Source organism: Williamsia sp. 1135, assembly GCF_002095395.1.
Lineage (GTDB): Bacteria > Actinomycetota > Actinomycetes > Mycobacteriales > Mycobacteriaceae > Williamsia.
On the sequence record NZ_MJEI01000068.1, the window covers coordinates 1 to 54035 of the forward strand.

Genomic DNA, 54035 nt, shown 5'->3' on the forward strand with positions numbered 1-54035 from the left:
GGGTTCATTGTTGTTGTGACCTGCGTTGATAGTGGTGTTGTCGGGCTCGGTATTGGTGTTTTCGTCGCCAGAGTGACCAGCGGAGGGGGTCAGCGATGGCATGCAGTGGTGTGAGGACGAGGATCGTGAAGAGTTTGCGGAACTCGTTGACCGACAACCGGATCAGTCCAGGTTCTGAGGGTTGGGCCAGGCGTTCAGTGGCGGTATGCACGGCCAGGAAGGCGTGCGCAGCCATGACCAAGGTAATCCAGCGGTGCCAGGACGTCCACGTCCGCACTTGATGCTGATCCAGACCGGTCAGGCCTTTGCCGCTCTGGAACGATTCCTCGACCGTCCACCGCCGCCCGGCGACTCGGACGTACTGGTTCAGCGGCACCGGTGCCGGGCTGTAGCAGCGATAGAAGGCGAGCTCGCCGGAGCTATCGTTGCGCCGCACCAACACGTGACAGAGGCCAACATCGGGACGCTCGGTGGTCGCGATCAAGGCCCAGGAGTACCAGCGGTGTCCTTTGCTACCGGCGCCGGCAGACATCTTGTGCCAGGACCGCGGCGGTAGATTCTCAGCAAGGGCATCGACCCGGATCTTCCCGGCGGCTGTGGGGACCTGCCGATTGCATCCGACGGCCAGGACGTAGCCGATCTGTCTGTTGTGCAACGCTTTTCGTAGGTTCGGGTCTGCGCCGTACACTTCATCGCCAGCGACCCACGAGGCCGGAACGTCGGCGTCGAGGGCCGCCTCGACCAGCGTGGTTGCCAGGGCTGGTTTGGTAGCGAACTCGACCGTGTCAGGGACCCCGGCCTTGGTCCTTCGCTGCGGGTCGGTGGCCCAGGTGTGCTGCGGCAGGTACAGCGCTCGGTCGATCAGGGTGTGTCCGCGAGCGGCGGCGTAGGTCAGGTAGACCGCGACCTGACAGTTCTCCGTGCGTCCGGCGGTTCCGGTGTACTGGCGTTGTACCCCAACGGTGTTGGTGCCCTTCTTCAAGTCGCCGGTCTCATCAACGACAAGCACCGCATCAGGGTCGGCCAGGTGGTCGATGACATAGCTGCGAACGTCATCGCGGACCAGATCAGCGTCCCATTTAGCGCGGGACAGCAAGTGCTGCAGTCGGTCAGGGGTGCCATGGCCCGATAGTTCGGCGATAGTCCAGCAGTTCTTGGAACCTATATCGGCCAGCAAACCCAGCACCAGCGCACCGGCGTTGCGTCGTGCTTCGACCCGCGCGAACCGCGACGAGAACGACTCCAACAACCCATCCAGGCCCGCATGCCACCGCTCATGGTCTACCCTCAGTGCTGCGGTTGCCGCAGCTGATCTGGATGTCTTCACAAACTCGAGATCATGCCGCGGCAACCGCGCCTACCAGCGCAAACACGCCGAAACTACCTATCTACGGCTGTAGTACTAGGGTTGCAGGTGGCTCTTACCGAGACTGCCAGGCAATTTCTGGATCGCCGAGTCCATGTCGACAAAAAAATCGAAGGGTTAATTACTAGACGCGATGCAGAATTTAGGTCGACAGAGGAACGGCGAGCCAGTGATATGGCTGAGAGATCGTTGGCTCCTATCGTCGTTAGGTCGAGAACAGTAGAAGACGCTCCTACATGCCAGACGTTGCGAAAGGCGATGCTCGCACTTAAATCTGGTGATCAAACCGTAGCTTTTGAACAAATTGGGATTGCTAGGAAAATGAATCCCGATTTTTGGGAAGTCGACCGTGTTGAGGGCTTCGTCCGCGGCCGGTCAGGCGATATCGGTGGTGCAACAAAATGTTATGAGCGTGCCTATGCGAACTCCTCTGGAGAGGGCCGAGCTGTGGTTGCGCATTTCTTCGCTGGGCATCTTGCGCGAAATGTTAAGGATCTCAGCGGTGCGATCGATTATGCAAACGAGGCTCATGGAACGCTTCAAATGTCTGATACTGCTGCCCAGCTCGGAACATACTTAGTTTGGGCTAATCGCTTCTCCGAGGGAATCGCACTCATAGAGCCCGCATCTGTGAAAATGTCAGGGAAGTCGCGCTTGATAGCCATCAGCAGTCTTGCTGAGGCTTATCGTAGGTGGGCCGAATATTCTGGGAGTTCCGAGCGCAACCCGCTGTTGCAGTACGACAAGGCTAGGAAAGGTTTAGAGATTGCTCTGGCGGCTCTTGAGTCGGGTGTCTCAGACGATCGATTGAGAGACACCGCAACGAACTGCGCGGCCGAGGCTATACGGGGTGCCACGAAAGCACTACGCGCTTCTGGAACGGTCCCGGATCTCGCTGAATGGTTGGCGTACGTCGAGAAAGCGCTTGTCAGATTGGTTAATTCTGGCTCCTGGAGCCAGCTGCTGTTTGAGCTTGACAAACTATCTAAGACGCGCAACTGTCCTGTCGCTGGACGGCGCCTGTTAAGTCTGGCGAACTCGTTGGATGAAAGCTTACGCGGCCATCCTGCGGACTTGAGCGCAGCAGATGGGCGTCTGATAGGAGAAGTGGTTTCCATACGCGAGAATTACGGGTTTGTTCGGCATCCGAGTTATCCAGATAACCTCTTCTTCCATGCAGATGACGTATTCGACAAAGGTGGATTTGAAATAATCAACAGCGGCGCGCTGGTCAGATTTCAGGTGAGTGAATCCGAACGGGGACCTCGAGCGACCATTGTAGAACGAGAGATGTAGCGCTTCTTGGCTGTTTTTATCTTCGGGTCATTGCTCTACCTCGGTACCCGATATTCGTGTCTCTATCGGAGTGCAGTTGTTTGGTCTGACCGTAGTTTGATCTTATGGTTCGGAATTAAATGGCTGCAGACTGGAGGGCAGAATAGGCCAATATAATAAACGAGTTCGCTATAACGCGACGGGTTCCAGCTTTGCCGTAACGAACATGAACTGCGAAATGTGCCAATTTCAAGGTGAGATTAAATTGACCGACTCTTCGCCCCAATGACTGGAGATTTATGGCCCCGCTACTCCGAGACTGGGTTGACTGGATCGACCAAAACGCATCGGACCCGCTCGTGGCGATCGCGCTTGGCAAGCGCGCCGGGAGTGTTGCGCGGAGGTTGGCGGATGGCGAGAAGTTGCATGTCCGTCAAAGCGAAGAAACGATAACGCAGCTCGTGTTGTTGGACCTCCGGCGGACGATTCCAGGTTTCCGAACGAGAATGCTAGGGCGGCAGGAGGAAGCTCGCGAGGGCGCAGATTGGGAGTGGTGGATCGAGGGTCCGACGCGCTGGTTTGGTATGTTGGTTCAAGCGAAGCGCTTGGACGAGCGCGCAAGGTACGACTTCAGTCACACCCCTGCGCCGAGCCGCCTCAACCCGCACCCGGTACCGCAATTGGATGCCCTGATCGTTTCCGCGCGGCGCTTAGGCGTGGAGCCCGTTTACGCGCTCTATAATGCTCCATCCAAGACAACACGACGTTTTTCAACAACGTCGTGTTGGCAAGACCACCTATTGCCCGATCAGTTGACTGCAATAACGACCGTGAGCGCCCATCGAATTCGTCAGATGCTTCTGGATCCTGGCCGACAAACCCAACGCTCGATCCTGAACCTCCAGGAGGTTGCTCCAGAATCAGTGGCTTGGTCATGCTTGGCAAGCTGCCCTAGCGACTGCGCAGGGCCACGACTTCCGATGACGCGGCATAACGACCCGAGGCCGCGCCCGCCCGACTCAGGTGATGGACCGCTTGTGCCGTCCGCGTCTCCGGGTGCGACCGGAGACTTGTCGCCAGTGTTGACGGGGAGCTCGGCAGCTGACGGCTCCGAGTTGTCGGTTTGGCGTGCCGGGAGAAATGATCCGGCCCGCAGCGCAATGCTGTCTGTTTTGCGCTCGTCATTGGAACCGGAGGACTATGCGCCGCTAGCTCGAGGGGCGACTGAGGACCTGCCCGGAGCGCAACTGCAGCCGCCCGACTACCTTCCGCCACGAGAGGGTCAACCGCTTGGTGGAGGCGGCGATGAACTGCAGCCAGGGGATAAGCCTCGAGTTGTTGTTGCTCAGTACCTAGCTCGATAGGCCCGCTAGCCAGTCACCTGGATGCAATCGTCCAACGTCGTATGCACACACTGTTTCGAGTGACATCGTCCCGATCTGAGCTCAGCCAAAGGCAGCCGACCACCTGTAGGTGTGGACACGACGATGGCCTTTCGACGATCTTAATAGGTTGCTTACGCCGTGCCGCTAGAGTTTGAGCTTCAACTCGGCGTAACATTTTGGGGGTCCCGTGGACGCGTTCGGTGTGCTTGCGAAGGTTTTGGACGACTACCGGTCCTTCGTCTCGGGGTTTCTGAATATCAAGGACCCTTCCGTCAAAGCGAAGGTCGAAAGTGAGATAGCGAACGGTCTGCTTTGGCCTCAGCCCTGGCTCGCGCTCAACCCAGCATTCGAGCCCGGAGGCACCGTCAGTGAGCTCGTTGACTCTGGCGTGCTGCACCCCGCCAACCGCGAGATCTTCCGTGCCCGCACTGATGAGGATCCTTTCGGACGGGAGATCGCTTTCCACAGACACCAAAGCGATGCGTTCTCCACAGCTAAGCGCCGTGAATCCTACGTTCTGACTACGGGAACCGGATCGGGAAAATCGATGGCCTACATCGTCCCGATTGTTGACCGCGTGTTGCGGGAGGGCAGCGGTGATGGTGTCCGGGCAATCGTCGTCTATCCAATGAACGCCCTGGCCAACAGCCAACGCGGAGAGCTGGAGAAGTTTCTCGGGAAAGACAAACCGAAGGTTACGTTCGGTCGCTACACTGGCCAGGAAAAGCGCACCGAGCGCGAAGCAATTTTAGCTAACCCGCCGGACATACTACTCACCAACTACGTGATGCTCGAACTCATGCTTACCCGGCCGCGGGAACGCTCGGCTCTGATCACTAGCGCCGCGAATCTGTCCTATCTCGTACTCGACGAGCTTCACACCTACCGCGGGCGACAGGGCGCTGACGTCGCTATGCTCATCCGTCGCCTCCGCGGCGCGGTCGGAGTCACCGACCTGCAGTGCATCGGAACCAGCGCCACCCTCGCGGGACCCGGCACCAGAGCGGAACAGCGCCTAGAGGTCGCTGAACTAGCCACGAGAATCTTCGGCACCGAAATCCCGGCCGAAAACGTCATTGGCGAAACACTCCGGCGCGCGACAACCGGCCGAACCGACAACACAGAATTAACTGCCAGACTCGCTGTGGAAGCTCCGTCAAACTGGGATGAACTCCATCGAGATCCCTTGGCGATCTGGACCGAAGAAACCTTCGGACTTCGCGATGACGATGAAGGCAAACTCGCCAGGCAGGTGCCAACCCGGCTGAAAGACGCCGCGTCGGTACTCGCCGAACTCACTGGCGTCGTCCCCGCAGTCTGCGAAGATCGTCTCCGCGAGCTGCTGCTGGCTGGTTCGAAGGCGCGAGATGAAAGCGATCGACCGCTATTCGCCTTCAAGCTTCACCAGTTCATCGGCAAAGGCGATACTGCCTACGCCACACTCGAGAGCCCCGAGAGCCGCTACCTAACAACTCAATACCAACGCAGTGCACCTGTGGGGGCCTCTGGTCAGCCGCTGTTTCCTTTGGCGTTCTGCCGCGAGTGCGGACAAGACTATTTGGTGGTCAACCTCGATCGAGGTGGCGAAAACTTCAGTCCTCGAACTCTTAACGGTGGACGCGGCGAACAAGCCGAAGCCACTGGACTACTTCTGATCACCGAAACACCGTGGCCAGATGTGCACGATCCAGCCCTGCTCAAGCTGGTGCCGGACGATTGGATCATTGAGACCTCTGGTTCCCGCACACTGGACACCGGGCGCCGCACGCGACTCCCGCGAGGCGTCCGCGTCGACTCATTCGGAACGATCACCGACGACGGACTGACCGCAGCGTTCTTTGAAACTTTGCATTTTTGCCCTAGCTGCAAAACGAGTTACGAAAGTTCCAGACAGTCCGAGTTCTCCCGCGTGTCTAGCTTGGGCACCGAAGGGCGTGCTAGCGCCGTGACCGTGCTGTCGCAGGCAGTGGTCCGCACACTGAAGGCAGAAACAGATCTGGATGACGAGGCCCGAAAGTTCTTGGCCTTCTCAGACAACCGGCAGGACGCAAGCCTGCAGGCCGGCCACTTCAACGACTTCGTGTCGGTCGGCCTCGTCAGGTCAGCGCTGTACCGAGCCGCACTCGACCAGCAAGAGCGAGACCCCGAAGAACCGCTAACCGACGAAGACCTTGGTCCTCGAGTGGTCAAGGTCCTCGGCGGTACTCTCGCCGATTTCGCGAAGAACCCCGAGGTCGAATACGCGGCGAAGAAAAAGGTCGCCAGCGCATTGCGTGACTCGGTCGCTTACCGATTGTGGGCCGATCTACAACGCGGTTGGCGCATCACGATGCCGAACCTGGAACAAACCGGTCAGCTGCGACTGTCGTACGCCGGTATCGATGAATTGGCCGCGGACCAACCAAAGTGGGCGGATCTTGGTCAGCCGCTGGCCGGCGCTGAACCCGAGACCCGCCGTCAGATCATGGGAGTCCTGCTCGACGAGCTCCGTCGACACATCTGTATCGAATCCGACTATCTCTCCGAAGAGCGGTACGACAGCATCAAACGAGCGAGCCAAGAGTGGCTCCGGCCCCCATGGGCATTGACCGATGACACCGGCATTTATGCCGGAACCGCCTATGCGGGAAGCAGACCCAAGTTTGCCGGCACTGGTGCGGACCTGCACATCTCAGGTCTGGGCAATTACGGTCGGTGGCTTCGCCGCCCCGATCGTTTCCCGCTATATGACCATCCCCTCAAACCGGCCGATGCCGACGGATTGATCTCAAGCTTGCTCACCCTGATGGCCAGGGTGGGAATCCTCGCGAAGATCGTCGAGAAGAACCGTCCCCTCGGATACCGGGTCCATGCAGGAATTATCGAATGGCATGCCGGGGACGGCGAATACCGCGCACCGGACCCGATCCGCGGAAACCAGACTCAGGGCAGGGTCAACCCGTTCTTCCGTAGCTTCTACGCCGAAACAGCCACCGGTCTCGTCGGTCTCGAGGCGCGCGAGCACACTGCGCAGGTCACTGCCGAGTTACGTCAAGACCGGGAGATCCGGTTCGGTGATGCCACGTTGCCGGTGCTCTACTGCTCACCGACGATGGAGCTCGGCGTCGACATTAAGAGTCTGAACGTAGTGGGAATGCGCAACGTCCCCCCGACGCCCGCCAATTATGCGCAACGTTCCGGCCGCGCAGGACGCTCCGGACAGCCCGCCGTCGTCCTGACTTACTGCTCCACCGGAAACGCGCATGACGCCTACTATTTCGGGCGCAGCCAGGACATGGTCGCCGGCGCGGTGGCCCCACCGCGGCTCGAACTGGGAAACCAAGACCTCGTCCGCGCGCATGCGCATGCCATCTGGCTGGTGATCTGCGATCTGGATCTCAAATCCAGCATGGTCGATCTCCTCGATGTCGATGCACCCGGACAGCCCCTGCGCGATGACGTGCGCTCGAAGATCGACTCGACAACCCACGCCGGCCGTGCCATCGCCGCAATCAGTGCGGTACTGACTGCCGCCTCCGAGGTCACCAGCGCCCCCTGGTGGCATGCCGACTGGATTGAAGAGACCGTCAAACGCGCATCGATACGGTTCGACCGCGCTGCGGATCGCTGGCGGGGCCTCTACCGCGAATCCCTGGGCGAACTCGACAGCGCCAACGACATCCTCAAGAACATCGGTGCCTCAGAGCCGTCGAAACGGCAAGCCCGCGGACGCATTGCCGAGGCGAGAGCCGCACTGGACCTTCTCAAAGGTCAGATCGACGATGTCAACCAGGGAGATTTCTACACCTACCGATATTTCGCCTCTGAGGGATTCTTGCCGGGCTACTCGTTCCCCCGTCTTCCGCTATCGGCGTTCATCCCCGCAGAACGACGAACCAAGAACGGGCAGGGCGACTACGTACAGCGGCCTCGGTTCCTCGCGATTAGCGAGTTCGGGCCGGGAGCGTTTATCTATCACGAGGGCGCCCGCTATGAGGTAAACCGCGTAAGCCTGCCCGCCCGCGAAGACGGCAGTGGCGTGAATATCACCGAGATAAAGCGATGCGAATCCTGCGGGTACATGCACGATCTGAACGGACCAACCAGTCACGAGATCTGCGACCACTGCGGCTCGGCCTCGCTGCTTACCATGAGCAAGATGATGCGGCTTCTCGCCGTCAAAACCCGGCGCCGCGACCGAATCAGTGCTGACGAGGAAGAACGGCAGCGCGCCGGCCACGAAATCGTCACCTCAATCCGGTTCGAACCACACGGCGAACGCGCCGGACAGCTCACCAGCACGCTGACGGTAGACGGTGACACCATTGCCACGATCACCTACGGAGATACGGCCCTCATTCGCCGGATGAACGTAGGCCTACGTCGACGCAAAGACAAGGACATCAAAGGCCACTTACTCGACACCCTCGAGGGGAAATGGGCTCGCGAGAGTGACCTACTGAAGAACGACGGGGCAGCCAGTGCCACCGACGGTGATCGTGTACAGAGAATCGTTCCGTACGTCGAAGATCACCGAAACGCGCTCTTGATGTATCTATCCGCCACCATTCCCGACGAGCAGCGGATGGCAGCCATGTACGCGCTGAAACGGGCGATCGAGGCCGTATACCAGCTCGAAAGCAACGAACTCGCAGTCGAGCCAATGCCCGGCGGATCCACACCGGACGCCTGGTCCCGACTCATGTTCTTCGAGGCCGCAGAGGGTGGTGCGGGCGTGCTGAGGCGATTGGCCACCGAACAACACCAGGTGCGTGCAGTCGCCAGGAAGGCAATTGAAATTTTGCATTACGACCCCGATACCGGCGAGGACCTGGGCAAAGCCAGTCATGCGGTAGAGGAATGCGCCCAGGCTTGTTATGACTGCTTGCTATCGTATGGCAATCAGTGGGACCACCAACTGCTGGACCGGCACTGCGTGATCGAAATACTTCAGCAGTTGACCACTGCGACAATGGATATCGGTAGTGGCGGCGAGGAACGCGCCGACGTATTGACTCGCCTCGAGGGACCTAGTAACAGCCTCGAAAGGAGCTTCCTTCGGTTCCTCGACGAACACGGATATCGGCTGCCAGACGATGCGCAGCAGCTCGTCGATGACTATTACGTCCGACCCGACTTCGCGTTTCACACTGACGGCGGCGACGTAGCAATTTTTGTGGACGGCCCCGTGCACGATTCGGACCACCAGAGCCAGAAAGATGAGCAGGCACGGATGAAGCTCGAAGACGAGGCTGGATGGCTTGTCCTACGTTTCCATTATGCGGACGCAGAAGCCGGGTGGCATGAGACGGTGTCTGGACATCCCTCCGTATTCGGCAAGGGCAGGGCTGGGGCGTGACAGTCACCGATTTCCCTGCCGGCACGCTCATCAACGCCCGCGGCCGCGATTGGCTCGTCCTCCCCGGCGCATCCGAGGGAACGATCCTCGCCCGGCCCCTCGGCGGCCGCGACGACGAAACAACAGTGCTGCTACCGCAATTCGATAATCCGAAAGCGGCGATTTTCGACTCCCCTACAGTTGAGGATCGTGGTGACGCCGCTCGCGCCCGATTGCTCCGAGATGCTCTGCGGCTTTCATTCCGGGCCACTTCGGGTCCATTCCGATCCTTCGCCCAGCTGGCCGTAACCCCCCGGAACTACCAGTTGGTGCCCCTGATGATGGCCACCGCTCAGGAAACAACGCGTCTGCTTATCGCGGACGGTGTCGGTGTCGGCAAGACCGTCGAAGCCGGACTGATCGCCGCGGAACTTCTTGCCACCGGTGACGCGCAACGCCTCGCGGTGCTCTGTTCCCCACAGCTTGCCCCCCAATGGCAAACGGAACTGCGCAGCAAGTTCGGGATCAAGGCAGAGTTGCTGTTGCCCTCGACGGCGAACCGGCTCAAAGTGCCGTGGGGTTCGACCGTCTACGAGCAATATCCGTACTTGATCATCTCCACCGACTTCATCAAACAGCGCAGCCGTCGCGACGAATTCGCGTTGAAATGCCCCGAACTGGTCATCGTCGACGAAGCCCACACCTGCATCGCGCCGACTACTGCTGGGTCGAGTCAGGCGCACCAGCGGTACACGTTGCTCCGCAAACTCGCAGATGATCCAGCCAGACATCTCCTGCTACTCACCGCCACACCGCACAGTGGCGACGACGGTGCCTGGCAATCGCTTGTCGGGTTGCTCGACAACAGGCTCGGGGAGCTCCCCGCCGATCTGTCCGGACCCCAGCGCGACGAAGACCGTAAACTGCTCGCTCAGTTCCTCATCCAGCGTCAACGCGCCGACATCCGCGAATATTTGGATGAGGACACACCCTTCCCGAAACGGGAACGGGCCGAGGAAAGCTACAAGCTAACCCCCGAATACAGGGGCCTATTCGACAAAGTCATGCGCTTCGCCCGCGAACAGGTTGCCGATCCGTCCCTGAACAACGTGCACCAACGCGTGCGGTGGTGGTCGGCCATCGCGCTGCTGCGCTCGATCGCTTCGAGTCCCGCCGCCGCTGAGCAGACCCTGCTCAACCGCTCCGAACTCAGTGCCAGCCGGACGACGGAAGACGCGGACTCCATCGCCGCACCCCGCGTCCTTGATGTGGATCTCGACGATGCCGTCGAAGGCGATGACACCGCCCTCGGCGCCGACACCTTCGAGAGTGACGGCCCGGACGGGTCGGCACGCCGCCGCCTACGCGAATTGGCTGACATCGCAGGATCATTGAAGGGTGTCAAGGGTGATGCGAAGCTCAAACGCCTGATCGTGCTCCTGGCGGAACTTCTCGCCGAGGGTTATCACCCAATCGTCTTCTGCCGGTACATCCCCACCGCCGAATATCTGGCCGAACACCTCGGCGCGGCATTGACGAAAAAACACCGCAGCCTGAGAGTCGAATCGGTCACCGGCAGCTTGCCACCAGAAGAACGGCAAACTCGGGTCTCCGCGCTCACCGCCCACGACGGACCACGATTGCTGATCGCCACCGATTGCCTCTCCGAGGGCGTGAACCTGCAAGACGGATTCACCGCAGTGGTGCACTACGACCTCGCGTGGAACCCCACCCGACACGAACAACGCGAAGGCCGCGTCGACAGATTCGGTCAACGCGCCGATATCGTCCGCGCGATCACCTACTACGGCGTTGACAACGGCATCGACGGAGTAGTCCTCGACGTCCTGATCCGTCGGCACGAACGCATCCGCCGCAGTACCGGGGTATCGGTGCCGATCCCCGTCGACTCGACCACAGTCATGACCGCGATCTGGGAGTCTCTCCTGTTGCGCGGCAACGAGACCGACCAACTCGCCCTTGATTTGGGGTCAGCCACCTCGAGTGCTGTAACCGATGCCGTGGAAATGCATTGGACCGATGCTGCGGAACGAGAGAAGGTATCGCGTTCGAGGTTCCGGCAGGCATCTCTGAGTCCCGACGCCGTCGCCGAGACACTCGCCGACGTCCGACGCTCCCTCGGCGGCCCCGTCGACGCCGAAGTGTTCGTCCGTGACTCCCTGACCCTGCTCTCCGGGCAACTGAGCGAGACCGCCGACGGTTTCGCCGCCCGCATCGACACCCTCCCACCTGCCGTCCGCGAACAACTACCGCCATCGAAGAACCCGATCCTGCAGTTCCACCGGTCCTTCCCGGTTCCGGCCGGCGATCACGTTCTGAGTCGCACTGATCCCACCGTCGAGTCGATCGCACGCTACGTCCTCGACGCGGCCCTCGATCCTGAATTGCCCCCCACCCAGCGGCCGGCCCGACGCGCCGGTGTCATCCGCACCACCAGTGTGGAGAAGGTCACGACACTGCTCGTCGTCCGCTTCCGGCTCGAACTGATCATCCCCGGGGCCAAGACCACGATCACCCAGGTCGCCGAGGATGCCCAGTTCCTTGCCTTCACCGCCAGCGTCGGCACTCTGTCCTGGCTCGAGGAGTCCGCAGTCGAAGACCTGCTCGCCGCGCGTCCCACCGGAAACGTCGCTGACGAGCTCGCCCGCACCCAACTCGACCGGATCCTGGGCCGTCTCGACGGCACCGTCGACCACCTGACCAGCCGAGGCGAGGCGCTCGCCGCCGCCGCCGTGGCGGATCACCGGAAGGTGCGAAGGAGCAGCAAAACTGGGGTGAAAGGTATACGCGCACGACTACTTCCACCACCGGACGTCCTCGGCGTCTACGTCTATCTCCCCGATCGGAGCGCATCGTGAGTGGACTGTCCGCCTTCAAATCCGTACGGACGGTCGGCACCGTCCTACCGAGCGAGGCACTTACACGGTCCTCCGACCTGCGTATGCCGGGGCAGAAGGCCGCGGACTACCAACTCCCGCCCGGAATGGCCGTCAATGCGGCCATCGCCCGCGCCTGGGAAGCGATGCTCGCAGCCCACCGCGAGTGGACCCAGTCACTCGATCGTCTGCCACCGGAAGATCCGGCGACCAAACTCACCCGCGAGAAGTGGCTGCTCCCGCTGCTCTACGAACTCGGGTGGGGACGCCCCGAGGTGGTCGGCGGTGGCCTCGATGTGGCACCTGGACTCGGGGAAACCTCCCCACCACACTTCCCGATCTCCCACCGCCTGACCTGGCCCAACTCCACACAATTCGCGGTATGGGTGCCGTTGCACCTGCTGGGCGCCGGCGTCCCGCTCGACGGCAGAACCGAGGGTGTGACCGCGAGGGCACCCCAGTCGATGGTGCAGGACTACCTCAACCGCGAGGACCGCGCATTGTGGGCACTGCTGTCGAACGGTCGGACACTGAGACTGCTGCGCGACGCATCGACACTGGCCAAACAGTCCTACGTCGAGTTCGACCTCGATGACATCTTTACCAATCAGCGCTACGCAGATTTCCGGCTGCTGTTCCTCACTGCACATGCAAGCAGATTCGCCCCACGCGCCGAGAGCACGGAACCGGTTGAGAGCGACACAGAATCAGCGGACTCAGGGCTCAAACCAGAGGACTGTTGGCTCGAAACCTGGCGCACCACCGCGATCGAAGATGGCGCCCGGGCACTACTCACCCTCCAACAAGGCGTCGCGACCGCACTACAACACCTCGGTACAGGCTTCGTGAGCCACCCAGCGAACACCGCACTCCGCGACACCCTCGCGCATGCCCAGGACGCCGACCGCGACCTGCATCGCGCGTTGCTGCGCATCGCCTATCGGCTCATCGTCCTGTTCGTCGCCGAAGACCGGGATCTACTCCACACCCTGGCCACCGAATCCGACGCCCGCACGCTCTACACCGTGCACTTCTCCACAGCACGATTGCGACGCATGGCCAGCACACGGGGCGGTAGCCGCCACACCGATCTTTGGGAAGCACACCAGATCGTCACCGACGCCGTCGCCGGCGAAGGACAGCCCGTACTCGGGCTGAACGGGTTGGGCGCGACTTTGTTCGCGCGCGAGAACCTCAGCGTGCTCGACGGCGCGAAACTGCCCAATAGTAGTTTCCTGGCCGCCATTAAAGCTTTGGCCGAGATCGACGACCCGGCGACGGGGATCCCACGGCCAGTCGACTACCGCAATCTCGACAGTGAAGAACTCGGCGGAATGTACGAAGGCCTGCTGGCTTTCACTCCCCGCTACGACGCCGCGGCCCGCACATTCACCCTCGAGATCGCCGCCGGCAACGACCGCAAGAAGTCCGGTTCCTATTACACCCCTTCCGATCTCATCGCACTCGTTCTCGACGAGGTACTCAACCCGCTGATCGACGAAGCCATGCGAGCACCCGACCCCGAGGCGGCGCTACTTGCTCTCACCGTGGTGGACCCGGCGGTGGGCTCTGGCCATTTCGTTGTCGCTGCGGCCCGTCGTTTGGCCGCCGCAGTGGCAACGGTGCGCACCGGAGACACCGAACCCAACCCGATCGACCTCAGGGCCGCCACCGCGGATGTCATCGAACGCTGTATTTACGGTGTCGACCTCAACGACCTCGCTATCGAGATAACCAAAGTTGCTCTCTGGCTCGAAGCCTTCGATGCCAATCGCCCCTTCCCGTTCCTTGACGCACATTTCAAAGTGGGCAACGCGCTCCTCGGGACCACCCCAGAACTGTTACGCCACAACATTCCTGACTCTGCTTTCACTGTTCTCGGCGATGACGACAAAACATGGACTAGCAAGCTCAAAGCCCGCAACAAAGCCGAACGTGCCGCGATCGATGCCCAGCTGACATTCAGCTTCGGTCACGAAACACTGAATGTCGAAACCATGAAGTTCACCAAAGCCGCACGCGAAGCAGACACCGGCCGCGCCGCTGACCTCAGGCGAATTCGGGCACGAGCCGATGCATGGCGCACCCTCGAAGCCGACCCTGAAATGGTTGCGGCGAAACTCGTCGGCGACGCATGGTGCGCAGCATTCGTGCAATCTAAGACAAAAACGGTTGGACCCCAGCCGGAGAATTTCGAGAGCTCCGGGCAGGGCATAACCCACAACACGGTACGCCAGTTCGTCGACAACGTCGACGCAGTCCCCCCAGCTATCACCGAATCGGTGCGGCAACTCGCCCGTCAGTACCGCTTCTTCCACTGGCACCTTGAGTTCCCCGGCATCTTCACCGTCCCCAACGACGGGGCCGCCGCCGACCCGATCACTGGTTGGACTGGAGGGTTTTCGTGCGTCGTCGGCAACCCACCCTGGGAGCGAGTAAAGATTCAAGACAAGGAATTCTTCGCCAATATTGGGCGCAACGACATCGCCGACTCGAAGACTGCCGCCATTCGCAAGAAAATGATTGAGACGCTGGCTGAAATCGATCCTGACCTGTACACGAGCTATTGCGACGCGCTACGGCAATCCGATGGCACAAGCCACCTCTTATTAAAAAGCGGCCGTTACCCGCTTACGGGAAAAGGCGATGTTAATACCTACAGTGTCTTCGCCGAGACAATGCGCACCATCGCAGCGCCTAACGGAATCGCCGGAATCATTACACCCACCGGACTGGGCACCGACAAGACCACGGCACCATTCTTCTCCGACACCCTTAGCAACAAGCGACTTCTGGCTTTCTATGACTTTGAGAATGAAGCAAAGATATTTGCCGAGGTCCACCATTCATTTCGGTTCGCAATCACCGCAATGGCTGGTCGGCAGCGTGCCGCAGCGCGTAGCCGGTTTGCATTTCTGACCAGGCACCTCGCTGACGTTCCTTCACGCCGCTTTGAACTCGCCCCTGACGAGGTTCTCGCAATGAACCCCAACACCGGAACTCTGCCGATGTTCCGCACACGCGCCGATGCTGACATCACGCTCGGCATATACCGCCGCCACCCCGTGCTTATCCACGATAACGCCCCCGACGGGAATCCTTGGGGCCTGTCCTTCGCCCGACTCTTCGACATGGCGAATGACTCGGGTCTGTTCCGCCAACCGGAAGACCTGGCCGCTGCAGAATTCAACGGCTGGTCGTACGATGAAAATGGCCAAGAGTACGTTCCCCTCTATGAGGCGAAAATGCTCGGTCATTTCGACCATCGTTTCTCTACGTATCGTGATGCGACCCAGGCCCAACTGAATGTTGGGTCGCTCCCGCGCCCCACAGACGAACAACATGGCGATCCCTACCTAGAAGTGCAAGCTCGCTACTGGATTGAGCGGCCGAAAGTCGCTAAATTCTTACGCGGCAAATGGGATCGAGGTTGGTTGCTCGGCTGGCGAGACATAGCCCGAGCTAGTGACTCACGGACAATGACGCCCGCAGTTCTCCCCTACACCGCAGTCGCGGGCGGGTTTCCGCTTGCTTTTCCTCGATGCGGGAGCGACGCAGCCCTACTCCAATCCGTTTGGAGTAGCTTGCCCTTCGATTTCGTCGTCCGTCAGAAGAACGCTGGAACCCATCTCAACATGACTCTGATGCGACAGTTCGCATGTCCCACTCCTTCCACCTTCGCAGGTCCTACGGGTTGGCAATCCGGTTGCACGTTGGCCACCTGGGTCCTTCCGTATGCTCTGGAGTTGTCGTACACCTCGTGGCGGCTTCAGCCGTATGCCCGGGAACTCGGAGATCATGGGGCACCATTCAAGTGGAACTCGGAACGACGAACACTGCTCCGTGCCGACCTAGACGCCGCTTTCATGCACGTCTACGGCCTCACCCGCTCAGAAACAGAGCACGTTCTCGACTCATTCCCCGTTGTCCGCAAATACGAAGAACGTGTCTGCGGACACTACCGCACGCGGGCCCTAGTCCTGGAGGCGTACGACCGATTGGCGGCCGCTATTGCGCGCGGCGGCACAGGCTGGGAGTCGTTGGCAGGGGCACCGGCAGGTCAGGGACCTCGCCATTCAATAAAACGAGCATTACCTTAAAGGCGCCACACTTCCACTAGCCCAAATCACCCAGGGAGGAAGCGGGAGATGACGATCGTCACTGACCGTATCGATGGCAAGCCCAAGACTATCAAGGAATTATTCACCGGTCGAAAGTACGGACTTAAGTACTACCAGCGTGAGTACACGTGGTCGCAGGCCAATCTCGCGGAGCTACTCAATGATCTTTCCGGGCGCTTTCTCGATGAATACCAGCCCGAGCATGAGCTGAAACAGGTTGCGTCCTATCGCCCCTACTTCCTCGGGCCGATCGTCACGGCGCAGGAGGATGCTACATCGTTTCTGGTTGATGGTCAGCAGAGACTGACGACTTTGACTCTTCTTCTTGCGCATCTGATTCACTTGCATGGCGACCCCGATGGCAACATCAGGCCGCTGATTTACTCGAAGAAGTTCGGCGAACTATCCTTCAACCTGGACATTCCGCAGCGCGCCGAGGTTATGCACGCAATTCTCGAAAACGGAACCTTCAATGTCGATGCGACGCGCGATGAATCAGTACAGCGCCTTTGGCGCAGATTCAATGACTTCCCGGTCTTGTTCCCGGCGGACATTGCCGAACCATCGACCTTGCAGTTTTTCGTCGAATGGCTGCTCGAGAGAGTAGTCGTCGTCGAGATTTCAGCGACCGATCAGGCCATGGCGCTCGAAATGTTCGAGACCATGAACGATCGTGGTGCCCGCCTGACGCCGACGGACATGCTGAAAAGCTACTTACTTGCCCACATGCCCGAAACCGATATCCCCGCCGCCAACACCCTGTGGCGCGAGCGCATGTCCGAGTTGGCAAGTGTCGAAAGCACAGCGGATCGCGAGTTTCTCAAGGCTTGGCTGCGGGCAAAATATGCCGAAACGATGCGCGAAAGAAAACCCGGTGCAGCACAGCGTGACTGGGAGAACATCGGTACCACTTACCAGAAATGGGTCCGCGACAACGGGCCCCGCCTCGGCCTGAGTGGGCCCACAACTTACGCGACGCTGGTCAATCGGGATTTCGAGGTGATGAGCCGCCGCTATCGCGACCTGCTCGTTGCGGCGGGAAGCCCTCAACCGGGACTCGATCACGTTCACTACCTGTCCTGGACCGGGTTTACGCTCCAGTATCCTGTCATCCTTGCGGCGGTCACGCCTGATGATGACGATGCCACGTTCCAGGCGAAGGCTGAAGTGATCGCGGGCTTCTTGGAGCGGTTGATCGTCGGCAGAATTGTTAATTACCGGAACTATTCATACGCTCAGATGACCTACTCGATGTTCACTCTGATTAAGGAGATCCGGGATCTTCACGTCGACGCACTTCAGGCGCTTCTTCTTGACCGAATCGAGAACGGCGACGATCTCGATTCTTTCGATGCAATCGCGAACTTTCGACTAAACGGTACCAATAGGGGTAGGGTGCGTTTCCTTCTGGCGAGAATCACCGCATGGATCGACGAGCAGTGCAGAACTGGCCAGGCCTTTCACACATACATGAGCAAAGACACGAAGGATCCTTACGAAATCGAGCACGTCTGGGCGGACCATCCAGAGCGTCATCCTGAAATCGAGAATGAGTACGTGTTCGCTGAGACGCGTAATCGATTCGGCGGGCTGTTGTTACTACCGAAAAGCTTTAACGCAAGCTACGGAGACATGGAGTATGTGAAAAAGGTTAAACACTACGCTGGTCAAAACCTCCTAGCCCGCTCACTCCATCCCAGCGCTTACGACCACAACCCCTCATTTGCAAAATTCAGGTTTAAGAAATCGCTTGTCTTCAACCCTCACCCGGAGGAGTACTCGCGCGAAGTGATGGACGAACGGCAGGGCCTGTATAGGCAGCTAGCGGAACTTGTCTGGCATCCCGACGAATTCGGTATCAATTCAACTTTGGCCGAAGGATGCAATGACGTGGAATAATTCAGCAACGCGCGGTGCGGAAGGTTGCTCTGCGACTAACTAGCAACCACCGACCCACTCGCGAATACGTCAGCCGGCATGGGGCGGTGCAGATTCCAGGTAATCGAGATCGGCCGCTCACCTTGGTGGCTGACGAGATCCACCTTGCCCAGGAAGATGAACGGCTCGGCGCCGATGTCACCGTTGGGCCGGTCGCGAACGAACAGCAAGACCTTGCCATCCGCGCCGCTCGTCCCGAGGAGCCGTCGACCAAGCTTGGAATCAACTGTGGTGTTGTTCGGAGACTCCCAGTGAAACGTCTCGCGCGATATCGGGAAGTCGCGGTACATCGTGGTGGGACTGAACTGCCCTTCGTCTTTGTGAAGGTTGACGAACAACGCGCCAGTCGCACCGTCATCCGTCCAGACGACACCGGTTGCTTGTCCGTAGGCCTTGCGCGTCAACGACGCCCACCCGATGGCAGCCAGGACCTCTTCGCGTCGATAGTGCACGTGGGTAAATAGCGGGAGGTCGTCGGCATCCATCGGTTCCGGGACATGTCTGATCTGGTCAGTAGTGACGTCGAGGATCTGACCAATCTCCTCGCAGATGGCGGGGTTGGCCTGCAGATGCCGGAGACCGGCGTCGTAGTCATCGAGGTCGCCGCGGTCAGGCCACAGGAGGAAGAACAGCATGCGGGCGTATGCCTGTTCACGGGGTGACAGCTCGTCGTAGCGCGGGCCGCCCTGTTGGGCGATCTTTCGGTACACGCCTGCCCGCTCGAGATCATCGACGTGCGTCATGATCCGTATCCGCCGGAGCAGAGCTTCTTCGCCGGGGCCCGTTTCAGGCGTTGCGATGTGGGCATCGCGGGCCAGTGCAGTCCAGGATTTGCCGGCGGTGCCCCCGTACACGTCGACTAGGTCGTGACCGGACTCTGTGAGGTACTCCTGCAGCGTGCGCGGCTTGTGCGAGGCGATGCTGGCGACGAGGTCAGCCCGACGGTTCAGGCGGATCGTTTGCTTGATGCTCTCGGTGATGATGTCCTGGGCAACTTTGTCGAGGACCAAGCGGCTACCGCCGGGGAGAAACGGGAAGTCTTCGCTGATCTCGTTCAGAAGTCGTCCACGGCTGGATCCAGTGAGTGCGCGAAACTTGTTTTCAAAGCGAAACTCTCGACGTTGTTGCCCAATGAAGTCGAGGACGGTCAGCACTGCTTTGGTCTTCGTGCGCCGAAGTCCGCGGCCCAGCTGCTGAAGGAAGATCGTCGCACTCTGCGTGGGTCGTAGTAGCAGGATGGTGTCGACGTCAGGGATGTCGAGACCTTCGTTGAAGACGTCCACGCCGAACAGACATTGCACCTCGCCGGCCCTCAGATTGGCGAACGCTGCCGCGCGTTCGACGGGACTGGTATCAGCGGACACAGCCACCGATTTCACCCCTTGTTGGGTGAACCGATGAGCCATGTACTCCGCGTGCGCAATCGACACGCAGAAGCCGAGCGCACGCATCCTGGTGGGATCGCTGACTTTGTCACGCAGAGCTTGCAGGACCAGCCGGGTGCGGGCGTCGTTGCCGGTGTACAGGTTCGACAAATCGGTGATGCGGTAGTCGCCGCGCGACCAGGTGATCGATCGCAGGTCGGTGTTGTCAGCCACGCCGTAGTAATGGAACGGACACAGCAGGTCCTGCTCGAGCGCATCCCACAGCCGCAACTCGTAAGCGACGCGGCCGTCGAACCAGGCAAAGACGTCCCGGCCATCGGTGCGTTCTGGGGTTGCGGTCAGACCGAGAAGCTCCGCTGGCCGGACATGGTTCAGCAGCCGCTTGTAGGTCGCTGCTTCGGCGTGATGAAACTCGTCGACGACGACCACATCGAACTGGCCTGGATCGATGCTGTCGAGTGCTGTCGCGTTCAGAGATTGAATGCTCGCGAAGACGTGCTTCCAGTCAGTAGGTCGGGCGCCACCCACGAAGAGTTCACCGAAGTTGGCGTCTGCGAGTACTTCTCGGTACATCCGAAGCGACTGTTCGAGAATCTCTTTGCGATGCGCCACGAAGAGCAGCGGAAGCCGTCGGCCCGCTCGATCGCACAAACCTCGGTAGTCCAGTGCTGCGACGACCGTCTTGCCGGTGCCCGTCGCCGCGACGACGAGGTTGCGGTGACGGTCGTGCACCTGCCGTTCGACGTCGAGAGCTTCGAGAATGCGTTCCTGATGCGGGTACGGCCGCACGTCGAGACCGGAAACCGTGAGCGTCTGCCGTCCCTGGGTATTGCCGCCGGCCTCTGCGAGCGCGCGGTCGAGTAGGTCGGCATCGGTGGACGGGTCGTAGTCTTTGAACGCTGGATCGTTCCAGTAGGTATCGAAGGTGGCTTCGAACTTCCTCACCAGGGAGGGAGTGCTGACACCTGATATCCGTACGTTCCACTCCAGCCCGTCGACCATCGCGGACCTCGAGAGGTTCGAGCTACCGACGTACCCGGTATCAAAGCCGCTACGGCGACGGAACAACCACGCCTTGGCGTGCAAACGGGTGGAGGCAGTCTCGTAACGGATCTTGACGTGTGCGCCGTACTTGGTGACCAGAGTGTCGAGGGCACGGCGCTCGGTAGCGCCGCGGTACGTCGTCGTCAAGACGCGCGGACGGATGCCGCGTTCGTGTAGAGCGGCCAGTTGCTGGCCGAGCACCGAGATCCCCGCGAACCGGATGAAGGCGCACAGAAGATCCACCTGGTCGGCACTTGCGAGTTCATGCGCGACCTCGCCGGCCATGTTCGACTCACCCTTGGTGTTGGTGAGCAGGGCGACTTCCGAGAGTGGAGTTGCTGGCCGCAGCAGCTTAGGTTCGTCGACGCCGCGGAGTGCCACCAGGAGTTCGGGTCGAAGCACTTCGTCGTCGATTTCGCCGAGGTAACCCAGAAGCTCGTTGGCTCGTGCAAGCTGGTCCGCCGGCCTGAGTGCGCTGAGATGTCGAACAAGCGCGTCGGCGAGATGCCGGCTGAGCACCGTCGGGGCATCACCGTCGGCGATGTCGGCAAAATCGGGAACGAGCGGTTGGTCCTGCACATCCGCGTCGACTCGTCGCGTATGGAGCAACTCGTAAATACCGCGGGGGAGTGGTTCGTTCACCCTTGGAGTAGATCACGCGGTGCCGACGCGGTGGGACGTTCCACCCGCGAAACTGTAACGACTGATTCTGTCGGATCGATCTGCGAGAGTGGCAGTTCGGATAACGCAAAGGAGCGTCGATGACCGAGAGCGGCCCAACGGTTGAGCAGTCTCTGACCGAGGTGGTCTGGGATCTGCTCGATGCGGATTCCGGACTCGACGAGCAATCGAAGTATGCGGTGATCGCGGCCCTCGAGAGCGGCGGAGCACTGCGAGAGCAAATTGACGGTACTGCCGCTCCGGTGGAACGCCCGTCGGCTAGCGATGCTGAGGTAGTCGAGCCGCTGGGCGCCTATCTGAAGTCGATCACCGTCGCCGGCTTTCGGGGGATCGGTCCGCGGGCAACTCTGGAGGTGTCGCCCTATCCGGGAATCACTGTGATCAGCGGCCGGAACGGTTCCGGGAAGTCGAGCTTTGCGGAAGGTCTCGAGTTCGCTCTCACTGGCGAGAGCTATCGGTGGCGCAACAAGCGAGCGAAGATGTGGGCCGACAGCTGGCGAAATCTGCATCAGGGCAACCCCTGTGAGGTCCGAGTCGAGTTTGCCGTCCCGGGAGCGAAGGTCACCACTGCCGGCGTTGACTGGGCCGACGGTGCTGACCTGGCGGGCAGCGAGACCTGGACTCAAGTTGCGGGCGCGAAACGGCAGCCAGGCACAAGCAGTCTGGGTTGGTCGAATGCACTCGACATCTACCGACCGCTGCTGACCTACGACGAGATCGGGGGCTTACTCGATCAGGAGCCGTCGAAGCTTTACGACGCGCTCGCAACACTGCTGGGGCTCGAGGAGATCCAGGACGCCGAGAAGCGCCTTGCGGATCTGTTGAGCGAACGCAAACAGCCCCGAGCGGTTGCGACCAATGCTCTGCGAGACCTCAAAGTCACTCTGCAGGGTGCCGGCGACGCACGTGCTGTGGACGCCGCAAAGCTGTTGAAGAAGCGGCAGCCAGATCTCGACGCGGTGACCGCTCTGGTGAGTGGCGCCGATTCCCCGCAGACGATTCTAGTGGCGAAGCTACGCGCGATCGCGGAGATCTCAGTGCCAGATCTCGACGATGTCGTTTCAGCGACAACAACACTGCGGCAGCGAGAATCGAAGGCGCTCGAGCTGGCTGATCAAGCCCTCGACGCGGCCGAGCATAGGTCGACGTTGCTTCGGCAGGCGTTGTCGTATCGCGACATCGTCGACGACGAGCAGTGCCCGGTGTGCGGCGTGGGCGTGCTCGACGACGGGTGGAAGCAACACACACGAGATTTCCTAGCCTCCGAAGACCAGCGGCTGAGCGACTACCGCACCGCGCAGGCCGAGCTGAAACAGGCGCGCGCCGCCGCCGAAGCGCTGCTTTCTGGGTTGGCCGGTGTCGCGCCGATCGACGGGGTGCAGCTGCCATCACTCGGGGCTTACTCGGCAGCGGTCGCCGATGCCCGTGCTCGGCCTAGCGATGTCGCTCTTGCTGACCACGCCGACCAGGTAATGCCGATGGTTGCCGAAGCTTCGGCTGAGCTACAGGCCGAGGCAACCGCCGCCGCAGAGGCTCTCGAGGATGCGTGGGCTCCCATCGCAGCGAAGATCAACGGTTGGCTCAGCCTCGAGCACACCGCCCGCAGCAGCGACGACGTCGTTGCACGTCTGGACGCGGCCAAGAAGTGGGTGACCGCTAACGCCAACGTGCTTCGCAATCAGCGCATGCAACCGATCGCCGACCGAGCGCGCGAGATCTGGTCACAGCTACGCCAAGAGAGCAACGTCGATATCAGCTCGATCACCCTGCAGGGCGCGCGAACCCATCGGAAAGCCGTGCTCGAAGGAAGCGTGGACGGTCAGCCCGCAGCGGCGTTGACGGTCATGAGCCAGGGAGAGCTGCATGCCCTGGCCCTTGCGTTGTTCATCCCGCGGGCGACCGCGCAAGCGAGCCCGTTCCGGTTCATCGTTCTCGACGATCCCATTCAGGCCATGGACCCAGCCAAGATCGATGGATTCATCAGTGTGCTGCGCACACTCGCCGAGAACCGCCAGGTCATCGTCTTTTCGCACGACGACCGTCTGGCAGCGTCGATTCGCCAGCTCGGCGTTCCTGCCCAGCTCCTGGAGGTGACCCGCGAGACCGGATCATCGATCACGGTCAAGACTGCAGAGAACCCGGCCAAGCGATACGCCAACGACGCCTTCGCGTTGGTCGCTGATGAACACGTGGGCGACGACATCAAGCGGCGCGCCGCTCCCGGACTGTTTCGATTGGCACTGGAATCAGCTGCGCAGCAGGTTTTCTACGCGAAACGTGCAGCAGCGGGCCAGCCGCACGACGAGTCCGAGGTGGAGTGGGAACTCCACAAGAAGACGAATCAGCGCGTGGCGCTGGCAGTCCACGGAGACGCGAAGGCTGACATAGCGGCGTGGCGGTCGTATCGCAAACACCGATTCCCGGCTCTCTCAATTAGCAACAGGGGCTCCCACGGTGACATCGCGAGTCTGTCGAAAGACGACGTCGGGGACCTGCACAAGACAGTCAACGACATTCTGGCGGAGCTGTGACGGGGTCTTCGGTTGCGCAGTTGTTGCGAGAGTCGGAACGGATCCTGAACGGCGCTACCGGGCCAGGTTCCGGCAACTCAGCGCGACTAGCCGCCTTTGTCGCCCGTCAGGCGGTGGAGGCACTCGTCGATGAGCGGCTGAAAGTCGTTGGTGCCGAGTGTGCGGGCGCGTCGATGAGGACGCGGCTTGCCATACTGCGGTCGCTCGACGGGGCAGAGCGGACAGCGCGGGCTGAGTTTGCGTGGAATCAGCTCAGCGCTTGTTGTCACCATCACGCGTATGAGTTAGCGCCCACGGTGGGAGAGGTACGCGTGCTGTGTGAGCGTGTGGTGGAGCTGGCAACACCAGCGGGATCTTCGCAGCCGGGTGCGAAGGTGTGAATCAATCCAGGGAGCGACGACACAGTGATGCAGGTGCTGGGAGTCGATGTGGTCGTGGGCTCGTGCGGAGAAATCGTTTTGGCGGGTATTCATAGCGCGGCCCCGGTTTATTGCGACGCCGTCTGAGCCCTGCGGATTACTCACTACGCGTCAGTCATTCACGCCCTCAGGATGAATCATTGCCACGAGCACCATGCGGCCGAATTGTCAGGGGCGAATGATAATTTCTACCCACCGACGAAAGGTGGTGCCGTTGAGCGACGTACAGCAGTCGCCCCGGGGATGTTCCTTGGCGATCATGATCCTCATCATCGCAGGACTTGCTCTGTATCTTGGAGAAGCACTGCTAAGGGCAATGTTTGGGCAGTACGGCGCCGGATCCGCTATCGCTTCATGGTGTGGAATCGCTGTCTTCTTGGGTGTGTTGTGGTCCGCGGCTCATATTCGGCGTATCGAAAATGGCGGTTCGCCGGGCGGCCGTGTCGGCGGTCTAGAACATAGGCTCCGCGACGCTACCGTGGAGGAGATCCGAGCGGAACTGGAAGTCGAACGTTCGGGTCAGAGAGCCGCGCGACTGGAGATCAAGGAATTGGCCAAGCGCGGGGACTCCCTGACGTCCGAGGAAGCGGCTGAGCTTCGCGCTCTGACCCTGCAGCGACAAGTACACGTCCGCAACATCAACCAGTTGCGTTCCGAGCTCCGTCGGCGAACGTAGCACTTAGTGGATGCGGCGTCGTCCTCGTCAGCACGGGGGCACCCGGTCTGAACGGCGAGCACGCTAGATTCGTCCAGTGACTGCGAGTACTGGCCATCTGTTCGTTGTTCTAGGACGCCTCGAAGCTATCGCTCACGATGTGGCGATCATTCCGACCGACGCTGCCTTCCATTTGACCTCTGCCTGGGAAGGGATCGTCGGTAAGTCGGCGGAGGCCGCGCGGCCCAAGGAGTGGCCGGGCCGTGGGTTCGAACCGAGTGTCAACGACGGCAAGGTCTGGTTCATCGATGTCGGCGACATCGCGCGCGGTGAACAAGGGCTGTTGACCACACGCGTGGCGGCGGCATTGTTCGCCATTGCAGACTCCGACCCGGCGATTGGCAAAGGACGCAAACGACTCCGCGTCGCCATCCCGGTTCTTGCGACCAGCGGTGGGGGAATGGATTCCAGCAAAGGCGACGTCCTGGCGCAACTCATTAAGACGCTGACCGTGAGTGCGGCCGAGCTCAGCATCGACGTCGTGCTGGTGACACCTGATCGCGCGATTTTCAGTGCAGCCCAACACCACCGACGAGAGCAGTACCGCTGGCCTTTGAATGATGCCGAGGTGCAGGACGTGGTCAAGCTAGGCAGGCTGGCGCAGCAGGGGCACCTCGCGTTGTTCTTGGGCGCCGGTGTAAGCATCGGGGCGGGTCTGCCCGGGTGGGGTGAGTTGCTCAATGAGCTCGCAGAGCGTTCGACGGTCGAGGTTCCGGACTTGGCGAACTTCCCCGCGCTCGATCAGGCGCAATTGCTGGAGAAGCTGATGCCTGATCTTGGAGCGAGGGTCGCAGACATCGTTTTGAAAGTCACAACGCCGTCGTTGGCCCACGCGCTGTTGGCCGGGCTGGGATGCACGGAGGTCGTCACCACTAACTACGACCAGCTCTACGAAGAGGCGGTGCAAGCGGCAGGGAACGGACCTATCAGCGTACTACCACGGGAAACGACTGCGCCGGAACGCTCTTGGATTCTGAAGATGCACGGAGACGTCAAACGGCCCGAGTCGATAGTGCTTACTCGCCGACGGTTCGTGACCTTCGACGCGACCGCCAAGCCGGCCGGTTCACTCCTCCAATCGATGCTCCTCACGAAGCATCTGCTGGTTGTCGGCGCATCGCTGACCGACGACAATGTCTCGCGCTTGACGTTAGAGGTCGACGAGTTCCGCAAGGCCAACAAACTGACGGGCGAGTTCGGCACATTCTTGGACGTCTCCGACGACCCGACCCGCAAACTGCTGTGGAGTGACCAGTTGGATTGGATCAGTTGCCAGGGATCGGACACCGCCGACCGTGTCCGGCAGATGGAGATTTTCTTGGACGCGGTGGCCGCGCACGCGTCCACGGACGCTTCATGGCTTCTCGACGAGCGGTTCGACGGACTGCTCGAACAGGATGCTCAAGCGGTCGCCGCTGCCGCGCGCACGTTGTTGACCGCTGCTGAGAACGTTACGGATGCGACGATGAAGCCGCTCGTGGACGCGCTCAGGGACCTCGGCGTAGGCGGTCGCTAGCTTCGAAGATGAACGCCGTCTTGTTATGCAGCGCTATTCGTGGAGCAGCTTTGATGCCTGCGCGACAGCCGATTCAAATCTTTCCCGTCCGCCAGCGGAATTAAGCCCACGATCTGAGCAGTGGGGGATCTTCCCGGGAAGAACGAGAATGTCGCGGTCGATCGTGGTGCGGTCCCATCCGTCCCGTGCAGCGACCCCAAGCAGCAAGACGAACTCGACACGAGGACACAGATCCACGAACTGCTCAGCCCACTGCGCGGCTTGAGAGCGCTCCGCGGGCGTCGATCCGCCATTCTTAGCGCCAGCGACAGGGAAGGGGACCACGTTCCAGTGAACTACGTCAGACCACGACACGTTGTGCCGCGCGTATGCCTCGCGGCAGTTGCGGGCGGTTCGATCGTTGTTATCGAGGCTCAGTAGACCGGAGCCGGTTCCGGACTCTGCTTTCGTGATGGATTGTCGAGGAGAACCAGTAACCGCGCGTTCACTCCGCCCTGGTCGGGGTCGACGTAGGGGACGTGACCTCGTGGAAGCCCCTGCGAGTCGGCAATGTTGTCGGCAAGACGGTTCAGCGGTGCGACGTGTGCGTCGCGAATACGCGACATCTTGTCAGCGACGACCGCGGGTTCGGCATTGCGACCGTTGGCCATCCTCGCTCCTATGCACTGGGGTTGGTTCGGTGTGAACGACTTTCATGCTGCAAGCGCAGGGAAGACGACAACCGATCCGTCCAGTTCGCGGACCATCTCGATCGCGACGTCCGGCTGAAGGCTGGCTGCGGTAACGGCCGGTTCCAAGTCGCGCAGCAGAAAGCTGGCGCGGAGCAGCGCGTCGACGTCGCCCGCGGTGAACATGAAGTCGCGCACGCCGTGGGAGCGATCTAGTTTGAGCTGGGACAGACCCGTCAGCACTGCCGCAATCCTCGATTCCAGTTCATTGACCCGTTTTTGGTCGCTCGCGAGTGATCGGACGAAGTTGTTGAAAGGATTGCCGGGGTCCGCCTGCGCGTGCTCAACGGCCTGAAGCACGATCACTCGCCTCTTGAGTGCAATGGCGAGTTCGGCGAGCTCGAGGTGAGCGCGGAATTCACCTCCCTCCTCATCGATTCCACTGAACGCTTTGCGCAGCGGATTCAGCTCTGCCCGTCCGTTCTGCAGTCCGGCGAGACCCTTCTCCCAGTTCTTCAGACGCGCTTCCGCATCGGCCAAGCCGATGCTGATGGCGTGCACGGCCGAATCCAGCCCTATAGAAACGCCAACCCGCCCCTGGTCGAGCAAGATGCCTGTCGCCTTGTCGATGGCGTCGCGGCAACCATTGAGGACGCTGCGCTCACGTTGAAGCGCATCGTCGTGAAGCCTCTCGAGCAGGACGGTGATCTTCTCGAGTGCCTGTTGGCGCTTGTGGTCGGCGTGCGCACTGACGCCGACAGCAACGGCCATGAACACCAGGGGAGCAGCCACGGTCAACGCGCCGGCACCCGCAACGGCGACCCCGGCGGTGGCCGCTGATCCACCAGCGGCGCCGGCAGCCGCAGCTTGACCGGCGACGGGGACGAATGTTGCCTGCGCCACGACGCCCGACGGCCCCATGAGGGCACTGTGCACACCACCGGCAGCCGCTTTCGAGGCCATGGGATTGACCATCCCGGCACCAAACTTGGCTGCGACCTTCGCGGGAACGACCATCTTGTAGAGGGCTTCGCCGCCGACGCCGGCGGCCGCTGTGGAACCGGCCTTCGACGTCTGACCAATCAGCTGCGTGAGGTGCGTTGCCAGCGGGCTCGCGCTGTCCAAATGGATGCCCAGGCTTCGGTCAACCTTCAGGGGGAGCGGATGTGCCTCCAAGGTGGCGACTGGTGAATCGGCCATCGCCGCAAGGACAGTTCGCAACTCGTTGAGGCGCTCGGGGGTCATAGATAGGTCGGCCATGAGCGTAGGCACCGTGACGTCCTGGGTGGCCAGGGTCCATACCGGAACTATATTTTCGTCGCTATCGACCACCGTGTGCCTTCCTCGCATCCTGCTCTGTCCGCTCAGGCTATTCGAGCATGGTGACACTGGGTATCGCCGGTCGGTTACAACGACGATCGTTTGCACATGTATCGATTCCGGGGACGCGTAATTGGCCTGCTCGATTGAGGGCTTATTGCGATGCGATACACGGTCCGGCACCGACACGTTCGCCAGCTGGTGGCTGCCGCCCAACGAACCGCGGGCGTCGAGTTCGCTCGCTTCCCTCGGTGGTTCAAGGCCTTGCCCGCAGACATCGACGTCTCGAACTGCATCCACCGTGACGACGGCCTCGTGCTGCTTTATGCCGGGATCAGTCCGAGCAAACCGTCCTCGGTTGGAGTAGCCAGTAAGCAGAACATCCGACGGCGAATCAAACTCCACTACGCAGGAGACGCATCGGTCTCCACCCTGCGAAAGTCACTGGGGTGCTTGCTGTCCGAGGAGTTGGGTATTCGACTCAGGCGCGTAGGTCCCACTGAACGAATGAAGTTCGGTGAAGGCGAAGGTCGGCTGTCGGAGTGGATGGCCCACAACGCATTTGTTTCGTGGATCATCCACCCCGAGCCTTGGCTCCTGGAGGACGAGCTGATCGAGACCGTCCATCTCCCGCTGAACATCGATGGCGCGAGCGGCCCTTTCCGGCCAACCCTGCGAGCTGCCCGCAGAGCGGCCGTCGCGACGGCAAACGAACTACCGGTTATCGCTCAGTGAGGTCGGAGACCAGCTAAGCCGGCCGAGTCGGCACCGTCGCGATCAGCACGCGCTCGTCTCACCGATCTTCACAACGGACAACACCGCGTCACCTTCGGTGATTGCCACACCGGGTTCTGGAGACTGGCCCACGACGACCCAGTTGCTGTCGTTCACCTGCATGCGTCCCTCGCCGGTGGCGTCTTCACTTCGGGAGTAGAAGACTCCGTTGTCCTGGATGAGGTTTTGTGCTGCCTGAAGATTCATGCACACCACCGCCGGCATGATGCCGCCCGCGGGTGCCGCGGACGTGGTTGTCGGTGCGACCGGCGCCGGTGCTGCCGTCTCGGCGGTGGTGGTTGGCGTCGGCTGAACGGTCACGGTGCTCGGCGCGACGGTGACCGTCGAGGCCGATGACGTGGTCGTGGTGGTGGCTTCCTTGTCGTCTGAGCAGCCGGCCACTCCGGCGACCCCGAGCAGCAGGACGGCGGCACCGATACCGCTGACCATCCACGACCGCCTGGCCTTCCGGTGCGGCGCCCGCCGAGTCCGCTGATCAGCATTTGAATCGTGCGACGGTGACGGTGACGGGCGTGTGTTCATGGGGCAACTCTCTGTTGAGGAAAAGCTGAGGGGGTGCGCATGTTCCGAGGCGCGGCTCACTACACGGGGTGCGCCGAGACATGTTCGTGGGAAACCCATGTCGCGGATCGAGATTCGAGGCCCGAAAGGTATAGCACGCGACAGCGACAGCGCCGTGGCATAGCCAAGGGCAGACGCGCTTCCATCGCTGACCTGAGGTTCACCGCGAAGAACGTCGCAGTTCGAACTGCGCCAGATAATTCCAAGGTCCGCTCGTACGATCAGACGATATCGGTGGGCTGGTCAGGTTGTTAGCGTCGGCTAGTGATTACGCGTCCGCTGCTGCCCGTGCGCCCGAGACGCGTGATGTGGTTGGCGCTCGCTGCGATCGTCATCGTGGTGATGTCGGCGTGCACGTCCGCAGATAATGGCCAAGCGGTTCCGGATCAGTCGAACGCGGCGCCGAAGATCACCGCCGACATCCCGCCGACCGCGCTCGTGATTGACGCCTCCGATTCGATGCTCACCGACGATGCACCCGGGTTGCGGATCGAAGCCGCGAAGCGGGCAGCGAACACTCTCGTTGATGCATTGCCAGCCGATTCCGAGTTGGCGATCCTCACCTACGGGACCGGCACGGGGAACAGCCCGGCCGAGTACGGTGCGGGTTGCCTAGACGTGACGGAGATCGTCCCGTTGGGTGCGCTGGATGTGGCGGGTTCACACGACGCGATCAATGAGCTTGTGCCACGTGGCTATACCCCGATCGCCGAATCACTGCGACGGGCAGCGGCCGTGCTAACGACGGATACTCCCGCAGCCATTGTGCTGATCTCCGACGGTGAGGACATCTGCGCCGACCCTCCGTGTGAGGTCGCCCGCCAACTCAAACTCGACCATCCCGAGCTGGAGATCTCGACGGTCGGTTTCAAAACGCAGGGACAGGCCTCGGCGGACCTGAAGTGCATCGCCGACGCCACCGGTGGCGTGTTTGTGACCGCCGCGAACCCGGCCCAGCTCGAGGCTCGTCTGCTCGCCACCCAGAACTCCGACGCCTCCGCCAGCGCACTCAACGGCGACACCCTGCAAGGCATCACTCTGGGTCAGACCCTGGCCGATATCAGAGTTCAGCACAACGACTTCCCGGCCGGTGGGACTCGGCGCGGCGACCAAACAATCATCATCTGGGCCGACTGCGAATGGATCTTCGGCCCCGACGGGTCACTGCAGGAAATCAATCCGGGGGACACCGCGCGGACCATCGACGGCCTGACGCTGGGTGACACCGTCGCCGATGCCATCGACCTGTACGGCGAACCTGTCACCGACACGACCGACGGATCCGGCCGCAGCCTCGTGTTCGCGGCTCAACCGGACAGCGACATCGGGTACCGCATCGGGGCCGACGGTGTCGGCAGTGCGGCGATCATCACCTCGATGGTGGTGTGCCGCTGCGTGCCGGGATCTGGTGGGACGGGGTCGACCGCATCGGCGATCGAACGGCCGTTCACCCGATCGGGGGGAACGGCGCCAGGGTGGCTCAAAGACACCACCCGCAACAGTTACGGCTACTTCGGCTGCGACGCCGCAAGTGTCCCTGGCGTCGTCGATGACGGGATCTATTGGTGCTCAGGTCCGTCCGGCGATGGACAGGGACCGTGCGCTCCGACCGTGGGGTCGAATTACGTCTTGTGTGTCACCGACCCGTTCACCAAAACGCTGACCCTGGTGGCCCCGACACGGCCACTGCCGGGAGCGAAACCCGTCGCCGCGTCGCCGGAACTCCCGCTGGGACTGGTCTTGGCCGACGGCACCCAGTGCCGCTACATCAAGAACCGGGGCGTCGCGCCTGGAGGCGGCCGGGCGGGGTGGTCCGCGCCCTACAACTGCGGTGCCCCGCGAGATCAGCTGTTCGTGTGGGCGGGGCAGGGAGCGGACCCGATCGAACGCACCGGTTCCGGCTGGGTCGTGCAGGTCGGGGGACCTGATGCCAACGTCCGCCAGGTGTCGGTGACCGAAGCCGTCTACATCGGATTTGCCCCATGACAGGAGTTGCTCGACTCATGACACATCGCTTCCTTCCGGTCCTCGCCGCCGCGGCATTCTGCCTGGTTATCACCGGATGCACGCAGAGCGTGGACGGTTCCGCCGGAACGGTGGTCGCCGGCAACGCAGGCCCCAGTGCCGGCGGATCCGTGACCGCCGACGCCGCACCGCCGATCGATCCGTGCGAGGGGACGACGGGATGCCAGTACGTCGCCGATGTGGACGTCGATGGTGATGGTGCCACTGACCAGGTGGGGATTGCGTATGGCCCCAGTGGTGTTCAGGTCGTCGCGGGTATCAATGGTGAGCGGTACGAGTGGGTCCAGCCGGCGTCGTCTGGTGGCCAGGTGTATACCGATCCGGCCGAGATCTATCGTGGCGCTTTCGCTCTGAGTCGCGCGCAGGGTGCGGACATCGCCCTCCACTTGGTTCAAGGTGGCGGCAACGCCGAACAATTCGCGGTCGTGAGTTGGGATGGTAGTGGCCTGGTGGCGTTGCCCCAGCCACCCACCGCCGACCGCACCGGTCTGAAGACCGAGGGGATTTGGTATCTCGGGTCATCTCACGGCCGCCAGGACTCGATCGCGTGCCGCGCGCCTGGCGAGCTCACGGTGAACCGGCTGACCGCCGCTACACAGGAAGGATCGCCGGTACCGGGTGGCGGTCGCAGGGAAGAGAACTACTACCTGTTCAGCGGTGGTCAGTGGCAACCGAACGGGTCGGATAACGTCCCCGATACGACCTTCAGCTACAGCTGGGACGCACACGCCAACGCGTTCGCCTGTGACGACTTGGGAGTCGCACCCTGACCACGATGTGACGAGCGGCGAAGCGTCCTACCTGACCTCATCCAACCGACTCGTCAGAACCACCAACCGCAACGCCTCACGCAGGCTCTTCACCGTCGCCGACCACGCCTTCTCCTCATGCTCACAGGCAGCCGCTTCTTCTTCGTCTTCGCGGGAGAGTGCGTCGTAGATGGAACTGCGCCAGGACAATTCCTGCTCCTCGCTGACCCGCAGGTACTGGAGGATGTCGTCTCGATCAAAGTTGCAGATCGTCGCGATCTCGTGCGGCGACAGGGGACCGTGGTCGGTGTCGTCGAGCTGCAAGATCACCATCAGGCCGGCCGGCAACCCTCCGTCTGTCACCTCGACGTCGGGGGTGGCCTGAGCGACGACCTTCGCGACCTCACCCGATCCATCGGTGAGGAAGTCGAACCACTTGATCAGCGTCGACCGCAGCACCGCATCGGTGAAGACCGTCGCGTCCATCCTGATCGACACCCGGACGTGGCTCTCGTGCAAGACGAACCTGATGTCTGGCCACGTGGACGAGAACGTCATGAGTGCCGCGCTGGCTGTCGCCGAGTCCTGCACATCCACAGGGAGATTGGCGAACATCTCGAGCACCGGATCCGCAGCGTCAACACATAGCCACGACGTCTCGTCGTTGACGGTGAAGATGATGTCCCCGTCGTCGTCCTTGGTGGGCGCGGACCCGGTCATCCGCTCGACCGCGTCATCGACGAGCGCCCGCAGATGCGACTGGCCGGTCGGCTGCACAGCGACGATAGGCGTGGACGGGGGTGTCTCGTGGACCGTGAGCAGGAAGGTCGGGTGCACCACCTGCCACAGCTCCTGCATCACCGCCGTGGCGGCGTTCACGACGAGTTCGATCTCGTCGCGAGGACGCTCCACGACACATTCGTCTTCGCAGATGGAATCCCACTCGAGTTCCATGAGTAGCGAGAGTTCGGCGTCGTCGATCTCGCGATCCTGCCCGAGCAGGGTCGGACCGAGTACGCACCGCACCTCATCGTCATCGGTGACCGTGAACAGGGCAGCAGGCCCGCTGCCGTCCAGGGCTGCGTTCGGCGCACTCACCCGTACCGTGTCCGAGGCCTGCAGTCCGGTCAGCCGGGTGGCCAGCTCATCACGGAATGCTGTCCATCCATCGGCAGCGGAAGCGTCGAAGTCGAAGATGTTGGACATCAGGCACCTCCCTCTCTGTTGTCTGTAGGGAAAGGGTAGCGAGGGGGTCTGACAGTGATGGGCCATCAACTGCGCCGCTCGACCATGCGTTCGAAAGAACACGCATGTAAGTAAAAACGTCACTCGCGCAACGGATTTCATTGTCATACCCCCTCGCTAAGTTCGCCTCGTTGCTGACGGCCACTTCCCGGCTGTCGACGAAGAAGAGATCGGATCCGTGATGTACACAATGGACGAGTCAGCCCGGGCCACCAGGCCGACGTTGAGCGAGCGAGAGGTCGAGGTCCTGCGGACCTGGTTGATCTGCGATACCAAAGAGGAGGCCGGCCGCGCGTTGTTCATCGGTGCCGCCACGGTCAGCACCCACGTCGCCCGTATCCGCGGCAAGTACGAAGCCGCGGGTCGTCCGGCCAACACCAAGGCCGCGCTGCTGGCGCGGGCTCTGCAGGACGGCCTCATCACCGTCGATGAGCTCTGACCCGGTGGGCGAGCGGTTCGAGTACTACGCTGTCGGCGCCCCGCGGCCGCGGAGTCGGCCGGTGCTCACGGTCGTGTCGAGTCCAGGTGCGGCCGGCGTTGTGGCGGCCGTGTGCGTGGCTGCCGCGTTGGTTGCAGCCTCGATGCTGCACCTCGGCTTCCTGCTCGCCGGGGCATTCGTGGCGATGATCGTCCTCGCCGCCGGCGCATGGCTTCGTGAGGGCCTGGAGAACGAACAAGCCTCCGACAAAAGGCTTCTGGTGGAGTCGGGGTATCTGGTTACCCACAGTGAGGTTGCGCTGTGCGACAAAAAGGACCGCAAGCCCGTCGAGAAGGCACGGTCGGCGGTCGCGGTGATCACTTCGTCGGAAGCAGCAACCGGCGGGTGGCTCGGCGACATCGACTTCACCGCCGATCTGTTCTGGATCGCGTCATCCGCGGTCGAGGCCAGCGCGATGCAGGAGCTGATCACCAAGCTGAAGCCGTCCCGGCGAGCGTCGGACAAACAAGCTGTGTCAGCTGGCAAAGTGTGGCTGGACGCCCGCCGGAAGAAGCTCGACGAACGGGTCAAGCTACTCGAAGATGCTGCCAAACATGCACGCGCTGTGGATGAAAGACTCAGGCGGCAACAGGAGGCCTCCGCGCGTCTAGCCTTGCGTGACGAGGAATCCGCGCGCATGGCCGGTCTCCGGACGCGGTTGGTGGGGAATGAGCGTCCGAACTTGGTTGAGCCGAGTAACGAGGCGGTGGAGGCGATTCGTGCCAGGGCTGAGGCGTTCTACGACGTCGACGCCATCAACCGGCGTGTGGCCGGTGACGACGTCGTCGACACCGGCGGCGTTCTCGGATGGCTTCGCCGACGACTGTGATCCGATCGTATGATAGGCCGTCGACCTGCGGCGCTTTACGCTCAGACACATGCGATTTCAGCTCAAACCGCAGCACGTTGCGGGAGCTTTGGCGGTGTTGTTCATCCTTCCCGTGCTCTACATCTTCATGGTTCAAGGTGTGGAGTCGTCGACGGAATATTCAATCAGCTACTCGACGGGGGAGACGAGCACCGACTCCTCCAGCAATCTGGGCAGTCAGATCGGTAAAGCCCTCCCATGGTTCATCTTTGCGTTGATCTTCGGTGCCATCGAGCTTTGGGCTCGCAAGACCAATGCAGGTTGGCCTCCAGCGTTGACTAGCGCTCTGGCCGGAATGCGTCAGCCGGCAACTCCTTCACCCGGCGGTGCCATGCGATTCAACCCACCACCGAACTGGCCTCCCGCTCCTGCCGGCTGGGCACCAGGACCGGGGTGGCAACCCGACGCCCACTGGCCTCCGGCTCCTGCCGGCTGGCCGCTGTGGGTGCAAGAACCGGCCGCCGGCGATCCCATCGCCCCGCCACCATTCCCACCTCGTGGCTGACGCTTTGTACCGCAGCCATTTTGATCGCCAGCACAGATGATCAGACCTCCAGGACAATCGTTCGACGGCCACTCGAATGGGCGTCCTTCCAGCAATTCGCGTGCGGTGCTCATCCTCGCCATCGTCGCGATCATCCTGATCCTGGTGACCGGCGCGGTCGCTGCGTACGTGATTCTCGCCCGGTCGGACGCGAATGCCGACACCGCCGGTCCATCGACCACCACTGTCACTGTGGCAGCGGGTGTGACACCCGGCCCTGCCACGCAGGAGCCAGCGGCACCTGCGGTTCCGGCCAGTGCCAACCCGAGCTTTCAAACAGCGGACGGGACGGTGGTCTGTGAGGCCGGCACAGAGCTGGCAGGTCAATGGGGTGGGATACGAGATCGCCCGACCGCCGCGTGCCTGGCCATAGGATACACCGGTCCCGCAGTACAAGTCGCGCCCTGCGCATCGAACCTCCCGACCAGGCAGGGCGCCGCGGCAATCACCAACGGCAACGTGGTCCGCACCCTGTGCACCGGTGGACAACCCTGGCGGAACTATCCTTCCGATAATTTCCCGATCCTCGCCCCAGGCCAGGTCAACCGCGTCGGATCCATCACGTGCACCGCGATCGACGTCGCCACCGTCGCCTGTTCCGACGACGTTGCGGGAACCGGTTTCACCCTGTCGGAGAGCAGCCTCGAGGTATCGGCTCGCTGAGCGTCAAAGCGGGCGATTGCCAACGGAGAGGGTGTTGTCGCGGTCACAGTTTCTCGATCCCAAATCGACTTGCGGATAGGAGATTCCGCGAAGTTCGTACGTTCGTATGACGAGCTGAGCTCCATCGGGCTTGTTACGGTGTGACGCTATGGAAACGGACGACGTGGTGACTCATGACAGATCGCCACGCAGCGCATCCAGTGTCCTGATCGCCGGCTGCTGAACCGTGGACAAAAACCAACCCCCGTTCGAGCCGGACCGGGGCCAGTACCCCAGCCAGCGACAACGACGCAGCGGCGATGCACAGCCTGTACCGGCAGCCGACGGACCGCCGCCCATCCGGCCTTTCCCGAACCCGCAACCCGCGCCGACAGCGCAACCCGCGCCGACAGTGCATCCGGCACAGCCTTTGCCACATTCTCGGCCACCATCGCAATCCGTCCCTCAGTGGTCGCAGACGGGGCCGGCACCGCGACCACCGGCAGCGCCTGCCGGTCCGCAGCAGCAGATAGGACAACCACCGCAGCCGTTTGCTCCCTCGCAACCGTTCCCACCCCAGGGCCCTCCGTTTGCGCCGCCGACTCAGGGCACACCGTCGCGAAAAGAACGTCGCCGTCAGGCCAAAGAGGCGAAGGCAGCGGCCGCACGTGAGGCGACGTCCCCGGCAGCCACAAGTAACACCGACGGCACCGAACCACCTGCTCGCACATCAAAAGCACGACGACGTTTGTGGATCGCCGCCGCCGCTCTGTTGACTGTCATCGCTCTCGTCGGTGCCGGCACCACGCTCGGGTACTACGCACAGAACGAGTGGGCGAGCCGGCAGTCACTCCCGGCGCCGACCATCATCACCGCCCCGGTACCGGCGTATCAGGAGAACACCGAGGTGTTGATGCCCGACGTCCGTGGACTCGACGAGGCCGCCGCTCGGCAGCTATTGATCGATGCGGGTATCCCCGCGGGCAACGTCACCACGACCACCGAACCAGCGGCCGGTGCCGAAGGCAGCGTGTTCGATCAGTCACCCGCGTCCGGTACCGCGAATCCAGAAGGCGTACAGCTGGTCTTGGCGGCTGAGGCCCGTATGCCCGACATCGCGAACATGAACGGGCAGCAGCTATCGGTTGAGTTGCAGAAGCTCGGCGCTCAAGTGGAGATCCAGCAGCGCTATCAGGCCGGTGCCACCGCAGGGAACGTCGTTGCGTCCACGCCGGCAACCGGCGAGGCGTTGCCCGACGAGGTGATCCTGGTCGTCGCAGAACCAGGTTCCTCGGTGTACCTGGGCAACCTCGACGCCGTGAGCAGCGGATGTTCCACCGGTGCAGTCTCACTCAACGGCAAAGACTTTCAGAACTCCCTCTCGTGCACCGCCGGTTCCCGCGAGGCGAACAAGTATGAGTGGGTGACCAAACGGGCCGCCGATCAGCTGACAGCCACCGTCGGGATCGCCGATGACGACGATGCCGACGGGCGGGCCAAGGTGGACGTCTTCGCGGACGGACGTCTGGTGTCGTCCGTTGTCGCGGCATACGGCACCACAGTGCCGTTGAACGCTCCGATCAGCGGCGCGCTGCGGATCAGCGTGGTGGTGTCCGAGGTTGGCGGCGAAGACACGCCGCAAGCCGTACTCGGTGACGCGAGAGTGGTCGGGAGCACTGATGCCATGGCCCGGATACGAGAGAACTGATGGCACTGAGCGCCGTAGGTCGGGGACGGCCTCGGGTCCGCGCACTCACTCTGCTCTTGGTGCTCGCGGTCCTCGTCGGCATGTGCGGGCCCTATCCGTCGATGTTGGGCGGTGTGCCGATCGCGTCGGCCGCCCCGGATCCATCGCCCGCGCCTGCGTCGAGCGGTCCGGTGCCCATCGTCATCGTGTTCGACCTGTCGAGTTCGATGACGGAGACCGACGGTGCCGGAACGGTGAAACTGTCGGGAGCCAAGCGGTCGCTCAAGGCACTCGTTGATCGGCAGCCGCCGAACACCGAGATGGGATTGTGGACGTATCCGACCGCGGCAGACTCGTGTTCGCCGGGCGGCTTCGTGTACGGATCGGGACTGCAGAACGTGGCGGACCCGTCGACGCTGTCGGCGACCATCGACGGTCTGTCCGCCAACGGAGGCACCCCCACGGGCGATGCTCTGCGATCGGCGGCGGATGCGGTCCGCGACCAGGGCCGTACCGCAGCCACCTTCGTGCTGGTCTCCGACGGCGAGAGCAACTGTGACACCGACCCGTGTGATGTCGCGAAGAGCATCTCCGCGGAAGGTTTCGACATCACCGTCCAGGCCATGGGATTCCAGATCTCCGATGCCGGCCGGGAAGAACTCGAATGCATTGCCGAAGCGACGCAAGGTGCCTACTACGACGTCGCGGACAGCGATGAACTGAGCGCGAAACTCAGCGAACTGTCGGTCCCGGCGATCGACGTGGCGGTGACCGCGGCGGCCACGGCCCCGTCGGGCGGTATGACGACCCTGTCCGCGGTGGTCACCAACACCTCGGCGCAGACCATCGAAGATGTCATGGTCGGCTTGCAGTTCAAGTTCGGCGACGACGGCAAAGGCATTCTGCCTGCCGTGATCCCGCCACGCTTTCGGCTGGGCACCCTGGCCCCGGGCGCCACCGCCACGCGGTCATGGGACGTCTCCACCACAGCGCGTGGTGTCGCGGGCACCATGAACTGGTCGGTGGGCGCCTGGGGTGCCACCACACTGCCGGTGCGCAAGAGCGGCACCATCACGGTCACCGACGATCTCGAGGCCGCAGCGGGAGGTGACCTGCTGAAGGGCATCACAACCTCCGATCACCCGGCGCTGGTGATGGGCGACTCGTTTTCCTCGGGGGAGGGCACTCGCCAGTACCTGGGTAAGGACAACGATCACAGCGAGCTGTGCCACCGCTCGGACACGCAGTACGTGAGCCAGTTGATGGCGACGGCGAAGAACAAGAACGTGACCAACATCGCCTGCAGCGGGGCGATCATGGTCGACCTCATCTCACCCCAACTTCCCGACAAAGAACCTTGGCGTACCAGCAAAGGTCAGATCCAGATGCTGGACAAAGCCAAAGCGCCCTCCGCGGTGTTCATGACCATGGGCGGCAACGACATCAGCTTCGGGCCACTCGCCACGAGCTGCATCACGTCGATTCCCGTGCCGGGTGCGCCGGGATGCGACGAGGACGAGGAGATCCGCAAGTCGGTCAACGACGGCATGGTGGTGCTCAACGGGCTCGATCGGTACTACACCAACATCTTCCGGACCGCGAACAGCAACGGGAAGCGGAACGCACGCAAGGGTGCCGTCGCACCGGTGATCGTGGTCGCCTATCCGGAGGTGACCCCGCCGAGCTCGCGGGCGCGAGGATGCACCCAGATCGGACTGGACTACGGCGAACTGACCTACATCAACGAAACCGTGCGGGCACTCAACACGAAGATCCGCGACGAGGTGAACGAAGCCTGGGACAAAGGTTCCGAGGTCTACTTCGCCAGTACCACCGCCAACGCGTTCATGCCCGACCACACCATCTGTGACAGCGACCCTTACGCGAACCCACCGAGCGTGGACGAGATGACCGAGGTCGCCGAGTTCGGTGTCGGAGCCTTCATCACCTCGTCGGCCAACGGACGTCTCAACGAGTTGGTACACCCGAATGTCAACGGTCACGGCGCGTTGGCGGCGAGCATCGTGTCCTGGTCGACTCAGCCCGAGCTCACCAAACGTCCGGCATACGACAGTGTTCCCGCGCCGACGTTCAACCTGTCCGGCGGGCATCAGGAACCTGATCAACGGATGGACGTCTCGACCAATCAGACAGCGCGGAACACGATCGTGGTGGCAGGCGACGTCGTCGAAACCGTGATCAAGGAGGCCACCCTCGGCCGTTTCCGGCCGATCCGCTGGCTCTTCCGATCAGAACCCCAGCTGCTCGCTACGGGCTATACCGCAGAAGACGGCAGTGCCGCCGCGACCATCGTCATCCCGGAAAACACCCCGTCCGGGATCCACCACCTCACGATCACCAGTACCGGTGCGGACGGACAGCCATGGACCAACGACATCGAGATCCGCGTGAAAGCACCGATGCCCTGGTGGTATTGGGGTCTGGCCGGCGCAACCGGTCTCTGCGTTCTCGGCGCCCTGGTGGCGCTGTGGCGGGCGAGGCGATTCCGGTGAACGGCGTACGGTCCCGCGCAGGGGTGCTGAGCATTCTTGCGTTTGTCGTCGCCCTGCTGGTGGCGGGTTGTGGGAGCAGTGGATCGGGAGGATTTCGCGGGCTCGGGTTCGACGGCGTCCGAGGTGCTTTCGCCGGCGGTGGCTGCGCGACCTATGACGGGCCGAACCCGTCTGCCGCAGAGTTCACGGCCACCCGCGTCGAGTTCGCGAACAAACAGTTCGACCTGACCGAGAAGTACGAATCCGACCCCACCGGCACGTCGCGTGAGGAATTCGTCGATCTGATGGTGGCCGAGGACTACGCGGACGTCATCGCCCGAGTGCCCAGCGGCGGCTTCGCCGAGTACACCGAATTATTGTGCGACATGGCGAAATCACAGGATGGGTTGACCGCGGATGTCCAGGCTGCTGCCCTGGAGAATCTCGAGGCCCTCAAGTCGAATCCCGCATATGCCGACGTCGACTTCGTGGCGTTGGGCAAGGACGTGGGCGCCCTGTTCAATCGGTACCCGATTGTCTCCGTGGTCAATCCACTGATGCTCTGCGATCTCACCGAGCAGAGCGGTTCGACGATGACCGAGGTCCTCGAAGACATGGCCGTCAGTCAACCGGAGATGGCAGAACTCAACGCCAAGAGCCTGCAGATCATCTGCCCCGACCTGGTCGGCGACATCGATACCGACTACTCTTCCGAATCCGGAGCGTGCGTGGCAGAAGTCGACGGCGTGACCGGGCGGGTGACGATCACCGGCGGCGCCATCGATTGCACGTTCGCGAAGGCGATGATCGCCGAACGGGACGGCGACATCGGGTATTTCAACGGCCCGAGCGGGCAATCCTGGGCCTGCGGCAGCGGCGACATCCTCGCCGACTACGAGTGCTACTCAACCGCAGGCCCGGAGCGGTTCAAGTGGGAGGCCAACTGACGGTGATCGACGCGGCCTACCAGGCACCGTCGAGAAGGCACAGCACCACCACGGGACTGCCGCTGCCCGTTCGTATCCATACGTCCGGGCACGTCGACGGATCGTCGGTGATACCCGAGACCTTGTTGGTGGCATAGCTGGACGAACACGTGGCGGTGGTTGCCTTCAGTGCCCGTGAGCCGTCGGCGTTGGTGGTCCCGAGGTACTCGATGTGCAGGCAATCACCGACCGCGGCATTCCGGATCACCCCAGTGGTACCGACAGTGGTCGTCGGTGGCGGCGTGTACGCCATCGTCGTGGAGGTCGGCGCCTCGTAGTCGGCGCTCGCGATGCTGTCGTTGGTCGAATTGAACGCCGCGATGAGAATGATCCAGGTCGCCACCGCAATTGCGGTAAATGTGTACCCGATGACCAAGCCGCCGACTGCCAGTCCACGACCACGCTGGCCGGTTCTCGCGATCTGATGTATCGCAAGGTGGCCGAACAGAACGCCGAGCGGCGCAAACACAAAGCTGCTGAACAGCGCTGTGATCGCCAGCGGATTGCTTCCCTCGGCCGGCGGGGCCTGCGGATACTGCGAGCCACCGGCACCGATCGGACCGGAACCTGCGAATTGCACAGGGCCCGAGTGATTCTGGGGTGGTGGCAAGTGTCCACCGGGCTGGAAGGTCGCGCCGGGCCGCGGCCGGGTGCTCGCATCGAGGATCCAGGCGAGCAGAATTCCCATGATCACCGGCCACAGATCGGAGATCGCGAATCCCCACCAGTGCCGCAGCATCGGATAGGCCCAGTCGTTGCCTTCATCCTGAACGTAGACAATCCAGGTCCATAAGGCGGATGCGCCCGCCGACAATGGAACGGCCAGCAGCCAGAGCGCTCCGCGACGTCGGGCAATGCCCCATGCGGTCACCGCACCTACGGGTGGCACGACCGCCATCGTGTACAGCCACACGTCATATCCGGCCGACGAGAGGTCCGCGGTGCTGACGAGATAGTTCAGTCCGATGGTGATCGCGAGGGTGAGAACCGCGATCAGTGTGGCGGCGAGTCGACGGCCTGATCGGGCTCGGATCAGAACGGCGATCACCAGTACCACGGCCGGAAGTGACCACAGCAGCGGTCCGAACACGTCGTGTGCGGTTCCTGCCAAGTGGTCCGATGAGTAGTTGTAGAGCCAGTAGGCGCCGACGGCAGGAATCACAAAAGCAGCACTGGCGATTGCGCCGAGAAAGCCGTTGGAAGGGGCGGTCGACAGGGGAGGCTGTTGTTGCCAACCGCTGGGCGGCTGCGACGGCCACGTCGGCGCCAGAGGTGTCGGCGGCAGAGGCGTCGGCTGGAAGGGGACCGAGGGCGGGCCAGGCGGGTTGTATTGTGCCGGTTGCCCTGGCGACGCAGACTCCGCACGTGGCGGTCCACCGGCACGGGTGGGTGCACCCGGCTGCGGCAGTGGAGGAACCACCATCGTGCGGGTGGGCGCGTCCGCTCCGTGGGATTGAGAGGCGACCTGCGGTGCCGGATCGACCGCCGGAGGCGATTGTGGCGGTGACGATTTCACCAGACTGGGCGGCGCCAGATCGCCGCGAGGGCTCGCTGGGGGCTGTGGAGTCTGAGGTGGCGAGAACGACGGAGGCGGTGCCTGCATGTGGTGCTGCTGCGGGCCCGGCGGGGGGAAATAGGGTGAGCCCGGCGCCGCAGGCGCGAACGCGACAGTGCTCGACATCCGGCCGACGAATCGACCCATCACGACCGTGAGGTATCCGTACCCGGCGACGAGTGCGACGAAGATGAGCAGTTGCAGCGCGAGAACAACGGGACTCTCGATGTGCTCACCGGTCCACCGTTCGGCGACACGGTCAGTGGACAGCCGGGCGATCGATCCCCAGACGCCGCCCAGGGACATCAGCGTGGCCACCAACGCAATACCCCAGGTCGCGAAATTGTGCGCGAGTTTGGTGCCGAGCGCGATGAAGACGTATCCCAGCAGTGTCCACAGCCCGTAGAGAATCAAGGTCAGCGCAAACGAGGACGTCGTGAGAATGAGAATGATGCTCACCACGAAGACCGCGGCGTAGGAGAAGCAGACGAAGATGTCGGCCTGAGTGGCCCGCAGGTGCGCGAACCCCGGCCCCCGGATCAGATCACCGCCCATGCCCCGAAACATCAATCGTTCGACACCACGACCCGGATTCATCGCACCTACCTGAGCTGAGCCACAATCCGGCACAGCGCCGGTGGTTGCATGGTCTCAGAGAAGGCCTTGACCGTTCGTACTCCGAACGTATGGCTTTGTGTAGTACGAACATACGAATGATCGGATCGAAGTTGACTGCAGCCGAGTTGGGTCCCGGACACGGGAACAGCAAGATTCGAGTTCCATATGTTCGCATTACAGAACGCGACACCAGTTTGTGCGAGCCTGATAGCACCTCAAGGTGCGGCATGTGACTCCAGGACAGTAAGCGCTTTTTCGGATGCACGGCGCGTTTTCTGAGCCTGTAGGTCAGAATGTGCAGATGCATTGTGATGGGCCTGCTCGGTGAGCGGTCGTGGAGTTCTTCGGGTGGGTGTGGTCGATGATCACGAGTCGGTCGTCGAAGGGTTGCGCACGATCATCGAGGAAGGCGAGAACATGACCTTCGTCGGGGGTGCGGAGACGGTGGAGCAGTTGTTGCAGAAGACCGATCGCATGGACCTCGCGGTGCTCGACCTGAGGTTGGCGGATGGATCGTCGCCGCATTCGAATGTCACGCGACTGCGCACGTCTCGGATCGAGTCGCTGGTGTACACGTCGGGCGATGAGCCCTTTCTGGTACGCGAAGCCGCGGCGGCGGGAGTTCTCGGGGTCATCCGGAAATCGGCTCGCAAGGCCGAGATCCAGGAGGCGATCCGGATCGCCGGATCCGGACGGCAAGTGGCGTCGGTGGATTGGGCCGCCGCGCTGGATTCCGATCCGGGATTCGTCGATCTGTCGCCGCGTCTTCGTCAGGTGCTCGAGTTGTATGCATCCGGCGAGCCGACTGCGCGGGTGGCGAAAGAGACCGGCCTGTCGGCAGACACCGTCAGCGACTACGTCGACCGCATTCGCCGCAAGTACCGCGATGCCGGGCGACCTGCCCCGACCAAGACAGACCTGTACAAACGAGCGATTGAGGACGGATGGTTACCGCTTCCGCGTCGATTCCGTCGGTAGTCGAGACCGGCGACGATGCGCAGCCCGCCGGACATCGCATCCTTCAGCTGTTCTCGCTCTTCGTCGGCGGCGGCTACCTGTTCTATCTGGTGTTGGTCGTCGGCAACATCGGCCAGTCGCTGGATGTGATGGCCACCTGGTGGACGGTCACTGCGCTCGTCCTGATCTTCGGAACAGGGCTCGCGATGGGCGCTTTCGCTCTTCGGAGTAGCTCGGCATCGCTCCGGAGAACGGCGGCGATCACGGCGATCGGATACGTCATAGCGCTGGCGTTGTGGCCGCTGGCGTGGGATGGCGGGCTGATCGCCAGCGAGCGCGGGATGTGGTTCTCCCAGTTCAGTGGACTGCCTGCGATCGTCGCCGCGGCCGCGTGGCGTCCGCGGTGGGCGTTCGTCTATCTCGCGGCCGTCACGGTGGTTGTTCAACTGATCAATCACGAGGTGCGGGCGCCGGAGTTCAACGGCCCGGTGTTGCCGGAGATCGCCTGGTCGTTCGCCTTCTGTATGATCCCGTTCGCTGCGTCGGTGATGGGGATCCGTACCGCGGGGATCCTCGATGCCACCAGGGAATCGGCCTATGCCGCAGCAGCCCAGGCCGCGGCGACCCAGGCGCGGGCGTTGGAGCGCACACGATTCGATGCGCTCACCCACGACGGTGTGATGTCGACGTTGCTCGGCGCCTCACGGCAGGGCGCGTCCGAGCGACTGGCCCAGCAGGCCGAACGCACCATGGCCGACATGGACAACTACGACGGCCAATCGTCTGGCGAGGATGTGGCGTCGGCGAACGCGACCGTCGCGCAACTCCGTGGTGCGGTCGTCGACGCCGATCCCACCGTGACCCTGGACGTCACCCGCTCCGACGACGCGCAGTCGTATCCGGTGGAGGTGGTCCTGACGATTGCGGCGGCCGCCTCGGAAGCGGTACGCAACAGCGTCCACCACGCCGGAGCCAACGCCAGCCGGGTCGTCAGGGCTGTCCTCGACGCGGACTCGCTGCGCGTCGAGGTCCTCGATGACGGTGTCGGGTTCGAACCCCGCAGCGTGGCCCCGCAGCGCCTCGGAATCGCAGTGAGTATTCGGGGGCGTCTCGCTGTTCTCGACGGGGGAAGTGCGACCGTCGACTCCCGTCCCGGACGCGGAACCCGGATAGGCCTCTCCTGGACGCGGCCGCGATGACCACCGTCAGCCGGGCCGCGCCCCGCGACATCACCGCGATCCTGGGCATGCACACCGCGGCAGCCAAAGCTGTTGTGGCGGTGTATATCGTCGCGATCACGATCGTGGCCTTCGAGACGCGGCAGGGGATCTCCGCGTTCTGGCCGATCGCGGTTGGGCTCGTCGTGCTGGCAGCCGGCACCATCGCGCTCATCGCCGTTCCCGGCGATCCACTGCCCCTGCCCGCAACGATCTGCATGGCCTCGGCCGGTGCGATCGCCTCCGCCCTGATGCTGTGGGTGATGCCCGTGCCACTCGAGGTTCCGCTGCAGGCGTGGACCCACGGGGCAGGCACCACGATCCTGTGCTTCATGGCAGTGCGGGGACGGTGGATCAGCGCCTGCTGGGGGCTGCTCGCGATGGCGATGGTGTACGGACTGTGGGGCGCGCTGACAGACCAGGGATTCGTCTTCGGCGCGGTCATGGTCGCCATCGATGGCGGGCCGTTGGCGATGGCGATACTGCTCTCATTCACGCTGCGGCCCAGCGGTAAAGCCGTTTTCGCGCTGCGCGACGCCGCCACCGCACGCATCTCCGCGCTGTCGGCTGCTCAGGCTGCCGCAGAGGAGCGGGACGCTCGGCTGCGCCAACTCGACGACATCGCGCGTCCACTCCTGGAACGCATCGCCACCGCCGAGCAGTTCACCGCCGAGGAGTCCGAGGCCTTCGAATTGGTAGAGGCCAACTTGCGTGATCGGCTGCGGGCCCCGGCGCTGACCACACCGGATATCGATGACGCAGCCCGCGTGGCGAGAAGCCGCGGGGTCGAGGTGATCCTCATCGACGACCACGGCATGGACGCGACTCCGGAGGACGTCCAAGATGCGGTGCGCGCCCGAGTTGCCGAAACACTCAGCGCCGCACACAATGGCGACGTCTGCGCCCGAGTGCTCCCACCGGGCCGCGCCACACTGGCCTCCATCTACGTCCACGACAGCACCGGGACCCGTCGCATCACGTTCGACCACGACGGAGCCGAAGTCCGGATCTAGGTCCCGCCACCGTTCTTGCTTTCGCTAACGGTGGCCCCGGGTCAGGGGGCACCCGAATATCCGTCTATCAGTGACCGGTGATCGGCGATAGCTTCAAGGCAGATCGACAGTCAATCCGGCGGCTGTCGACGACGACGATCGGACCCCCTGTGCACACGATGAACGCCACTGTTGCCAACCCCGCGACCGTCCCCACGCTGAGCGCGAGGGAAGTCGAAGTTCTCCGTTCCTGGTTGATCTGTGACTCGAAAGAAGCCACCGCGCGGACCCTGTTCATCAGCGGGGCGACGGTCAGCACGCACATCACCCGGATTCGCGACAAATACGACGCAGTGGGCCGTCCGGCAGCCACCAAGGCGTCTCTTCTTGCCCGGGCGCTGCAGGATGGGTTGATCGGTGTCGACGAACTCTGACGGACCGGACACGTCTCACGATTGCTGTCTTTCGGAACCTCGACCATTAACTGACAGCGCCTTTGGCGTTGCTCGTTCTCGTGGGCGACATTGCCTCAGACGAGAAACCGCCGCCGATACGCCGCACGCGTCAGCCCGAAATCGTTGCGGAACGTCTCGATGAACGAGCTCGTCGTCCGGTACCCGATCCCGGCGGCAACCCCCTCGACGCTGTGCCCCTGCTTCAACAGCGTGAGGGAATGATTGAGCCGAGCCTTGCTGCGCCACTTGCCCAATGACAGTCCGGTCTCGGCGATGAAGATCCGAGCGAGGGTCCTCGGGCTGATCTGCACGGACTCCGCGAGTTCGACCAGCGTCCGCTGATCGGCCGGATTGGCGAGCAGCTCGTCGGCGATGATCGCGGCTCGACTGTCCCGCGGGACTGCGAGAGTGTCCTCCCGGACGTCCGACGTTGCGATGAGTTCGGTCAGCAGCTCGCGGGTCTTGCGCCGCTCCGCTCGCGGACGCTCGAGATCGCGCAGGTGATGGACCAGGGTGCCCATCAGCGAGCTGGCAGCGACCACGTGGGGTTCGCGGAATCGGTCGCCGGGCGGCCGGAGTCGGGTGTCGGCGAACAGGCACATCAGCTCCCCGTCGCCCAGCAGCGTGGCCTCGTGCGTCACCTGCGCGGGGATCCAGGCCATGTGCCCGTGATGCAGACTCAGATTGCGACCACCGAAGCGCACGTCGAGCCGTCCCTCGCGGGCCCACATGAGTTCGTCGGTGTCGTGGCGATGCGGCTCGAAGTGCAGCCCGCCGTCGGACACGTCGCGGGTGACGAAAAAATCTTCAACTGACTCGTTTGCCGTATCAGGTTCGACGGTCGCGGCATTCGCGGCCAAGCGATACGGATTTTCAGTCATGACCGTGTCCAATTGCCCGTTCCTATGGCTCGATTACCGCATTCTTCTGTGCCGGAAGTTAGGTTAGCCTCATGCCCTGAGCCGGGCAACAGCGCGGACTCTCGAGCGATGAGGAGTCAGAAGTGTTCAGCACCCGTAGGGGGCGCGGCCGCGCATTCGTAGCAATCGTCGTCGCTGTTCTGTTCGTGCTCACCGGATGTAGCTCGGCCGGGGATGAGGGCGCCGGTGCCTCGGAATCGCGCGACGGAACCTTCCCCGTGGTCGTCGAGCACTCGATGGGCGAGACCACGATCCCGCAGCGCCCAGAACGGATCGTCGCGCTCGGAGCCGGTACGGCAGGGGAGATCCTGTACGCGCTCGGTGTCGAACCCGTTGGGCTCGAAGTGTTTCCCGGTTTCGGTGCAGCCAACGAGGACGGCGTGCAGCCGTGGGTCGAACCCCTGCTCGACACCGAAGTCACCACGCTGCTGCCGTCCGGGGCCAAGGGGATTGAACAGGTCGCGGCGCTCGAGCCGGATCTGATCCTGCTCACCTACGGCGAGCTCGACGAGGCCACCTACAAGCAACTGAGCCAGATCGCCCCGACGGTCGCCTCCCCGCAGGGGCAGTGGGAGCTGGATTGGCGGCTCGAACTCGAAACCATCGCGAGCGCAATCGGTATGACCGATGAAGCAGTCGCGCTTGAGGCTAAGCTCACCGACGGAATAGAGCAGATCAAAGCAGACCATCCCGAACTGGATGGCGTGAACTACACCTTCGTCGAGGTGCACGACGCAGGGCTGTGGCCATACCTCACCGCCGACCCGCGTAACCAGCTGATCCAAGAGCTCGGGTTGGTGTCTTCGCCGGGAGTCGTGGCGCTGGACAAGAGCACCGACGGTGCCTTCGTCGGCGACATCTCCCTCGAACGGGCCGGCGACATCGACGCCGACATCATCATCGCCTACCCGTCCACGGGTGACGCGCAGTCGTTGTATTCGGTACCGGTCTTCAAAGATCTCAGTGCCGTGCGCCGCGGATCAGTTGCCTTCTACGGTCAGGAACAGGACATAGTCTTCCTGGCGTCGCTGCAACCGTCGCCGCTGACCATTCCGATCTCGCTGGAGCGCGTCGCGACGGATGTCTCTGCCGCAGTGACATCGGCTTCGCCGCAGTAGCCGGCTGGACCCAGCTGTCTCGCAACTCATCCGCCACGAAATAACTGACCATTTGTGGAACCCACTGCCCGCCTCCGACGTCCTAGTTGTCGGGGGGTGGCAGTGGGCACTTTAATGAGCCGTTCGGGGGTATCGGACGTAGTGCGGTTCGCAGCTGGAGTGGTCTTGGGGATGGCAGCCATTGCCGTCGTCTGGCTAGTGGTCTCGTTCGTGCCGGTGCTGTGGGCTTTCGCCCTGATGGTCGGATGCCTCTGTTGCATCGGAGCGGGAGTGTGGGGCTACCGCACCTTTGACGCCGACCGAGTGGCAGTCGGTGTCATCGTCGTCGGTATTGCCGTCGGGGCGGTATCGGTGGTTCGTTGAACGCGACCACGAGAGGGCCTACGTCTCGCAGGCCACGCCGTCACCATCGCGATCGAGTTTGCGGCTGTACCCGGGCTCGCCGGCGTAGATAGGGGCTGCGCCGGCAGCGCGGACAGCAGAACAGTTCGCGTACGAGACGACGGTGAGTCAACGACGGCCGGCGGGGTGTAGACCGGCTCGGGCGGCGGTGTGTACGCAGGCGCAGGGGGAGGTGTGTTGGCCGGACGGACCGGTGACGGCGTCGACGTGCTCGGAATCGGTGTCGCGGTCTCGGTGTCGGCTACCGCGGTTGTCTCCGGAAGCGCGGCGCCGCAGGAGCTGAGAACCCGCGCGATGGCGTCTTTCTCGGCCTGGGTGACCCACAGCTGGTACTCGGTCTTCACATCGACTTGCCGGGCGACATACGTGCAGCGGTACGACTTGCTCGGCGGCAACCAGGTCGCGGCGTCGCCGTCGCCCTTCTGCTGATTGGTCGGGCCGTCGGTGGCCTGCAGGTTGCGCGGATCGTTGGCGAAGTCGATGCGCTTGGCGGGGCTGAGCTGCTGGGCGCCTTTCTGCCAGGCGTCGGACAATGCGACGACGTGGTCGATCTGCACGGCGCTGGAGGTGTCCTGGCCGCGGAGGAAGTCGATCGACGTGCCGGTGTACGGATCGGCGAGGACACCGGTCTGCACGGCGCATCCCTGCGATCCTGCCTTGAAGATGATGCCGGTCAGGTCGCGGCGCAGGATGTCGTTGCGGGTGTCGCAGCCGTTGCGTCCACCTTCGACGGAGACGGCGTCCGTCCAGGCCTCGCCGAAGAGTGCGCGGTCGTACCCGGTCTTCGGTGCGCGCCCCTTGACCGCCAGCGCATTCAGCTTGGCCATCGCTGCGTTGGCTCCGGGGGCTGCCGTCACCTTCGCGACGGGGGTCGCGGCCGGGAGCGCCTTCTCGGCGGTTGTTGTCGCCGGTGCGGTGACCGTCATCGTGGTCGTGCTCGGGGGAGCCGGAGCGGTGTCGGCGACGGTGGCCGGCTTCTCGTCCTCGGCCACCGCGCCGATCGCTCCGACCACCACAAGGGCGGCGACCAAGCCGCCGGCGACCCACGGCCACCTGCGTTTCTTCGGGGGCTGCGGGGTCGGCGGACGGTCCCAGTTGGTGGGCATGGCAAATGGATCAGGCATGGCGGAGGGGGTGGCCTTTCGGGGTGGGAGCCGCGAGGGGGAGTCGCGGCACTCAGCCGGATATAGCTGTCCGGGCTCGGAGTGTTACCTGGACCCGCCCAACTTTTTCGGACCAACTTTGGGTGGGGAACCGTGCCGGCTTCCGAGGCGTCCAACCCTCGACGTAAGAAGAAGAAGGGGAATTGGCGTGGCATCTTTGGAAGCGGACCTCGCGGTAATGCAGCACACGGCTAACGAAATGCTTGTCTCGGCGGAGATGGCCAGGCATGACTTTGCAACACACTTCTCGGGTCTGGTCGATGCTCAATTGGGCTGGATCGGAGATTCCGGGGCACGGTTGCCTAGCAGGATCGCGACATGGGCGAACAGTGCAGGGATTCTGCGCGACCGCATCGTCTCGCACGGTGAGTTGATTTCGCGCGCGGCAAGAGAGCTTCAGCTCGCCGACGACGCTGGCGCCGAGGCACTCAACTCACTCGCCGTTCGCAAGGCGCCGAAGGTGCTCAACCTCTGATGGTCATGCTCGCCGAAATCGATCGGTGGAATCCAGCTCAGCTTGGCGATGTGTTCAGAATTTGCACCGAACAGAATCAACACTGCGTTGAACTCAGCCAGGAATTGCAGTCGCCATCGCTCTTCCAATCGTGGGGCGGCGAATCTGCACGGGCGGCCTCGAACTCTGCCGATCAGCTCCGGCGCGACCTCGACTCCCACGGGAACCAACTAGTCGCGGTCGCAGCGGCGGTGAGCACTGCACAAATCGACGTCGAGAACCTCAAGTCAAGTCTTGCTAGAGTGCGCGGCGAGATCGCCGCCACGGGTTTTGAGATTGACCCGTCGGACAAAGTCTTTCACCCGAACCCACCACCGCTCAGCAGCGTGCGAGAGCACGTGGCAATCAATGGCTACCAGCATAACTTTCAGAAGCTCGTCGAGGCGATCAAGAGAGATGCCGAACGGATTGATCGTGAGTTGGCCGCGGTCATTGATGTGGCGGACGGCGACCTCCCTGGCGGCAATCTGGCCGGAGACTTGGCGGATCGAAAAGGCAACGCAACGCGTGCTTTTGAAGAAGTCTACGGCCGCAAGCCTGTGACGCAACAAGAGTGGTCGGTAGCGTCCATGCTCGATACGCAGAGCTATGATCCGAAGAACAGAGGCGTGCCTGCTGAGGTCACGGTTATCAAGATCGAGCCAGTACCCGGTCAGGGGATTGTGCGAAGTGGACTGTTCATACCGACCGAGACGGTCTTCGCCGGACCTGAAGCGGCTCCACATCTAGGGGACAACCGCGGATTCGATGAACACTTCAATCCCGAGGACACCCGGGTGGCTTTCGTTGTCGACTACGAGAACGGGTACATCGTCGCGAGACAGAATCCATCTGTCACGGCAGACGGGCACGTCGAGACCGGGCGGCCGAAGGTGACCGCAAGCCAACTTGATGACGGGACCGTGTCACTGGACTACCAAGCCTCGGACCCCTTCGCGCCTGAAATTGCGTCGGACACATTCTGGTCCGTCAACGGCAAACTGGTCCTCTCGCCGGTCGACGGTGACATCGCTGTGGCCGGGCGAGTGACAGACTTCCCATCAATGGAGATCTATCAAGACAAACCGGATGGCTCGACTGCAACAATTCATCGTGATGATGCGGCCGACCACGTCCATTACGGTCCCGTCTTGAACTTACCGTTCCACCACTACTTCGGAGACTACGGGCAAGCGTCCGAACCGTTCTCGCCCGACTCGCCCTATTACGCCCCATCACGGGAGTGTCCGATTAACGGTGGATCCGACCTTGATGTCGGTTAGTTACCGTTCGGGGTGATGCGTCCTTCGAAGGTGATCGCAAACGCATTGAGCGCGGGCTTCCACCTCATTGCCCATCGTGCCTTACCTTTCCCTGTCGGGTCCAGAGCACGCGTGGCCAGATACAAGCATTTGAGCGCCGCCTGTTCGGTCGGGAAGTGCCCACGCGCCCGTACTGCGCGCCTGTAGCGAGCGTTGACGGACTCGATCGCGTTCGTCGAGCAGATGACGCGCCTGATCTCGACGTCGTAGTCCAGGAACGGAACGAACTCACTCCACGCGTTGTCCCACATCTTGATGATCGCTGGGTACTGCTGCCCCCATTTCTGCGTGAACTCTGCGAATCGTTCCCTGGCCGCAGACTCCGACGGAGCGGTGTAGACAGGTTTGAGATCACGCGCCATCGCATCCCAATACTTACGTGAGGCGAACCGAAAGGTGTTGCGTATCAGATGAATAATGCATGTCTGCACCACAGCGAGTTCCCAGACGGTGTTGATCGCCTCGGGTAATCCCTTGAGTCCGTCGCACACCACGATGCAGACGTCCCCCACACCACGATTCTTGATCTCGGTCAGGACCGAAAGCCAGAACTTCGCGCCCTCACCGCCCTCGCCGGCCCAGATCCCCAGGATGTCGCGTTCGCCGTTAACGGTGACCCCGATCGCGACATACATCGGCCGGTTGGTGACCTGCCCATCGCGCACTTTCACGTGCACCGCATCGATGAACATCACCGGATACACCGGATCGAGTGGCCGGTTCTGCCACTCCGTCATTTCCCCGACGACCTTGTCGGTGATGCGTGAGATCGTGTCCTTCGACACCGACGCTCCGTAGATGTCCTGAAAGTGCGCGGATATCTCGCCGGTCGTCAAACCCTTTGCAGTCAGGGACAATACGATCTCATCAATACCTGTGAGGCGGCGTTGTCTCTTCTTGACGATCTGCGGGTCGAACGAAGAGTCGATGTCTCGCGGGACCTCGATCTCCACCGGTCCGATCTCGGTGAGTACCGTCTTCGAACGGGTACCGTTCCTCGAGTTGCCGCTGCCGCGGCCGGCAGCATCATGCTTTTCGTAGCCCAGGTGCTCGGTCATTTCCGCGTCTAACGCGGTCTCTAGGACGTTTTTTGTGAGTTGATTGAGGAGGCCGTTCGGGCCCATCAACTCCACGCCCTGCTCCTTGGCCTGAGCCAGGAGCTGCTCGGCCAAC

At 62.4% G+C, this 54035-nt stretch carries 35 protein-coding genes and 1 pseudogene; 26 read left to right on the plus strand and 10 right to left on the minus strand.

Translation table 11 applies throughout. From position 1 onward, the window contains the following. Positions 1-4 precede the first annotated feature (4 nt). Positions 5-1246 (minus strand): IS701 family transposase, encoded by a 1242-nt coding sequence (locus BFL43_RS05030; protein WP_084889687.1) that lies wholly within the window; start codon positions 1244-1246, stop codon positions 5-7. 168 nt (positions 1247-1414) lie between these two features. Between BFL43_RS05030 and BFL43_RS05035 the strand changes: the two genes are divergently transcribed. The 5 genes from BFL43_RS05035 to BFL43_RS05055 all read left to right on the plus strand — a co-directional run bounded on the left by BFL43_RS05035 (position 1415) and on the right by BFL43_RS05055 (position 18260). Continuing rightward, complete coding sequence (locus BFL43_RS05035; RefSeq protein WP_168176532.1) at positions 1415-2662, plus strand: cold shock domain-containing protein; 1248 nt, start codon at positions 1415-1417, stop codon at positions 2660-2662. Positions 2663-4213: 1551 nt separating this feature from the next. Next, a complete protein-coding gene (locus tag BFL43_RS05040) occupies positions 4214-9364 on the plus strand; it encodes a DEAD/DEAH box helicase (protein ID WP_084891380.1) in 5151 nt (1716 codons plus the stop codon). Continuing rightward, positions 9361-12222: a helicase-related protein gene (locus tag BFL43_RS05045; RefSeq protein ID WP_084891382.1), complete on the plus strand. Its 2862-nt coding sequence runs from the start codon at positions 9361-9363 to the stop codon at positions 12220-12222. The genes BFL43_RS05040 and BFL43_RS05045 overlap by 4 nt, the downstream gene beginning before the upstream one ends. Positions 12223-12515: 293 nt before the next feature. Further along, positions 12516-16340, plus strand: a complete 3825-nt coding sequence (locus BFL43_RS05050) for a DNA methyltransferase (protein ID WP_240498069.1) — start codon at positions 12516-12518, stop codon at positions 16338-16340. Between the two features lie 48 nt (positions 16341-16388). Further along, on the plus strand, positions 16389-18260 hold the full coding sequence (locus BFL43_RS05055) for a DUF262 domain-containing protein (RefSeq protein ID WP_084891386.1): 1872 nt from the start codon (positions 16389-16391) through the stop codon (positions 18258-18260). A gap of 35 nt (positions 18261-18295) precedes the next feature. On the opposite strand, the gene BFL43_RS05060 is transcribed toward BFL43_RS05055, so the two are convergent. After that, positions 18296-21370: a DUF3427 domain-containing protein gene (locus tag BFL43_RS05060; RefSeq protein ID WP_084891388.1), complete on the minus strand. Its 3075-nt coding sequence runs from the start codon at positions 21368-21370 to the stop codon at positions 18296-18298. 119 nt (positions 21371-21489) lie between these two features. On the opposite strand from BFL43_RS05060, the gene BFL43_RS05065 reads away from it, so the two are divergent. From BFL43_RS05065 to BFL43_RS05080, 3 genes are all read left to right on the plus strand, one after another. Beyond that, a complete protein-coding gene (locus BFL43_RS05065) occupies positions 21490-23940 on the plus strand; it encodes an AAA family ATPase (protein ID WP_084891390.1) in 2451 nt (816 codons plus the stop codon). Between the two features lie 897 nt (positions 23941-24837). Beyond that, entirely contained in the window at positions 24838-25035 is a 198-nt protein-coding gene (locus BFL43_RS28420) for a hypothetical protein (protein ID WP_143695101.1), read from the plus strand. A 76-nt stretch (positions 25036-25111) separates the two neighbouring features. After that, the gene (locus BFL43_RS05080; RefSeq protein ID WP_143695102.1) at positions 25112-26590 is read left to right on the plus strand and encodes an SIR2 family protein; all 1479 of its coding nucleotides are present in this window, start codon (positions 25112-25114) and stop codon (positions 26588-26590) included. Positions 26591-27003: 413 nt separating this feature from the next. Here BFL43_RS05080 and BFL43_RS29850 read toward each other — a convergent pair whose 3' ends face one another. Together BFL43_RS29850 and BFL43_RS05090 are read right to left on the minus strand one after the other, a co-directional pair. After that, positions 27004-27240, minus strand: a complete 237-nt coding sequence (locus BFL43_RS29850) for a hypothetical protein (RefSeq protein WP_346425944.1) — start codon at positions 27238-27240, stop codon at positions 27004-27006. Between the two features lie 42 nt (positions 27241-27282). Beyond that, positions 27283-28590 carry a hypothetical protein gene (locus BFL43_RS05090; RefSeq protein WP_084891443.1) on the minus strand — a complete coding sequence of 436 codons (1308 nt, stop codon included), beginning with the start codon at positions 28588-28590 and terminating at the stop codon, positions 27283-27285. Between the two features lie 150 nt (positions 28591-28740). On the opposite strand from BFL43_RS05090, the gene BFL43_RS29855 reads away from it, so the two are divergent. Next, entirely contained in the window at positions 28741-29313 is a 573-nt protein-coding gene (locus BFL43_RS29855; protein WP_084891394.1) for a GIY-YIG nuclease family protein, read from the plus strand. A 42-nt stretch (positions 29314-29355) separates the two neighbouring features. On the opposite strand, the gene BFL43_RS05100 is transcribed toward BFL43_RS29855, so the two are convergent. After that, the gene (locus tag BFL43_RS05100) at positions 29356-29895 is read right to left on the minus strand and encodes a PASTA domain-containing protein (RefSeq protein WP_240498071.1); all 540 of its coding nucleotides are present in this window, start codon (positions 29893-29895) and stop codon (positions 29356-29358) included. A gap of 303 nt (positions 29896-30198) precedes the next feature. Here BFL43_RS05100 and BFL43_RS05105 point away from each other — a divergent pair, with 303 nt between their 5' ends. Continuing rightward, the gene (locus BFL43_RS05105) at positions 30199-31920 is read left to right on the plus strand and encodes a VWA domain-containing protein (RefSeq protein WP_143695103.1); all 1722 of its coding nucleotides are present in this window, start codon (positions 30199-30201) and stop codon (positions 31918-31920) included. A 17-nt stretch (positions 31921-31937) separates the two neighbouring features. Further along, positions 31938-32729, plus strand: a complete 792-nt coding sequence (locus BFL43_RS05110) for a hypothetical protein (protein WP_084891399.1) — start codon at positions 31938-31940, stop codon at positions 32727-32729. Positions 32730-32756: 27 nt separating this feature from the next. Here BFL43_RS05110 and BFL43_RS05115 read toward each other — a convergent pair whose 3' ends face one another. Then, the gene (locus BFL43_RS05115; RefSeq protein WP_084891401.1) at positions 32757-33914 is read right to left on the minus strand and encodes a hypothetical protein; all 1158 of its coding nucleotides are present in this window, start codon (positions 33912-33914) and stop codon (positions 32757-32759) included. 229 nt (positions 33915-34143) lie between these two features. Here BFL43_RS05115 and BFL43_RS05120 point away from each other — a divergent pair, with 229 nt between their 5' ends. The 7 genes from BFL43_RS05120 to BFL43_RS05150 all read left to right on the plus strand — a co-directional run bounded on the left by BFL43_RS05120 (position 34144) and on the right by BFL43_RS05150 (position 41611). After that, complete coding sequence (locus tag BFL43_RS05120; RefSeq protein ID WP_240498072.1) at positions 34144-34392, plus strand: LuxR C-terminal-related transcriptional regulator; 249 nt, start codon at positions 34144-34146, stop codon at positions 34390-34392. Then, complete coding sequence (locus tag BFL43_RS05125; RefSeq protein ID WP_143695104.1) at positions 34382-35260, plus strand: hypothetical protein; 879 nt, start codon at positions 34382-34384, stop codon at positions 35258-35260. The genes BFL43_RS05120 and BFL43_RS05125 overlap by 11 nt, the downstream gene beginning before the upstream one ends. A gap of 49 nt (positions 35261-35309) precedes the next feature. After that, positions 35310-35804 carry a hypothetical protein gene (locus tag BFL43_RS05130; RefSeq protein WP_084891407.1) on the plus strand — a complete coding sequence of 165 codons (495 nt, stop codon included), beginning with the start codon at positions 35310-35312 and terminating at the stop codon, positions 35802-35804. A gap of 36 nt (positions 35805-35840) precedes the next feature. Continuing rightward, complete coding sequence (locus BFL43_RS05135; protein WP_143695105.1) at positions 35841-36506, plus strand: hypothetical protein; 666 nt, start codon at positions 35841-35843, stop codon at positions 36504-36506. Between the two features lie 727 nt (positions 36507-37233). Further along, entirely contained in the window at positions 37234-38193 is a 960-nt protein-coding gene (locus BFL43_RS05140) for a PASTA domain-containing protein (protein ID WP_084891412.1), read from the plus strand. Beyond that, the gene (locus BFL43_RS05145) at positions 38193-40685 is read left to right on the plus strand and encodes a VWA domain-containing protein (RefSeq protein ID WP_084891414.1); all 2493 of its coding nucleotides are present in this window, start codon (positions 38193-38195) and stop codon (positions 40683-40685) included. The genes BFL43_RS05140 and BFL43_RS05145 overlap by 1 nt, the downstream gene beginning before the upstream one ends. Then, positions 40682-41611 (plus strand): hypothetical protein, encoded by a 930-nt coding sequence (locus BFL43_RS05150; RefSeq protein WP_143695106.1) that lies wholly within the window; start codon positions 40682-40684, stop codon positions 41609-41611. The genes BFL43_RS05145 and BFL43_RS05150 overlap by 4 nt, the downstream gene beginning before the upstream one ends. Positions 41612-41627: 16 nt before the next feature. On the opposite strand, the gene BFL43_RS05155 is transcribed toward BFL43_RS05150, so the two are convergent. Then, complete coding sequence (locus BFL43_RS05155) at positions 41628-43802, minus strand: DUF4190 domain-containing protein (protein ID WP_084891418.1); 2175 nt, start codon at positions 43800-43802, stop codon at positions 41628-41630. A 369-nt stretch (positions 43803-44171) separates the two neighbouring features. On the opposite strand from BFL43_RS05155, the gene BFL43_RS05160 reads away from it, so the two are divergent. From BFL43_RS05160 to BFL43_RS05175, 4 genes are all read left to right on the plus strand, one after another. After that, positions 44172-44801: a response regulator transcription factor gene (locus BFL43_RS05160; protein WP_240498073.1), complete on the plus strand. Its 630-nt coding sequence runs from the start codon at positions 44172-44174 to the stop codon at positions 44799-44801. Further along, entirely contained in the window at positions 44768-45979 is a 1212-nt protein-coding gene (locus BFL43_RS05165) for an ATP-binding protein (protein WP_084891422.1), read from the plus strand. The genes BFL43_RS05160 and BFL43_RS05165 overlap by 34 nt, the downstream gene beginning before the upstream one ends. Continuing rightward, on the plus strand, positions 45976-47010 hold the full coding sequence (locus BFL43_RS05170) for a hypothetical protein (RefSeq protein ID WP_084891424.1): 1035 nt from the start codon (positions 45976-45978) through the stop codon (positions 47008-47010). The genes BFL43_RS05165 and BFL43_RS05170 overlap by 4 nt, the downstream gene beginning before the upstream one ends. A 158-nt stretch (positions 47011-47168) precedes the next feature. After that, positions 47169-47423, plus strand: coding sequence for a LuxR C-terminal-related transcriptional regulator (locus BFL43_RS05175; protein ID WP_084891447.1), 255 nt, complete (start codon positions 47169-47171; stop codon positions 47421-47423). A 95-nt stretch (positions 47424-47518) separates the two neighbouring features. Here the strand turns inward: BFL43_RS05175 and BFL43_RS05180 are convergent, their stop codons facing one another. Further along, positions 47519-48325, minus strand: coding sequence for an AraC family transcriptional regulator (locus tag BFL43_RS05180; RefSeq protein WP_143695107.1), 807 nt, complete (start codon positions 48323-48325; stop codon positions 47519-47521). Between the two features lie 122 nt (positions 48326-48447). On the opposite strand from BFL43_RS05180, the gene BFL43_RS05185 reads away from it, so the two are divergent. Continuing rightward, complete coding sequence (locus BFL43_RS05185; RefSeq protein WP_084891428.1) at positions 48448-49482, plus strand: ABC transporter substrate-binding protein; 1035 nt, start codon at positions 48448-48450, stop codon at positions 49480-49482. A gap of 171 nt (positions 49483-49653) precedes the next feature. Beyond that, complete coding sequence (locus BFL43_RS05190) at positions 49654-49845, plus strand: hypothetical protein (RefSeq protein ID WP_084891430.1); 192 nt, start codon at positions 49654-49656, stop codon at positions 49843-49845. An 18-nt stretch (positions 49846-49863) separates the two neighbouring features. Here BFL43_RS05190 and BFL43_RS05195 read toward each other — a convergent pair. After that, positions 49864-50990: pseudogene (locus tag BFL43_RS05195) on the minus strand (DUF1524 domain-containing protein). Positions 50991-51195: 205 nt separating this feature from the next. Here BFL43_RS05195 and BFL43_RS05200 point away from each other — a divergent pair. Both BFL43_RS05200 and BFL43_RS05205 read left to right on the plus strand, forming a co-directional pair. Beyond that, a complete protein-coding gene (locus tag BFL43_RS05200; protein ID WP_084891433.1) occupies positions 51196-51522 on the plus strand; it encodes a hypothetical protein in 327 nt (108 codons plus the stop codon). Further along, positions 51522-52823 (plus strand): hypothetical protein, encoded by a 1302-nt coding sequence (locus tag BFL43_RS05205; RefSeq protein WP_084891435.1) that lies wholly within the window; start codon positions 51522-51524, stop codon positions 52821-52823. The genes BFL43_RS05200 and BFL43_RS05205 overlap by 1 nt, the downstream gene beginning before the upstream one ends. Here BFL43_RS05205 and BFL43_RS05210 read toward each other — a convergent pair. Continuing rightward, entirely contained in the window at positions 52820-54034 is a 1215-nt protein-coding gene (locus BFL43_RS05210) for an IS256 family transposase (RefSeq protein ID WP_084891436.1), read from the minus strand. The genes BFL43_RS05205 and BFL43_RS05210 overlap by 4 nt on opposite strands. Between the last annotated feature and the right edge of the window lies 1 nt (position 54035).

Excerpts from the sequence above, each read along its gene's own strand:
- BFL43_RS05165 (WP_084891422.1), top strand. The coding sequence starts at position 44,768 with ATGGTTACCGCTTCCGCGTCGATTCCGTCGGTAGTCGAGACCGGCGAC.
- BFL43_RS05125 (WP_143695104.1), top strand. The coding sequence starts at position 34,382 with ATGAGCTCTGACCCGGTGGGCGAGCGGTTCGAGTACTACGCTGTCGGC.
- BFL43_RS05120 (WP_240498072.1), top strand. The coding sequence starts at position 34,144 with ATGGACGAGTCAGCCCGGGCCACCAGGCCGACGTTGAGCGAGCGAGAG.
- BFL43_RS05190 (WP_084891430.1), top strand. The coding sequence starts at position 49,654 with ATGGCAGCCATTGCCGTCGTCTGGCTAGTGGTCTCGTTCGTGCCGGTG.
- BFL43_RS05055 (WP_084891386.1), top strand. The coding sequence starts at position 16,389 with ATGACGATCGTCACTGACCGTATCGATGGCAAGCCCAAGACTATCAAG.
- BFL43_RS05065 (WP_084891390.1), top strand. The coding sequence starts at position 21,490 with ATGACCGAGAGCGGCCCAACGGTTGAGCAGTCTCTGACCGAGGTGGTC.
- BFL43_RS05115 (WP_084891401.1), bottom strand. The coding sequence starts at position 33,914 with ATGTCCAACATCTTCGACTTCGACGCTTCCGCTGCCGATGGATGGACA.
- BFL43_RS05145 (WP_084891414.1), top strand. The coding sequence starts at position 38,193 with ATGGCACTGAGCGCCGTAGGTCGGGGACGGCCTCGGGTCCGCGCACTC.
- BFL43_RS05110 (WP_084891399.1), top strand. The coding sequence starts at position 31,938 with ATGACACATCGCTTCCTTCCGGTCCTCGCCGCCGCGGCATTCTGCCTG.
- BFL43_RS05170 (WP_084891424.1), top strand. The coding sequence starts at position 45,976 with ATGACCACCGTCAGCCGGGCCGCGCCCCGCGACATCACCGCGATCCTG.
- BFL43_RS29855 (WP_084891394.1), top strand. The coding sequence starts at position 28,741 with ATGCGATACACGGTCCGGCACCGACACGTTCGCCAGCTGGTGGCTGCC.
- BFL43_RS05135 (WP_143695105.1), top strand. The coding sequence starts at position 35,841 with ATGATCAGACCTCCAGGACAATCGTTCGACGGCCACTCGAATGGGCGT.
- BFL43_RS05175 (WP_084891447.1), top strand. The coding sequence starts at position 47,169 with ATGAACGCCACTGTTGCCAACCCCGCGACCGTCCCCACGCTGAGCGCG.
- BFL43_RS29850 (WP_346425944.1), bottom strand. The coding sequence starts at position 27,240 with ATGGCCAACGGTCGCAATGCCGAACCCGCGGTCGTCGCTGACAAGATG.
- BFL43_RS05155 (WP_084891418.1), bottom strand. The coding sequence starts at position 43,802 with ATGAATCCGGGTCGTGGTGTCGAACGATTGATGTTTCGGGGCATGGGC.
- BFL43_RS05205 (WP_084891435.1), top strand. The coding sequence starts at position 51,522 with ATGGTCATGCTCGCCGAAATCGATCGGTGGAATCCAGCTCAGCTTGGC.
- BFL43_RS05180 (WP_143695107.1), bottom strand. The coding sequence starts at position 48,325 with ATGACTGAAAATCCGTATCGCTTGGCCGCGAATGCCGCGACCGTCGAA.
- BFL43_RS05130 (WP_084891407.1), top strand. The coding sequence starts at position 35,310 with ATGCGATTTCAGCTCAAACCGCAGCACGTTGCGGGAGCTTTGGCGGTG.
- BFL43_RS05100 (WP_240498071.1), bottom strand. The coding sequence starts at position 29,895 with ATGAACACACGCCCGTCACCGTCACCGTCGCACGATTCAAATGCTGAT.